At 62.3% G+C, this 56,636-nt stretch carries 50 protein-coding genes, 1 tRNA gene and 1 pseudogene (2 of these 52 cut by a window edge); 30 read left to right on the top strand and 22 right to left on the bottom strand.

Features of this window, described 5'->3' with window-relative positions:
* Together ACLRDN_RS18230 and fabI are read right to left on the bottom strand one after the other, a co-directional pair.
* On the bottom strand, positions 1-1,463 hold the 5' portion of the coding sequence (locus tag ACLRDN_RS18230) for a DEAD/DEAH box helicase (protein WP_413457432.1). The gene continues 103 nt to the left of window position 1, outside the view; 1,463 of the gene's 1,566 nt are visible here — the first part of the coding sequence; its start codon is at positions 1,461-1,463; its stop codon lies off the left edge, out of view.
* A 401-nt stretch (positions 1,464-1,864) separates the two neighbouring features.
* The gene (gene fabI, locus ACLRDN_RS18225; RefSeq protein WP_413457431.1) at positions 1,865-2,647 is read right to left on the bottom strand and encodes an enoyl-ACP reductase FabI; all 783 of its coding nucleotides are present in this window, start codon (positions 2,645-2,647) and stop codon (positions 1,865-1,867) included.
* 371 nt (positions 2,648-3,018) lie between these two features.
* On the opposite strand from fabI, the gene ACLRDN_RS18220 reads away from it, so the two are divergent.
* The 4 genes from ACLRDN_RS18220 to ACLRDN_RS18205 all read left to right on the top strand — a co-directional run bounded on the left by ACLRDN_RS18220 (position 3,019) and on the right by ACLRDN_RS18205 (position 8,624).
* Positions 3,019-4,845 (top strand): extracellular solute-binding protein, encoded by a 1,827-nt coding sequence (locus tag ACLRDN_RS18220; protein ID WP_413457430.1) that lies wholly within the window; start codon positions 3,019-3,021, stop codon positions 4,843-4,845.
* Between the two features lie 70 nt (positions 4,846-4,915).
* Positions 4,916-5,986, top strand: a complete 1,071-nt coding sequence (locus tag ACLRDN_RS18215) for a microcin C ABC transporter permease YejB (protein WP_413457429.1) — start codon at positions 4,916-4,918, stop codon at positions 5,984-5,986.
* On the top strand, positions 5,983-7,038 hold the full coding sequence (locus ACLRDN_RS18210; protein ID WP_413457428.1) for an ABC transporter permease: 1,056 nt from the start codon (positions 5,983-5,985) through the stop codon (positions 7,036-7,038). The genes ACLRDN_RS18215 and ACLRDN_RS18210 overlap by 4 nt, the downstream gene beginning before the upstream one ends.
* Complete coding sequence (locus ACLRDN_RS18205; RefSeq protein ID WP_413457427.1) at positions 7,035-8,624, top strand: ABC transporter ATP-binding protein; 1,590 nt, start codon at positions 7,035-7,037, stop codon at positions 8,622-8,624. Before ACLRDN_RS18210 ends, ACLRDN_RS18205 begins: the two co-directional genes overlap by 4 nt.
* A 151-nt stretch (positions 8,625-8,775) precedes the next feature.
* On the opposite strand, the gene ACLRDN_RS18200 is transcribed toward ACLRDN_RS18205, so the two are convergent.
* A complete protein-coding gene (locus ACLRDN_RS18200) occupies positions 8,776-10,305 on the bottom strand; it encodes a transglycosylase SLT domain-containing protein (RefSeq protein WP_413457426.1) in 1,530 nt (509 codons plus the stop codon).
* Between the two features lie 340 nt (positions 10,306-10,645).
* Complete coding sequence (gloB, locus tag ACLRDN_RS18195; RefSeq protein WP_413457425.1) at positions 10,646-11,440, bottom strand: hydroxyacylglutathione hydrolase; 795 nt, start codon at positions 11,438-11,440, stop codon at positions 10,646-10,648.
* A 62-nt stretch (positions 11,441-11,502) separates the two neighbouring features.
* On the opposite strand from gloB, the gene ACLRDN_RS18190 reads away from it, so the two are divergent.
* The 7 genes from ACLRDN_RS18190 to ACLRDN_RS18160 all read left to right on the top strand — a co-directional run bounded on the left by ACLRDN_RS18190 (position 11,503) and on the right by ACLRDN_RS18160 (position 16,267).
* On the top strand, positions 11,503-12,297 hold the full coding sequence (locus tag ACLRDN_RS18190) for a class I SAM-dependent methyltransferase (RefSeq protein ID WP_413457424.1): 795 nt from the start codon (positions 11,503-11,505) through the stop codon (positions 12,295-12,297).
* 88 nt (positions 12,298-12,385) lie between these two features.
* Positions 12,386-12,820 (top strand): ribonuclease HI, encoded by a 435-nt coding sequence (rnhA, locus tag ACLRDN_RS18185; protein WP_034340887.1) that lies wholly within the window; start codon positions 12,386-12,388, stop codon positions 12,818-12,820.
* 62 nt (positions 12,821-12,882) lie between these two features.
* Entirely contained in the window at positions 12,883-13,617 is a 735-nt protein-coding gene (dnaQ, locus tag ACLRDN_RS18180; protein WP_039784504.1) for a DNA polymerase III subunit epsilon, read from the top strand.
* A 148-nt stretch (positions 13,618-13,765) separates the two neighbouring features.
* Positions 13,766-13,840 (top strand) — tRNA-Val (locus tag ACLRDN_RS18175).
* Positions 13,841-14,125: 285 nt separating this feature from the next.
* Entirely contained in the window at positions 14,126-14,380 is a 255-nt protein-coding gene (locus ACLRDN_RS18170; protein WP_413457423.1) for an AbrB/MazE/SpoVT family DNA-binding domain-containing protein, read from the top strand.
* Complete coding sequence (locus ACLRDN_RS18165; RefSeq protein WP_413457422.1) at positions 14,374-14,694, top strand: type II toxin-antitoxin system PemK/MazF family toxin; 321 nt, start codon at positions 14,374-14,376, stop codon at positions 14,692-14,694. Before ACLRDN_RS18170 ends, ACLRDN_RS18165 begins: the two co-directional genes overlap by 7 nt.
* 163 nt (positions 14,695-14,857) lie before the next feature.
* Positions 14,858-16,267, top strand: coding sequence for a DUF2130 domain-containing protein (locus ACLRDN_RS18160; protein WP_413457421.1), 1,410 nt, complete (start codon positions 14,858-14,860; stop codon positions 16,265-16,267).
* 31 nt (positions 16,268-16,298) lie between these two features.
* On the opposite strand, the gene ACLRDN_RS18155 is transcribed toward ACLRDN_RS18160, so the two are convergent.
* From ACLRDN_RS18155 to ACLRDN_RS18085, 15 genes and pseudogenes are all read right to left on the bottom strand, one after another.
* Complete coding sequence (locus ACLRDN_RS18155; RefSeq protein WP_034340905.1) at positions 16,299-16,562, bottom strand: PAAR domain-containing protein; 264 nt, start codon at positions 16,560-16,562, stop codon at positions 16,299-16,301.
* Positions 16,563-16,571: 9 nt separating this feature from the next.
* On the bottom strand, positions 16,572-17,651 hold the full coding sequence (locus tag ACLRDN_RS18150) for a DUF6708 domain-containing protein (RefSeq protein ID WP_413460413.1): 1,080 nt from the start codon (positions 17,649-17,651) through the stop codon (positions 16,572-16,574).
* Positions 17,652-17,855: 204 nt separating this feature from the next.
* A pseudogene (locus ACLRDN_RS18145) lies at positions 17,856-18,497 on the bottom strand (DUF6708 domain-containing protein); the annotation flags it as partial.
* Entirely contained in the window at positions 18,491-19,534 is a 1,044-nt protein-coding gene (locus tag ACLRDN_RS18140) for a DUF6708 domain-containing protein (protein WP_413457420.1), read from the bottom strand. The gene ACLRDN_RS18140 and the pseudogene ACLRDN_RS18145, both read right to left, overlap by 7 nt.
* 3 nt (positions 19,535-19,537) lie before the next feature.
* Entirely contained in the window at positions 19,538-22,039 is a 2,502-nt protein-coding gene (locus ACLRDN_RS18135) for a T6SS effector BTH_I2691 family protein (protein ID WP_413457419.1), read from the bottom strand.
* Positions 22,036-22,194, bottom strand: coding sequence for a hypothetical protein (locus tag ACLRDN_RS18130; RefSeq protein WP_413457418.1), 159 nt, complete (start codon positions 22,192-22,194; stop codon positions 22,036-22,038). Before ACLRDN_RS18130 ends, ACLRDN_RS18135 begins: the two co-directional genes overlap by 4 nt.
* Before the next feature lie 178 nt (positions 22,195-22,372).
* Complete coding sequence (xylB, locus tag ACLRDN_RS18125) at positions 22,373-23,854, bottom strand: xylulokinase (protein ID WP_413457417.1); 1,482 nt, start codon at positions 23,852-23,854, stop codon at positions 22,373-22,375.
* Positions 23,855-23,886: 32 nt separating this feature from the next.
* Positions 23,887-24,768, bottom strand: coding sequence for an AraC family transcriptional regulator (locus ACLRDN_RS18120; RefSeq protein WP_413457416.1), 882 nt, complete (start codon positions 24,766-24,768; stop codon positions 23,887-23,889).
* The gene (locus ACLRDN_RS18115; RefSeq protein ID WP_413457415.1) at positions 24,704-25,924 is read right to left on the bottom strand and encodes an ABC transporter ATP-binding protein; all 1,221 of its coding nucleotides are present in this window, start codon (positions 25,922-25,924) and stop codon (positions 24,704-24,706) included. Before ACLRDN_RS18115 ends, ACLRDN_RS18120 begins: the two co-directional genes overlap by 65 nt.
* Positions 25,925-25,926: 2 nt before the next feature.
* Positions 25,927-26,964: an NAD(P)-dependent alcohol dehydrogenase gene (locus tag ACLRDN_RS18110; RefSeq protein ID WP_413457414.1), complete on the bottom strand. Its 1,038-nt coding sequence runs from the start codon at positions 26,962-26,964 to the stop codon at positions 25,927-25,929.
* Between the two features lie 9 nt (positions 26,965-26,973).
* Positions 26,974-27,786, bottom strand: a complete 813-nt coding sequence (locus tag ACLRDN_RS18105) for a carbohydrate ABC transporter permease (RefSeq protein ID WP_134223054.1) — start codon at positions 27,784-27,786, stop codon at positions 26,974-26,976.
* Positions 27,774-28,652 carry a carbohydrate ABC transporter permease gene (locus ACLRDN_RS18100; RefSeq protein WP_034340932.1) on the bottom strand — a complete coding sequence of 293 codons (879 nt, stop codon included), beginning with the start codon at positions 28,650-28,652 and terminating at the stop codon, positions 27,774-27,776. The genes ACLRDN_RS18105 and ACLRDN_RS18100 overlap by 13 nt, the downstream gene beginning before the upstream one ends.
* 77 nt (positions 28,653-28,729) lie before the next feature.
* Positions 28,730-30,001 (bottom strand): ABC transporter substrate-binding protein, encoded by a 1,272-nt coding sequence (locus ACLRDN_RS18095; RefSeq protein ID WP_413457413.1) that lies wholly within the window; start codon positions 29,999-30,001, stop codon positions 28,730-28,732.
* Positions 30,002-30,209: 208 nt separating this feature from the next.
* Positions 30,210-31,589, bottom strand: coding sequence for a sensor histidine kinase N-terminal domain-containing protein (locus tag ACLRDN_RS18090; protein WP_413457412.1), 1,380 nt, complete (start codon positions 31,587-31,589; stop codon positions 30,210-30,212).
* Entirely contained in the window at positions 31,582-32,253 is a 672-nt protein-coding gene (locus ACLRDN_RS18085; protein WP_088754848.1) for a response regulator, read from the bottom strand. Before ACLRDN_RS18085 ends, ACLRDN_RS18090 begins: the two co-directional genes overlap by 8 nt.
* Before the next feature lie 159 nt (positions 32,254-32,412).
* Here ACLRDN_RS18085 and ACLRDN_RS18080 point away from each other — a divergent pair, with 159 nt between their 5' ends.
* From ACLRDN_RS18080 to mdtD, 5 genes are all read left to right on the top strand, one after another.
* Entirely contained in the window at positions 32,413-33,468 is a 1,056-nt protein-coding gene (locus ACLRDN_RS18080) for an ABC transporter substrate-binding protein (RefSeq protein WP_413457411.1), read from the top strand.
* 66 nt (positions 33,469-33,534) lie between these two features.
* Positions 33,535-34,548, top strand: a complete 1,014-nt coding sequence (locus ACLRDN_RS18075) for an ABC transporter substrate-binding protein (RefSeq protein ID WP_413457410.1) — start codon at positions 33,535-33,537, stop codon at positions 34,546-34,548.
* Positions 34,549-34,673: 125 nt separating this feature from the next.
* Positions 34,674-35,501 carry an ABC transporter ATP-binding protein gene (locus ACLRDN_RS18070; RefSeq protein WP_051156266.1) on the top strand — a complete coding sequence of 276 codons (828 nt, stop codon included), beginning with the start codon at positions 34,674-34,676 and terminating at the stop codon, positions 35,499-35,501.
* 56 nt (positions 35,502-35,557) lie between these two features.
* Positions 35,558-36,412, top strand: a complete 855-nt coding sequence (locus ACLRDN_RS18065; RefSeq protein WP_039784519.1) for an ABC transporter permease — start codon at positions 35,558-35,560, stop codon at positions 36,410-36,412.
* A gap of 176 nt (positions 36,413-36,588) precedes the next feature.
* Positions 36,589-37,941, top strand: a complete 1,353-nt coding sequence (gene mdtD / locus ACLRDN_RS18060) for a multidrug transporter subunit MdtD (RefSeq protein WP_413457409.1) — start codon at positions 36,589-36,591, stop codon at positions 37,939-37,941.
* 7 nt (positions 37,942-37,948) lie between these two features.
* Here mdtD and ACLRDN_RS18055 read toward each other — a convergent pair whose 3' ends face one another.
* Together ACLRDN_RS18055 and ACLRDN_RS18050 are read right to left on the bottom strand one after the other, a co-directional pair.
* Positions 37,949-38,635 carry a Fe2+-dependent dioxygenase gene (locus ACLRDN_RS18055; RefSeq protein ID WP_259432854.1) on the bottom strand — a complete coding sequence of 229 codons (687 nt, stop codon included), beginning with the start codon at positions 38,633-38,635 and terminating at the stop codon, positions 37,949-37,951.
* A gap of 17 nt (positions 38,636-38,652) precedes the next feature.
* A complete protein-coding gene (locus tag ACLRDN_RS18050) occupies positions 38,653-40,875 on the bottom strand; it encodes a TonB-dependent receptor (protein ID WP_413457408.1) in 2,223 nt (740 codons plus the stop codon).
* Positions 40,876-41,241: 366 nt separating this feature from the next.
* Here ACLRDN_RS18050 and ACLRDN_RS18045 point away from each other — a divergent pair, with 366 nt between their 5' ends.
* The 14 genes from ACLRDN_RS18045 to ACLRDN_RS17980 all read left to right on the top strand — a co-directional run bounded on the left by ACLRDN_RS18045 (position 41,242) and on the right by ACLRDN_RS17980 (position 55,380).
* Positions 41,242-41,904 carry a response regulator transcription factor gene (locus ACLRDN_RS18045; protein WP_008331064.1) on the top strand — a complete coding sequence of 221 codons (663 nt, stop codon included), beginning with the start codon at positions 41,242-41,244 and terminating at the stop codon, positions 41,902-41,904.
* 16 nt (positions 41,905-41,920) lie between these two features.
* A complete protein-coding gene (locus ACLRDN_RS18040) occupies positions 41,921-43,366 on the top strand; it encodes a sensor histidine kinase N-terminal domain-containing protein (protein ID WP_413457407.1) in 1,446 nt (481 codons plus the stop codon).
* A gap of 106 nt (positions 43,367-43,472) precedes the next feature.
* Positions 43,473-43,691, top strand: coding sequence for a hypothetical protein (locus ACLRDN_RS18035; protein WP_413457406.1), 219 nt, complete (start codon positions 43,473-43,475; stop codon positions 43,689-43,691).
* Positions 43,692-43,799: 108 nt separating this feature from the next.
* Positions 43,800-44,459, top strand: coding sequence for a DUF1345 domain-containing protein (locus tag ACLRDN_RS18030; protein ID WP_413457405.1), 660 nt, complete (start codon positions 43,800-43,802; stop codon positions 44,457-44,459).
* Positions 44,460-44,735: 276 nt separating this feature from the next.
* A complete protein-coding gene (locus ACLRDN_RS18025) occupies positions 44,736-48,218 on the top strand; it encodes a response regulator (protein WP_413460412.1) in 3,483 nt (1,160 codons plus the stop codon).
* The gene (locus ACLRDN_RS18020) at positions 48,203-49,054 is read left to right on the top strand and encodes a CheR family methyltransferase (protein WP_413457404.1); all 852 of its coding nucleotides are present in this window, start codon (positions 48,203-48,205) and stop codon (positions 49,052-49,054) included. Before ACLRDN_RS18025 ends, ACLRDN_RS18020 begins: the two co-directional genes overlap by 16 nt.
* Positions 49,051-49,686 carry a chemotaxis protein CheB gene (locus ACLRDN_RS18015; RefSeq protein WP_413457403.1) on the top strand — a complete coding sequence of 212 codons (636 nt, stop codon included), beginning with the start codon at positions 49,051-49,053 and terminating at the stop codon, positions 49,684-49,686. The genes ACLRDN_RS18020 and ACLRDN_RS18015 overlap by 4 nt, the downstream gene beginning before the upstream one ends.
* Positions 49,683-50,801, top strand: coding sequence for a response regulator (locus ACLRDN_RS18010; protein ID WP_413457402.1), 1,119 nt, complete (start codon positions 49,683-49,685; stop codon positions 50,799-50,801). Before ACLRDN_RS18015 ends, ACLRDN_RS18010 begins: the two co-directional genes overlap by 4 nt.
* Before the next feature lie 256 nt (positions 50,802-51,057).
* Positions 51,058-51,528, top strand: a complete 471-nt coding sequence (locus ACLRDN_RS18005) for a DUF1348 family protein (RefSeq protein WP_413457401.1) — start codon at positions 51,058-51,060, stop codon at positions 51,526-51,528.
* Between the two features lie 9 nt (positions 51,529-51,537).
* A complete protein-coding gene (locus ACLRDN_RS18000) occupies positions 51,538-52,095 on the top strand; it encodes a TetR/AcrR family transcriptional regulator (protein ID WP_413457400.1) in 558 nt (185 codons plus the stop codon).
* Between the two features lie 27 nt (positions 52,096-52,122).
* On the top strand, positions 52,123-52,653 hold the full coding sequence (locus ACLRDN_RS17995; protein ID WP_413457399.1) for a hypothetical protein: 531 nt from the start codon (positions 52,123-52,125) through the stop codon (positions 52,651-52,653).
* 273 nt (positions 52,654-52,926) lie between these two features.
* Positions 52,927-53,988, top strand: a complete 1,062-nt coding sequence (locus tag ACLRDN_RS17990; RefSeq protein ID WP_413457398.1) for an alpha/beta hydrolase — start codon at positions 52,927-52,929, stop codon at positions 53,986-53,988.
* A gap of 60 nt (positions 53,989-54,048) precedes the next feature.
* Positions 54,049-54,684, top strand: coding sequence for a LysE family translocator (locus tag ACLRDN_RS17985; RefSeq protein WP_413457397.1), 636 nt, complete (start codon positions 54,049-54,051; stop codon positions 54,682-54,684).
* 195 nt (positions 54,685-54,879) lie between these two features.
* On the top strand, positions 54,880-55,380 hold the full coding sequence (locus ACLRDN_RS17980) for a cupin domain-containing protein (RefSeq protein ID WP_413460411.1): 501 nt from the start codon (positions 54,880-54,882) through the stop codon (positions 55,378-55,380).
* Positions 55,381-55,431: 51 nt separating this feature from the next.
* Here ACLRDN_RS17980 and ACLRDN_RS17975 read toward each other — a convergent pair whose 3' ends face one another.
* Positions 55,432-56,636, bottom strand: the 3' portion of a protein-coding gene (locus ACLRDN_RS17975) for an MFS transporter (RefSeq protein ID WP_413457396.1). Its footprint extends 37 nt past the window's final position; 1,205 of the gene's 1,242 nt are visible here — the last part of the coding sequence; its start codon lies beyond the right edge, outside the window; its stop codon occupies positions 55,432-55,434.

Below are 56,636 nucleotides of genomic sequence, written 5' to 3'. Positions count from 1 at the left end.
GCCGGCTTGGCGCCGCCGAAGCTGCGGCCTTCGCGGTTGCCACCGAAGCCACCTTCACGATTGCCGCCGAAGCCGCCTTCGCGATGGCCGCCTTCACGGTTGCCACCGAAGCCACCTTCACGATTGCCACCGAAACCGCCTTCGCGATGACCGCCGCCTTCGCGGTTGCCAGCGCCGTAACGCGGGCCGTTGTTGCTGCGGCCATCACCCGGACGCCAGCCGCCCGGCTTGCGCGGGCTGCGCGGTGCAGCCGACTTCTTCGGCTCGAAACCTTCGACCACATCCACCGGAATGGTCTGCTTGGTGAAGCGCTCGATGCGCTTGACCTGCATGCCTTCGGCGTGATTGACCAGCGAGATCGCCACCCCATTGCGGCCGGCACGGCCGGTACGGCCGATACGGTGCACGTAGTCTTCAGCGAACTTGGGCAGGTCGTAGTTGAACACGTGGGTGATGCCCGGCACGTCGATGCCGCGCGCTGCCACGTCGGTAGCCACCAGCATGCGCACCTGGCCGCGGCGCAGGCTGTTCAGGGTACGGTTGCGGGCACCCTGGTGCATGTCGCCATGCAGGGCGGCGGCCGCGAAACCGGCGATGTTCAGGCGATCGGCGATGGTGTCGGCGTCACGCTTGGTGGCGGTGAAGATCACGGCCTGGTCGATGCTGGTGTCGCGCAGCAGGTGGTCCAGCAGGCGGTTCTTGTGCGACAGGTCATCCACGAAGTGCACGCGCTGCATGATGTTTTCATGACGGGTCGACGAGCTGGCGATCTGGATGGTCAGCGGGTTGTTGGTGATGCGCTTGGCCATGTTGCCGACGACGCCGTCCAGCGTGGCCGAGAACAGCATGGTCTGGCGGGTGGCCGGGGTCGCAGCGACGATCTTTTCGATGTCGTCGATGAAGCCCATGTCCAGCATGCGGTCGGCTTCGTCCAGCACCAGGATCTGCAGTTGCGAGAAGTCGATCTTGCCCGACTCCATGTGGTCGATCAGGCGGCCCGGGGTCGCCACCAGGATTTCCGGGTTGCGCGACAGCAGTTGCATCTGCTTCGGATAAGGCATGCCGCCCAGGATGGACACCACGCGCACACGGCGCATGTAGGCACCGTACTTGTCAGTGGCGGTGGTCACTTGCAGGGCCAGTTCGCGGGTCGGGGTCAGCACCAGCATCTTCGGCTGTGCCGGCTGGTAACGCGGACGCTCGCCACGGGCACGGGTAGCCTGGCGTTCCTGGTTGGGGGTACGGGCTGCTTGCGGCGCCTGCGGCAGGTCTGCCAGCTGGTGCAGCGAAGGCAGCATGAAAGCGGCGGTCTTGCCCGAGCCGGTCTGCGAGGACACCAGCAGATCCTGGCCGCTGATGGCGGCGGGGATGGCCTTTTCCTGGACCGGGGTCGGGGAGGTATAGCCTGCTTCGGTCAGGGCTTTGATGATCGAAGGGTTCAGGCCGAGTGCTTCAAAAGTCATAATCTCTTTCGTGAAAGTGAACGCCAAGCACGAGACGGGCGCACGCAAACGCGCCGGGCATCGAGTGCCTGAACGAAAAAAAGCAACGCCAACCGACGAAATGACTATGAAAAATACAAAGAAATTTCGGCACAAAAGCTTTGCGCCGGGACGGCATCATCAAGGGATGCCAGGGGCGGGGGGCTTTTACTGGGAACTTGTCGTAATGACAGGTAAGGCTTGCGAAGCTGCTTGGGCAAATACGGCTGGAAACACTGCAGGACAGATTTCACGTCCGATTCACCTGTGCATTGGTTATTGCAATGCACAAGGCGAATCATACCCTAAAACATCGGAATTAGCACGAGGCTATTTCGAGAAACTGTCTCTTTATTGTGGGGGACGCTTGCTTGATACGGCAATTACTCTGCCATTCCGCCCACCACGCGGGAGAAGCCACCATCCACGTAGGTGATTTCGCCGGTGATGCCCGAGGCCAGGTCGGAGAGCAGGAAGGCCGAGGCATTGCCCACGTCTTCGATGGTGACGTTGCGGCGCAGCGGGGCGGTCGCGGCCACGGCGCCCAGGATCTTGCCGAAGCCCTTGATGCCGCTGGCGGCCAGGGTCTTGATGGGGCCGGCCGAGACGCCATTGACGCGCACGCCCTTGGGACCCAGCGATTCAGCCAGGTAGCGCACCGAGGCTTCCAGCGAGGCCTTGGCCAGGCCCATGGTGTTGTAGTTGGGCACCACGCGCTCCGAACCCAGGTAGGTCAGGGTCAGCAGGGCGGCGTTGGGCGACAGCAGCGGCATGGCCGCCTTGGCCATGGCCGGGAAGCTGTAAGCGGAGATGTCATGGGCGATCTTGAAACCTTCGCGCGAGAAACCTTCCAGGAAGTCGCCGGCAATGGCTTCAGAGGGGGCAAAGCCGATGGCGTGCACCAGGCCGTCGAGCTGGCTCCAGGACTTGCCCAGATCGGCGAACAGGGCATTGATCTGCTCATCGCTGCCGACGTCGCAGTCGAAGACCAGCTTGCTGTCGAATTCTTCGGCGAACTTGGTGATGCGGTCCTTGAAGCGTTCACCGACATAGGTGAAGGCCAGTTCAGCGCCTTCGCGCTTGCACGCCTGGGCGATGCCGTAGGCGATGGAACGGTTGGACAGCAAGCCGGTGATCAGGATTTTTTTGCCTTGCAGAAATGCCATGTTGACTCCGTAGGGTCCGCCGCGTGCGGTGCGCTCCTGGCTGGCAGAAGCAGGCGCGGCGCGGCCGGTAAGTAATAGCGGCAGCGCGCGGGGCGGCAGCCGGGATGGGACAGACCCGGATTGTAGGGGCTAGCGGCAGGCGGGGCAACCTTTGCAGCGCGGGCAGGGCATCAGGAAGCGCGGGCGGCTGCATTTGTCAAGTTGCTTTAATTGCTTCCCTGTAATCGCTGCTCTCTTTACAATGCCCCGACACGGAAATCGTTTCCAGATCCCGTCCTGCAGGCTGCAGGCAGTCGGCCAGAGCCCATCAGGCGCGAGACTTGCTTGCCCCCGAGACATCACCGCCCACGAGAGTGCAGACAGACAACCGCATGGTCCCGCCCCTGAAGACAGCCCAGATTTTCCTCTCCTGCCTGCTGGCCGCCGCCCTGGCCCATGGCACCCCGGCCGCCGCCGAGCCTGCCTTTTCCTTGTATGACACGCCCAAATACGGGCCCGGCTTCACCCATTTCAACTACGTCAATCCGGACGCACCCCGGCGCGGCACGCTGTACCTGGCCAACCCGGACCGCCGCACCAGTTTCGACAAATTCAATCCCATGTCGATGAAGGGCGTAGCCGCCGCCGGGCTGGACCAGCTGATGCTGGAGACCCTGGCCGTGTCCTCCGCCGATGAGGTCGCCACCGTCTATGGCCTCCTGGCCGACGATATGAAGCTGGCTGCAGATCGCATGTCGATGACCTTTCACCTCAATCCCAAGGCGCGTTTCAACAATGGCGACAAGGTAACGGCCGAGGATGTGAAGTATTCCTTCGACACCCTCATTGCCAAGGGCGCCCCGCAATACAAGTCGGTCTTTGCCGATGTAAAGGGTTGCGTGGTAGTCGATGCCGCCACGGTGCGCTTCGACTTCGCCAGCAACAACCATGAGCTGCCGCTGATCGTCTCCAGCGTGCCGGTCTTCTCGAAGAAGTGGGCCCAGGGCACGCCCTTCGACCAGATCCAGCTGACGCCGCCCATCAGCACCGGTCCCTACCTGATCGAAAGCTACGACACCGGCCGCAGCATCATCTACAAGCGCAATCCGGACTACTGGGGCAAGGATGTCCCGGCCCGGCGCGGCATGTTCAACTTCGAACGCATCGTCTACCGCTTCTACAAGGATGACCTGGCGCGGCTGGAAGCCTTCAAGGCCGGCGAGTTCGACGTGGTGGTGGAATACAGCGCCAAGAACTGGGCACGCAGCTACACCGGCCCGCAGTTCCGCGACGGCCGCATCGTCAAGAAGGAATTCAAGCATTCCAACGGTGCCGGCATGCAGGGCTTCGTGATGAACCTGCGGCGCGACCAGTTCAAGGATGTGCGGGTGCGCCAGGCCATCGGGCTGGCGCTGGATTATGAATGGATGAACCGCCAGCTGTTCTACGGCCAATACACGCGCATCTACTCCTTCTTCAACAACAGCCAGCTGGCGGCCACCGGTGAGCCGCAGGGCGATGAACTGGCCTTGCTCAAGTCGCTCCAGGCCAAGGGCCTGAAGGTCGATCCAGCCGTTTTCGGCCCGGCACCGGTTCCGCCCTCGACCAATCCGCCTTCCTCCTTGCGCGCCAACCTGCGCCAGGCGCGCGAACTGCTGGCCCAGGCCGGCTGGGTCTATCGCGACGGGGCCGTGCGCAATGCCCAGGGTGTGGCACTGTCCTTCGAGATCCTCGATGACCAGAGTTCGATGTCGCGCGTCATCAGCGTCTTTGCGCGCAACCTGCGCACGCTGGGGATCGACGTGGTCCAGCGCAGCGCCGACTACGCGCTGGTGGCCAAGCGCATGGAAGACTTCGATTTCGACATGACCAGCGTGCGCTTCCCTGATACCAGCAGCCCCGGCAACGAACTGTTCGACATGTTCGGTTCGCGCGCGGCCGACGAAAAGGGTTCCAACAATGCCTGGGGCCTGAAGGACCCGGTGGTGGACCAGCTGGTGCAGACGGTGGTGGCCGCCGATACGCGGGTCAAGCTCACCGCTGCGGCCCGCGCCCTGGACCGCGTGCTGCTGCACAAGTACATCGTGGTGCCGCACTGGTATTCGTCCACGCACCGCATCGCCTACCAGAACCGCTTCGGTATTCCGGCAATGGCGCCGCTGTATTACCAGGCCGATCCCTACGTCATCAGCACCTGGTGGGAGGAGAAGGCGCGATGAGACAACAGATGAATGAAAAGACCAAGACCCGCGCCCCGCGCGCCGGAGAAGAACGAGGATGGTGGCAGGCATGAATATCTGGTCCTACATTTTGAAGCGGGTGCTGTTGATGATCCCCACGCTCTTTGGCGTGGTGGCCATCACCTTTGCGGTGATCCAGTTCGTGCCGGGCGGCCCGGTGGAACAAGCGATGCTGGAGATGAAAGGGCGCGGCGGCGGCGGTGAAGCCTCCGGTGCCGGCGCGGCCAGCGGCGCCTCGGCCTATCGCGGACGGCAGGGCATCGACGAGCAGCGCATCGCCGAGATCAAGCAGCTCTACGGTTTCGACAAGCCGCCGGTGGAACGTTTCTGGACCATGCTCAAGGGCTTCCTCACCTTCGACCTCGGCAAGAGTTTCTATCACCATGGCGATGTCTGGACCCTGGTCAAATCCAAGTTGCCGGTCTCCATCAGCATCGGGCTGTGGACCTTCCTGCTGAGCTACCTGATCTCGGTGCCGCTGGGCATCGCCAAGGCGGTGCGCGAGGGCAGCCGTTTCGATACCGCCACCACCGGCCTGGTGCTGGTCGGCTATTCCATCCCCGGGTTCGTGCTGGGCGTGTTCCTGCTGGTTCTGTTTGCCGGCGGCAGCTTCGTACAGTGGTTCCCGCTGCGCGGGCTCACCTCGGACAACTGGGCCAGCCTCTCCTTCACCGGCAGGATCACCGATTACCTCTGGCACATCACCTTGCCGGTCACGGCCTCGGTGATCGGTGCCTTTGCCGTCATCACCATGCTTACCCGCAATACCTTCCTCGAAGAGATCCGCAAGCAGTACGTGCTGACCGCGCGCGCGAAGGGACTCTCCGAGCGCAAGGTGCTGTACAAGCATGTCTTCCGCAATGCCCTGATTCCGCTGGTGACCGGTTTCCCCTCGGCTTTCATCGCCTCCTTCTTCGCCGGCAGTCTGCTGATCGAGACGTTGTTTTCGCTGGACGGCATGGGCCTGCTGGCCTATGAATCGGCGATCCGGCGCGACTATCCGGTGGTGATGGGCACGCTGTATCTCTTTACCCTCATCGGCCTGGTGGTCAAGCTGGTCGGTGATCTTTGCTACGTGTGGGCTGATCCGCGCGTCCAATTCGAAAGCCTGGCGAAATGAGCATGACGACCCCCGCCACTCCTTCCACCCGCTCCATTTCGCCCAGCCGCCGCATCTGGCTGCGTTTCCGTGCCGACCGTACCGGCTACTGGAGCCTGGTGCTCTTTTCCATTCTCTTCATCGTGAGCCTGGGCGCTGAACTGGTCTCCAACGACAAGCCGCTGGTGGCCAGCTATCAGGGCAAGCTGATGTTCCCGATGCTGAAGGATTATTCAGACAAGCATTTTGGCGGCGACTTCGACTCGCCCGCCGACTACCTCGATCCCTTCATCGAGCAGCAATTCCGCAAGGACGGCAACTGGGTCATCTATCCGCTCAACCGCTACGGCTACAACACCCTGAACTATTTCGCCAAGGAGCCCAACCCGGCTGCCCCTTCCTCGGAAAACTGGCTGGGCACCGATGACCGTGGCCGGGACGTCTTTGCGCGCCTGCTCTACGGCTTCCGTGTATCGGTGCTGTTCGGCATGGCGCTGACCTTCATCGGCGTGGTGCTGGGCGTGGCGGCCGGGGCCGTGCAGGGCTACTTCGCTGGCCGCACTGACCTCATCACCCAGCGCCTGCTGGAGATCTGGGGCTCGATGCCGGAGCTGTACCTGCTCATCATCTTCTCTTCCATCTTCCAGCCCAGCCTGGGGCTGCTGCTGGTGCTGCTGTCGCTGTTCGGCTGGATGAGCCTGTCGGACTACGTGCGCGCCGATTTCCTGCGCAACCGCAATCTCGAATACGTGCAGGCCGCGCGCGCCATGGGCTTGCCCGATCGCCTCATCATCTGGCGTCACGTGCTGCCCAACAGCATGACCACGGTAGTGACCTTCCTGCCGTTTCGCATGAGTGCGGCCATCCTGGCGCTGACCAGCCTGGACTTCCTCGGCCTGGGGGGGCCGCCCTCCACGCCCAGCCTGGGTGAGCTGCTGGCCCAGGGCAAGAACAACCTGGATGCCTGGTGGATCGCGGTGGCCACCTTCGTGGTGCTGACCGTGACCCTGCTGCTGCTGACCAATATCGGCAACGGCCTGCGCAACGCCCTGGACGTACGGAGGAAGGCATGAGCGCCCCGCTGTTGGAAGTGAAGGACTTGACGGTGCGCTTCGGCCACACCGTGGTGGTGGATCGCGTGAGCTTCACGATTGCGCCCGGCGAGAAATTTGCCCTGGTCGGGGAATCCGGTTCGGGCAAGACGGTGTCCTCGCTGGCGGTGATGCAGCTGAACCAGGATGCGCGCTACGAAGGCAGCATCCTGCTCGACGGCCAGGACGTGCTGAAGAAGAACGAGCGCCAGATGCAGCAGGTGCGCGGCAATGACGTGGCAATGATCTTCCAGGAGCCGATGACGGCCCTGAACCCGCTCTTCACCATCGGCAACCAGATCGCCGAGGTGTTGATGTTGCATGAGGGACTCAGCGCGCGTGACGCTGCCACACGGGCCGTCGCGCTGCTGGAAAAGACCGGCATTCCGGAACCCGCGCGCCGGGCGCTATCGTATCCGCATGAACTCTCGGGCGGCCAGCGCCAGCGCGCCATGATCGCCATGGCCCTGGCCTGCAAGCCCAAGCTGCTCATCGCCGATGAACCGACCACGGCCCTGGATGTGACCATCCAGGTGCAGATTCTGGCGCTACTGAACCAGTTGCAGCGCGAAGAGAACATGGCCGTGCTCATCATCTCGCACGACCTGAACCTGGTCCGCCACTTCGCCGACCGCGTTGGCGTGATGGAAAAGGGCAAGCTGGTCGAAAGCGCGAGCGTCGCCGAACTGTTCGCCAATCCGCAGCAGCCGTACACCCGCAAGCTGCTGCAGAGCCGTCCGCAACGCAATGCGGCCGACGTACCGGCACAAGCGCCCGTGGTCCTGCAGGCGGAAAAAGTGCGCTGCACCTATCACATCAAGCACGGCTGGTTCGCCAAGCGCGCCTTCCATGCAGTCGATGGCATCGACCTGCAATTGCGGCGCGGCGAGACCATCGGCATCGTGGGTGAATCCGGCTCCGGCAAGTCCACGCTGGGCATGGCCTTGCTGCGGCTGTCGGCGGCCAGCGTGGCGGGCAGCATCCGTTTTGAGGGGGCGCCGATTTCCGAGCGCAGCAGCCGTGAACTGCGGCCCTTGCGGGCCCGCATGCAGGTGGTGTTCCAGGATCCTTTCGCCTCGCTCTCGCCGCGCCGCACGGTGGAGCAAATCGTGGGCGAAGGGCTGGCCTTGCATCATCCCGGGAAGACGCCGGAGCAGCAACGTGAGGCCATCGTCTCCGCACTTGAAGAAGTGGGGCTCACGGCAGCGGTGCTGGATCGCTATCCGCATGAATTCTCCGGCGGCCAGCGCCAGCGCATCGCCATCGCCCGCGCGCTGGTGCTGCAGCCGGAGCTGCTGCTGCTGGACGAGCCAACCTCGGCGCTGGACGTGACCGTGCAGCAGCAGGTGCTGCAACTGCTGGCCGACCTGCAGCGCCGGCATGGACTGGCCTATCTGTTCATCACCCACGACCTGGCCGTGGTGCAGGCCATGGCGCACCAGGTGATCGTGATGAAGGATGGCAAGGTGGTCGAGAGCGGTCCGGCCGAACAGGTGCTCAAGCAGCCGCAGCAGGAATACACACGCCGCCTGGTGGCCGCAGCCACCTACGCCGAAGCCGCACCCTGAGCGGCCCGGCAAAAAGAAAACCCAAAGTCCGGATCAGCCCCGGGGCTTCGGGTCCATGCAGACTGCAATCGTTATTTTTATTCCGTGCTTGGGGCGCGTCTTCTTGTTGTGGGCGGTCAGGCCGCCCGGGTCTCCTCCGGTTTCCTCCGGATTATTGCTTGCGGGCGCCGTTGCCCGAGGCCAGCGTCAGCGGCTTGCCGGCGACCTTGCGGGCCGGTGCCGGCGCAGCCTTGCGTACCGGCGCCTTGGCCGATGCTACCTGGCGGCGTGCCGGGGCCGCGTGGTGCGTGGCGGCTACGCGGGTCGGTGCAGCGTGGGCGGCATTGGGCACTTGCAGCTGCAGGCTCTGGCCGGCGGCCAGGGTGTCACGCTTCAAGCCATTCCATTCCTTGATCTGCGCCACGCTCACGCGGTAGCGGTTGGCGATGCCGGCCAGGGTGTCGTGCTTGCCGGCCTTCACAGAGATGCGGCGGGTTTCCGGCCCATCCGGGGCGATGGCCAGGCGGGCATTGTCGGCGATTTCCGGGGTCAGGTCGGTATCGAGCGCGGCGGTCTCTTCATTCTTCGGGACCAGAATGGTCGAGCCGGCCTTCAGGACCATGCGCGGCGGGATCTGGTTGACGCTGCGGATCACTTCAGGCGTGGTGCCGAACTTGCTGGCGATGGTCTCGATGCGCTCGCGGGCGCTGGAGACGGTGTGCGCGGTCCAGGTCGAGAAAGCCTGGGTCCACTTGGACATGTTGGACTTGAACTTCTCGGCATTGCTTTCCGGCAGCAGGATCTTGGTATCTTCGCCGCCGATGATGACGGGGCGGTTGAATTGCGGGTTCAGCGCCTTGAACTCGTCCAGCGACAGCTCGGCCAGTTGCGCGGCGACCTTCACGTCGATGTTGCGGGTCTTGCCGATGGTGACGAAGTAGGGCTGGTTGTCCACCTTGGGCAGGGCGATGTCGAAGGCGGCCGGGTTGGCGATGATGTTCTTGACCGCCTGCAGCTTGGGCACGTAGTTGCGGGTCTCGTTGGGCATCTGCGCCGACAGCGTATTGAAGTCGATCGGCAGGCCGGCCGCGAGATTGCGGTTCACGGCGCGCTGCACCGAACCTTCGCCCCAATTGTAGGCCGCCAGCGCCAGCTGCCAGTCGCCAAACATGCCGTAGAGCTTTTGCAGGTAGGTCAGGGCAGCATCGGTCGAGGCCAGCACGTCGCGGCGCTCGTCGGTGAACATGTTCTGCTTGAGGTTGTAGTCACGCCCGGTGGAGGGAATGAACTGCCACATGCCGGCCGCTTTGGCGGTGGAGAGGGCTTCCGGATTGAAGGCCGATTCGATGAAGGGCAGCAGCGCCAGTTCGGTGGGCATGCCGCGCTTTTCCAGTTCCTGGACCACGTGGAACAGATAGCGGGAGGCGCGCACCGTGGTGCGCTGGATGTAGTCGGGACGGGAGCTGTACCACTGGGTCTGGCTCTCCACCAGGCCGTTATCCAGATCAGGAATCCCGAAGCCCTTGCGGATGCGCGTCCAGATGTCGATGTCATTCATCCCCGGCAGGGCATTGCCGGCCAGTTCGGGATTGATCGCATTGAAGGGGGCGGGGTAGATCGAGATATCGTTGGCGTGGGAGAGCAGCGGGGTACCAGCGCAGAACAGGGCGGCAATGGCGAGTTGTTTCAAAGTACGCTGCATGTGGGCGATATCCTGTGCCAGAGGCAAAAGTTGGGTGCGGCGCTTCCGTTGCAGAGCTGTAATGAAGCTCGACACCTCCTGCCGGCGGAGTCCGGATCAGTCCGATCACGGGCGCGTGCAGGTTGACGGTAATGCAAGGTCGGAAGCTGCGAGTTTCCCCGGCGTGGTGCAGAGTGGACAGCGTTTCGTAAAAGTTCGTAAAAACGCTGGTGCCCATTTTGGGGAATTGAGGGAGTGTACGGAAGACCCTTTTCGCCAGTCAAGCAGAAATTGGTCCCTGTTACAAAGCCAAGTCCTTGATTTCGCTGGTTTTTGCGCCTAACTGGCCCTCAATTTGGCGCTATCTGTAGGTATTCTTCCATTCACGCAGGGCTGCAAAGGTGCTAACTTCATTCAACTCCGTCAATCGGCCCGCCTTTTGCAGCGATTCCTGGATTTCTATTTCATTGGCGCGCAGGAAGGGATTGGTCGCCCGCTCCAGGGCAATGCTGGTCGGCACGGTGGCTTCCCCTTGGTCCCGCTTGACACGCTCGCGCTGGAGGCGGGCGCTGAGCTCGGCATTGCCGGGCTCGACCTCGGCGGCGAACTTGAGGTTGGAGAGGGTGTATTCGTGGGCGCAATACACTTGGGTATCGCCCGGCAGGCTGCAGAGCTTGGCCAGCGATTCCACCATCTGTGCCGGGGTACCCTCGAAGAGGCGGCCACAGCCACCGGCGAAGAGGGTATCGCCGCAGAAGACAAAACCCTGTTGCGCCGAGTAATACGCGATGTGGCCCAGGGTGTGGCCGGGCACGTCGATGACCTGCAGCGACAGGCCCAGCGAAGGGATCTTCACTTCGTCATTCCCGTGCAGCGGGACCGTCATCCCCTTGATGCGGGATTGCTCGCGCGCCGGCCCATAGACCGGGATGGCCGGGAACTCGTCGCTGACGGCGCTGCGCGCCAGCTCGACCACACCGCCGACATGGTCAGCATGGTGATGAGTCAGTAGAATAGCGGCCAACGTCAGGCCCTCGGCCTGCAATGCGGCCAGGACGGGGACCGCGTCGCCGGGGTCGACCACGGCGGCATGGCGCCCGTCATGGATGATCCACAGGTAGTTGTCGTCGAACGCCGGTACGGCCAGGACGTCCAATGAAGTTTTCTGATCTGCTTGAGCTGGCTTGGCTGGCTGGGTCATGAGGCGCGAAAGAAGAGATGGCTGACAAGGCTGAAACTGCTGTGACTGCGAACAACGCGGAAATTATAGACCTGGCCGCCTGGTTGCAGACGCCCATCGGCGATTACCTGCGCCAGTGGGAGCAGCATCACCTCAATGCGCTGACAGCCGACATCTTCGGCTTCAACGCGGTGCAGATCGGTTCGCCCCAGATCCACGCCCTGCAGGCCAACCGCATGCCGTATCGCTGGCTGGCCGACAACCGCATGCCGGTGGAAGGACAATCCGAGCTGGAAATCCCCCAGGTGGTGACGCAGGATTTCGGCGAACTGCCCTTTGCCACACAGAGCCTGGACCTGGTGGTGCTGCCCCACGTCCTGGAATTCGCCGCCGAGCCGCACCAGGTGCTGCGCGAGGTGGAGCGGGTGCTGATCCCGGAAGGACAGGTCATCATCTGCGGCTTCAATCCCAGCAGCCTGTGGGGCATGCGCCAGGTGGCCGGACGCCTGACCGGCGCCCACTTCCTGCCGCAGGATGGCGAATTCATCCGCCTGCCGCGCCTGAAGGACTGGCTGAAGCTGCTGAACATGGAAGTCAACCGCGGCCACTTCGGCTGCTACGCGCCGCCCTGCGAGACGGCGCAATGGCTGGACCGCTTCGGTTTCATGGAAAAGGCCGGCGACCGCTGGTGGCCGTATTTCGGCGCGGTCTACATCGTCCAGGCGATCAAGCGGGTGCCCGGCATGCGCCTGATCGGCCCGGCCCTGCAGCGCCAGAAGCTGAAGGCCCCGCGCGGCGTGCCGGTGACCAACCGCATCCACAAAACCGATTGAAACCAGGGCGTGTTGGCGCGATCAGGTATCATCGCGGCCCGCCTGTCATGCGCAAATGCGCATACGCAACCAGATTGAAGTGAAGAGCATGGACAAAGTAGAGATTTATTCCGATGGCGCCTGCAAGGGCAATCCCGGCCGTGGCGGCTGGGGTGCGTTGCTGGTGGCCGGGGGCAAGGAGAAGGAAATCTTCGGTGGCGAGCCCAATACCACCAACAACCGCATGGAACTAATGGCGGTGATCCAGGCCCTGAACGCCCTCAAGCGTCCCTGCGAGGTGGTGGTGCACACCGACAGCCAGTACGTGCAGAAGGGCATCAGCGAGTGGATCCACGGCTGGAAGGCGCGCGGCTGGAAGACCTCCAGCAAGGAGCCGGTCAAGAACGCCGACCTGTGGCAGGCGCTCGATGCCGCCCAGCAGCAGCACCAGGTGGAATGGCGCTGGGTACGCGGCCACAACGGCCACGCCGGCAATGAGCGCGCCGACCAGCTGGCCAACCGGGGCGTGGACAGCATAGGCTGACCTCCTCGGCGTTTTCTTTCATATCAGTGTTTTAGCAGCAAACAACATCAGCAGGAGCAAGCATGCGTCAGATCATCCTCGATACCGAAACCACGGGCCTTTCGCCGCGCAACGGCAACCGCATCCTGGAAATCGGCTGTGTGGAGGTGCTCAACCGCCAGCTGTCGGGCAAGAATCTTCACTTCTACATCAATCCCGAGCGTGACTCCGAAGAAGGCGCGCTGGCCGTCCACGGCCTGACCACCGAATTCCTGGCCGACAAGCCGACCTTCAAGCAGATTGCCGCCGAGTTCCTGGACTATGTGCGGGGTGCCCAGATCATCATCCACAACGCGCCTTTCGACGTCGGCTTCCTGGATGCGGAACTGGCCTTGCTGGGTCTGCCGCCGTTCAAGGAGCACGTCTCCGACGTGGTGGACTCGCTGCAGATGGCCAAGGAGCTGCACCCGGGTCGCCGCAATTCGCTCGATGCCTTGTGCGACCGTTACGGCATCTCCAACGCCCATCGCGTGCTGCACGGCGCGCTGCTGGATGCGGAGCTGCTGGCCGAAGTCTATCTGTCGATGACGCGCGGCCAGAATTCGCTGACCATGGACCTGGGTGCCGAGGAAGAAGTCAGCGAAGGCGAGGGCAAGCTGGAACTGGCCCCGCTGGCCGAGGTGATTGTGGTGGCGGCCAGCGAGGAAGAACTGGGTTTGCACGAAGACGTACTCAACCAGCTCGACAAGGAAGCGCGCGGCAGCTGCGTGTGGCGCTTTGAACCGCCGCCGCCGGAAGCGGCCGCAGAGGCGGCGTGAACCGGCGCAGCGGGGAGGCGGTTGTCGTCGCCCGGCAGCGCTTTCGATAAAAAATGAAGAATTATTTACGAAGCACTTGCGCAGGTCGAAAAACGTTGGCATAATCTCGCTTCTCGATTGGCGCTGCAGCAAAAAGCCAGTCAGGTACGGAAGGTTAGCTCAGTGGTAGAGCACTGCATTCACACTGCAGGGGTCGCAAGTTCAAACCTTGCACTTTCCACCAAATTCAGAAAAGCCCGCCTTGTGCGGGCTTTTCGCATTCCAGATCCCAAACGCTCCGTTTTCCTCTGCGTGATACCTGGCCTGGGTCACTTCACGCAATTTACCGCCCCATCCCGCGTCCCTTGCATTCCCGCTCTCTCAACTTGAGCAACCCGTGATTGTTCGAGAACATCAGGGAATTGGTTCGTTGATGTGCTTCCATGATGGATAATTCATGAGCCTTGTAATAACATTGTATTGACGCGGATAATCTGGCGTAAAAACATTGTACTAACAGGGCGAAAAAATGAAGACATCGATTCGCAAAATGGGCAACTCGCAAGGCGTGCTGATTCCAAAGCCGTTCCTGGCCAAGATCGGGATGCTGGTTGACGAGGATATCGATATTGACGTGGAAGACGACAAGATCGTGATCCGCAAATTGGAAAAACGGCCGCGAGAAGGCTGGGCTGAAGCGAGCCGGAAAATTGCGGCTGCGGATGACGACGGCCTGGTCTGGCCAGAATTTCCAAACGAGGGCGACAAGGACTTGGTATGGTGATGCGCGGAGAAATCTGGTTGGCCGCGCTCGACCCGACCCTGGGCAGTGAAACCAGCAAAACCAGGCCATGCGTCGTTGTTTCCCCTGCAGAGATGCATGATTATCTGCGCACCGTGATCGTCGTTCCCATGACCACAGGTAGCAAGCCGGCACCGTATCGCGTGCCGATCACGTTTGATAAGAAAAAAGGATTGATTGTCCTGGATCAGATGCGCACGCTGGACAAGGAGCGTTTGATCAAGAAACTCGGCCGCGTGACCGACAAGACGCTCGCTCATACCCTGGAAGCGCTGCAAGAAGTCTTCGCACCGTAGTCAATGCGCAATGAGGTGGCCATATCGTGAATCGCCGTCCGGATGAAAGCTGGCCGATGCCGCCTCGCCGCATTTCCTTTTCCATCCCTGCATTGCACGGATGGTGTTAGCCGTAAATTTTTTTCCAAATTCCGTCGCTCACCCACCAGGATTTTACCTATCCATGCACGACATCATCTGCCCCCACTGCGGCAAAGCCTTCAAGATCGATGAAGCCGGTTACGCCGACATCCTCTCGCAAGTGCGCGACAGCGCCTTCGAGCAGCAATTGCATGAGCGTCTGGAACTGGCCGAGCAGGACAAGCGCAACGCCATCGAACTGGCACGCGCCAAGTCGGAAGCCGAGTTGCAGAAGGCCGCAGCGGCGCGCGATGCCGAGATCCAGGAATTGAAAGCGCGTCTGGAAGCCGGCGAGATGGCGCAGAAGATGGCCGTGGCCGAAGCCATGGCCAACGTGGAGCGCGAGCGTGACAAGCTGGCCCACGACCTGGAGCAGGCCAGGAAGGACAAACTCGCCGAGCAGCAACTGGCTCAGGCGCGCCTGGCCCAGCAGCTGCAGCAGACTGCCAGCGAGAAGGATGCCGAGATCCAGGCCCTGAAAGCGAAGATGGATTCCATCGCCCTGACCCAGAAGCTGGCCGTCAACGAAGCCGTCGGCGCGGTGGAGAAACAGCGCGACGAACTCAAGAGCAAGCTGATGCACGCCGAGCTGGAAAAGCAGCTGGCCGAGAAATCACTGAAGGACAAATACGAGACCCAGCTGAAGGACCGCGAAGACATGATCGAGCGCCTGCGCGACATGAAGGCGCGGCTCTCCACCAAGATGGTCGGCGAGACCCTGGAACAGCACTGCGAGACGGAGTTCAACCGCATCCGCGCCACCGCTTTCCCGCGTGCGTATTTCGAGAAGGACAACGATGCGCGCAGCGGCAGCAAGGGCGACTACATCTTCCGTGATACGGATGAAGGTGGCACCGAGATCGTCTCCATCATGTTCGAGATGAAGAACGAGAGCGATCGCACCGCGACCAAGAACCGCAATGAGGATTTCCTCAAGGAGCTGGACAAGGACCGCCAGGAGAAGAGCTGCGAATACGCCGTGCTGGTCTCGCTGCTGGAGCCGGAGAGCGAGCTGTACAACACCGGGATTGTGGATGTATTTCACCGCTACCCGAAGATGTACGTGGTGCGTCCCCAGTTCTTCATTCCCATCATCACGCTGCTGAGGAACGCCGCGCTCAACTCGTTGAAATACAAGAATGAGCTGGCGGTGGTGAAGGCGCAGAACATCGACATCACCAATTTCGAATCCGAGCTGGACACCTTCAAGGCGGCCTTCGCCAAGAACTACGACCTGGCCTCGCGCCGCTTCCAGACGGCCATCGACGAGATCGACAAGTCCATCGACCACCTGCAGAAGACCAAGGAAGCCCTGCTCGGCACCGACCGCAACCTGCGGCTGGCCAATGACAAGGCGCAGGATGTGACCATCAAGCGCCTGACGCGCGGCAATCCGACCATGGCAGCGAAGTTTGCGGAGGTCAAGAAGGATTCGTCGGACGATGGGGAGTGAATGGCGCGGATGCCGTGAGGGGCTGACTCCTTCATAAAGAAGCGATCAGGCTGGCGCCGCAGGCTGTGGTGTCGCCGTGATAGGCGACCTGCTTGCCGTGGTGCTTGCGGGTGCTGCCGCCGCCGTTGGGCTGGATGGCGAACTGGCCTTTGCATTGGGGGCATTGCGTCATGTCGCCTTCGAGCGCGACGCCTTTGCCCATGGCCTTGAGCGTGTCGCTGGCGGAGATCACTTCGCCGCCGTGGGAGGTTTTGTCGCCGAGGCGGATCACGGCGCGGCCTTGTTCGTCTTTCATGTGAGGCTTTCAGTAGAGGCGGGGAGGGATGTCTTGTGCCCAGAGACGGGCATTCGCGACGGGGTCTTTTTTGCCGTTCCAGTTTTTCATTTCTCTTTTGTCGCCATCGGGATACTCGTTACGTTCAAGAGCAAGCGCCGTTTCCGCCCAACCCACTGGCGTGTCTCCTGAGGGCTGATCGAATGGGTCGCCGGATTCGATGATGCTGACCTTGGCGACCGCTTCAGGCCAGATAGGTTCGCGGCAGGTCCAGAGCGCCATCAGGCGCAAACCGGTCATCAACAGGATGAACGGCATCATGGAGATGCGATAGTCTGCGCTGGCGCGCATGCCGAATCCGTACATGCAGAACAGAAAGCTCTCCAGCCTGTTTTCTTTCTCCTTGAAGAACAACAGAGGCTTGGGCAATTCTGCCGGGCCGTGATTCATGTACCAGCACCAGTAGTTCCATTGAGACAGGAGGTCTTCCAGACTTTCGTCCTCGGCCCATTTCTTACCTATCGCGAATGCACGCGTGACGTTGCCGTGATCATCAACCTCGTAGTACCGAATATGGTAGACATGGCGGCAATGGGCCACACCACGGTGGATGCAGAAGATCGCATGTTCATTCCAGGGAATTTCCCATGTGACATCACCTCGGCTGGGCTTGCAGAAGAATCTGCGACGGCGGATGGCATGGATTTTTTTCTCTTTGCGATTGAAGCGGATGGGCCGGCGGGTTAGTGAAAAGAATTCGTCGCGCCCATACTTGAACACCATGTGTACAAAATAGATGACGGATGCGATCACAATGAGGTAGAAGGTAACTGCACCGATCCCAATGACCGCTGGAGGACTCATTAGAACCCGGCACAGGAATAGGATCAGCGCACCCGAAAATAAACCTGCTAACAGTACTCCTCCAGCATGCCGTTGCCGATCTCTAAATGGCTGATCTGTTACATCCATAAAGGTCGAATTGATTCTGAATATGGTGCTTCCATCCTTGCATTCGGAACTGACAGGCTTGTCGATTGGTAAGCGATGTTTGAGATCCCAATCAGGGATAGGTTTGCCCGCTCTGTAGGGGAACGCGCGTTCGTCCATGGAAATATCCTGATGCCGGGGAGGAATGTCTTCAGCCCAAAGCAAGGCATTCCGGGCCGGATCTTTCTGACCGCGCCAAACCTTCATGTCGCTCTTCGGGTCATAGGGGTATTCGCCTCGCTCGATGGCCTGCGCGGTTTCTCCCCAGCCTCTTGGTGTTCCGCCCCTTGGTTCATCGTAACGATCGCCAGGTTCTATGGTGCTGAGTGCCTCGATGGCCTGTGGCCAGACGGGGTCACGGCAAGTCCACAATGCCATGAGACGATGACTGGTCATCAGCAGGACGAACGGCATTACCGAAATACGATAAGCGACGCTGGCGCGTGTGCCGAAGTCGTAAAGGCAGAACAGGAAGCTCTCCAGCGCAGTTTCGTGTTCTTTGAAGTAGAGCGGCGGCCTGGGTAAATCGGCTGGCCCGTGATTCATGTACCAGCACCAATAGTTCCATTGCGATAGCAAGCCTTGGAGATTTCGTTTCCCCTCCCACGTCCGGCCAATCGCCAAGGCGCGAATGACGTTGCCGTCTTGGTCTACTTCGTAGTGCCTTATATGGTAGCTGGGCCCGTGGTTGACTATCCGCTTGTGGATGCAGAAGATCGCGTTCTCGTTCCAGGCAATCTCCCATGTGAAATCACCTTGGCCCGGCTTGGAAAAAAATCGGCGATGACGGATCGCATATATTTTTTTCTCCTTTCGGTGGAATCGGATTGGGCGGCGTTTCAATGCGAAGAACTCATCCTTGCCGTACTTCCAAGTCAGATACGCAAAGGCGGCGGAACTTCCCAGAAGTATTAACCAGACTATTGCCAAACTGAAGACAAACTCTCTCGCTGGATGGATCAACATATAACAGAGGGGTTCTTCTCTCCACTCCAGTTTTTCATTTCTCTTTTGTCCCCATCGGGATATTCGCTTCGATCAATGGCATGTGCCGTTTTCGCCCAGCCGACCGGAGTATGTCCTGACGGTTGATCGAAAGGATCGTCGGGCTCAATGACGCTGACCTTGGTTACCGAGTCAGGCCAGATCGGATCGCGGCAGGTCCAGAGTGCCATCAGCCGGTGACTGGTCATCAGCAGGATGAACGGCATCATCGCGATACGATGAGCTACGCTTCCGCGCATTCCAAAGCCATACATGCAGAACAAGAAGCTCTCCAGCATGTTTTCCCTTTCCTTGAAGAAGAGGAGGGGCTTGGGTAAATCCGCTGGTCCGTGATTCATGTACCAGCACCAATAGTTCCATTGGGATAGCAAATCTTCGAGACTTTCGTCCTCTTCCCATGTTCTTCCTATCGCGAAGGCACGGGTGACTTTGTCATTCTGATCAACCTCGTAATATCGAATATGGTAGACGTTCCTATGGCGGACCCTGCTGCGGTGGATGCAGAAGATGGCCTGCTCGTTCCAAGGAACCTCCCATGTGATATCACCTTGGCCGGGCTTGAGGAGGAATCTGCGACGACGGACGGCGTAGAGTTTTTTCTCTTTACGATTGAAGCGGACAGGCCGACGAGTCAAAGACAAAAATTCGTCTCGTCCGTACTTAAAGGTTAGATATCCGAAAATGCCGGCAGCTCCAACGAAGATTAAGTCGGCGATCACTAAACCTAGACTGAACTCTTTCAGTGGATGCAATAGCGTATAGGCGACTAGCCATAAAGGGGAAAAAGTAGCTATGCAAGAAACAAGGACGCCCCCTGCCTGCCAATGCCTATCTCGATAGGGTTGGTCCGTTACGTCCATATACGTGGCATTTATCCTGAAAATAGTGCCAGTATCCTTGCGCTCAGAACTTGCCGGTTGGTGAATCGAGAGTCGATGTTGCAGATCCCAAGCCGGAATTGGACTACCTTCTTTGTAGCTAAAAACGCGTTCATCCATGAGTCACATTCCAACTGCTCGGTTAAATGCCTTTAGCTGTGCATCGAACGAGTTGAACTTCTCCCCTAGGGAAAATTCACAGCGCGAAATCCAGTTTTTCAATTCACTGCTGTTCACAAATGCGATACCTAAACTTATGGTGAAGGACAATAGAAAGAGCGGCCACCATATCGAAACTAATGAGTAATAAGCGGCTACAGCAATGCCAAATCCAAATATTCCGTTAAGTCCGTATAGCGTCATCAGAAGAATTTTTTCATCTCTATATGCTTGTGGTGCATTACAGAAAATATCGTAAAGCGCAGCCATAATGCCTGCTCCCATACCAAGTAAACGTGCACCTTCGGCAATCCAGCCAGCATGTCGGTCGATCGCTGCCCATTGCTTGCGAATAAATACGCCAAGTGGATGCTCCACAGATTTCTCCACACTGACTGCAGCGATCTCGACCATGGTCGCCCCTAAACTGATGATCGCTACCATTGCCTTGAACCGGGTCTCCACTTGATTGAACTGATCATTGTCCGCCAAATCCTTCATCGCAAAATTCAGCGCCACCATCTGCACAATCATGGTCACCACCCCAAGCCTGAAATCTCGCGGCACCCCGGACCCCAGCCATTTCTGCGTCATGGTAAAACCCGGAAGTCCAATCCCCTTGATGCTCCCCGCCGCAATGCGTCCCTCCTTTTCCAGCCTGGCGATATCCAGTTCGTAGACGACATGCTTCTCCACCTTGGCTCGCTTGACAGCCCTGCCAGCCTCGCTACGAGCATCGGCCCTGGTTTCCCGTCGGTTGGTCTCCAGCTTGATGCCTTGCTCTTTCGCTTCTGCGATCGCCCATCTGGCTACATCGGCGCTGCTCATGTTGCTGACCTTGATGGCAACGCCTGCCATCAATTGAAGATGAATCTGCGCCAGCCCCTTTGCCAGCAAGCTGCCACTCTCGCTGATGGCCTTGGCAATGACGTTGCCTGTCGTCAGCGCCAGGCGGTCAATCAATTGTTCCCCGTGGCCGGCGTTGTGTAATCTCTCAACGGCGCCCTTGTAGATGTTGAGGATGTTCTCAATCTGGATATCGCTGCCCTTGAGCTGTACTTCTGTGGCCGCGATGATGTCAGCCTGGTTGAGCAACAAGGCGCGGCCGTACAAGTTGCGCGTGTCCTTGAGGTTGTCACTGGAGATCCAGCGCATGAGCTGGTCAATACAAGGCTTGGAGCAGGCGGCCTTGCCAATGCATTGCGATATCGACTCGCTGTAGGCATAGCCACTGCGGATATCGGCATCGTCATGAACGCCTTCCATCCAGTTCGCCAATTGCTCGCTCTTGAGCCATCCGACATGGGCCATCAGCAATTGCAAAAGTTGCGGTTCAAATTGCTTGAGCGCAGCATCATAGATCGGCGGAAAGGCTTTCAGCGCAGCTTCGTCCAGCGTCGGTTTTCCGTTGTCATGGGTCAATTCATGCCAGGCATCATCAGCCGCTGCCTGCTGGCGTCCGGCCAGGTCCTCGCCATATTTTTTGCGCTGTTCCTGGAGTTTCTTCTCATGACGGTCTACCCCGCCCAGCTTGAACATGGCACCCAAGGTCTTCAAGCCGTTGTAGATATCGCCATCCGGATGATGCGCCGAGGCTTCAGCAACCGCATCGCTGAAGACCACTTCCTGGCGGGCCTCCTGGCGAACGTGATGCTCGGTCAGCGCGAGCAGGTCAGCAATCATCTTGCGTTGGTGCAGCTTCTCATCGAACCCGGCCTGTAGATCCGGTACCGTCAATTCACTCAAATCGTTGGTCATTCCCACAGGATCATTGAGTGCGGCAATGTAGCCCTTGTGATGCGGCCCATGCTCCGCCAAGATCGCCCTGAAACGTACGGCCGTGGCGAGCTTGCGTGTCTCGGATTCAATGGGCGTATTGCTGAAGGCGTAGGCTTTTTTCATGGCGGCTTCGTCCGCCACGAAATGCGCCACCTTGTCCGCATTCGCGTTGAACTCTCCAGTATGGACCGCACTGCCGGCCAGCATCGCCGGGATATCGATGCACCGCATGTGCTTCTTGCGCCAGCCCGCGTCACTGACCTTCTTGAGCAAGGCCTTGGTCCACTGCACATTGGACCAGCCAATCCAGAAATTGCCGGCCGGATCGGCCGCCGTATGGATGATATCGACGCAATACGCCCGCACCAGCTCGCCTGGATCAATGCACGCAAAACGGATCTTCGCCGGATGCGGCGCGTTGTACTCCAGCGGATAGTTCCAGAGATGCCCGGTCGGCATGACCACATAAGCCTTGAGCCGTCCGCGCTTCTCGTCATAGGTATAGAGATAGCCAGGGCGCAGCGCCCGCAAGCTGTATTTCGCCGCACCGGCGGACTGCGGTGCGCCCTCGATCTTGAAATTGCCGGACAGCCCCGGTACGCCTGCCGCGCCATAAGGACTGGCCACGGCATAGCGGACCGGATAGATCAGCAAGCCTTTCTTATCGCAAAAATTGCATCCGTTCATTGTGCCGCTCCCATGGGAGCACGCGCCCGATCGGATGCTGCTTCCCTCTGCTGGGTGTCGTCGGGGGCATCGTCATTGACGAAGTGAAGTTGCAGGATGCGGTGATGCTGGCGCTGCCGGGTCAGGCTGTCCCAGCTGGTGGTGCGGGAATGCATGCGTGTCCTTCTGCGGGAAAAATGGATGTCCCGAAGAAGGCAGGGAAGACTTCAGCAAGCCGAATCGGGAAGCGCAGATGTTGCACGATGGCTTGCTTGAAGTCTGTTGAATTGCTTCGATAAATGCCGTGTATTTTTTTGCGTGAGGAGCAGGCCGGACGCCGGTGGCCCGTCGATTTCAGGACTGCGAGAACGCGATGAATTCGTCTGCGAGACTACGATAGAGGCGACGATATTGTGCCAGCCTGCGCTGCAGTTGTGCCTGCCTTGCAGCATCAGGGCGATACCATTCCAGTACCTCGGGTGGGACGCACACGCTGGCCGCGTCCTCCCCCGTCCGCGCCAACCTCCCCAGCCTCGCCGCCCCCAGCGCCGCGCCCACTTCCGCCCCCGCATGCCGTCGCAGAGGAATCCCCAGGGCGGTAGCACACAGCTCCCCCCAGAATGCACTGCGCGACCCGCCGCCCACAAAAGCCGCATTCTCCAGCATAGTGCCCGCAGCCTGCAGGGCCGCATAGCCATCGGCCATCGCAAAGGCCACGCCTTCCATCACCGCATAGGCCAGATCCGCAGTCTCATGCGCGGGCGTCATGCCGAACAGCACGCCCTTGGCCGTCGCATCATTGTGCGGCGTGCGTTCGCCATTCAGATACGGCAGGAACAGCGGTGCCTGTGCCTGCTGCGTCGCCGTCAATCGCTCCGCCCCCGCCACCAGCTCCGCCACCGGCCGCGCCGTCACACCCGAGAGCCAATGCAGGCTGGCCGCAGCCGACAGGATCACGCTCATCTGATGCCATTGCCCCGGCAGGCAGTGGCAGAACGCATGCACGCCCTGTTGTGGATTGGGCGCATGCCGCGCCGTGGCGGCAAACAAGACACCCGAGCTGCCCAGCGACAGGAAAGCATCACCCGCCTGGATCACGCCGATGCCCACCGCGCTGGCCGCATTGTCCCCGGCACCGCCGGCCACCACCACCGGGCCGCTGATGCCCCATTCGCGCCGCAACTCCTCACGCAACTGGCCGGCCACGTCACTGCCTTCGACCAGGCGCGGCATGTGGCTGCGATCCAGCCCGGTGGCCGCCAGCATGCGGTCGGACCAGTCGCGCTGCGCCACGTCCAGCCACAGCGTGCCAGCCGCGTCCGACATCTCGGAGACGAATTCTCCCGTCAGCTTCCAGCCCAGGTAGTCCTTGGGCAGCAAGACCTTGTCGATGGCGCGGTACACCGCCGGTTCGTATTTCGACAGCCACAGCAGCTTGGGTGCCGTGAAGCCCGGCATGGCGCGATTGCCGGTGATGGCGGGCGCATCCGGCACCAGTGCTTCCAGCTCGACGCATTCCGCATGGGCGCGCATATCGTTCCACAGGATGGCCGGGCGCAATACATTGCCGTTGCGATCCAGCAGGGTCGCGCCATGCATCTGGCCGGAAATGCCGATGCCGCGCAGGGCCTGGAAGGCTTGCGGGGCCTCGGCACGCAACGCGGCGATGGCGTCGAGCGTGGCGTTCCACCAGGCCTGCGGCGCCTGCTCGGACCACAGCGGATGCGGGTTGTCCACCCGCAGGCGGGCGCTGCTGGTGGCGATGACGTGGGAGTCGTCGTCGGTGAGGACGAGCTTGACTTCGGAAGTGCCGAGGTCGATGCCGAGATAGCTCAAATCATTTTCCTTTGCGTGCAAGTGGAGAGGCGCTACGCCACCGCCCGGACTTCATCGTTGAGCCGGTGCAGCGCGCGGAAGCGCGAGGGCGGCATGCCCTTGTGAGCCAGGAACTGGCGATTGAAATTGGAAAGATTGTTGAACCCGACCCGGTAGCACACCTCGGTCACGCTCAGTTCGGTGCACATCAGCAACTCGCAGGCTTCGTTCAGGCGCAATCCGTTCTGGTACTGGATGAAGGTGCAGCCCGTATGCCGCTTGAAGAAGCGCGTAAAGCTGCTCACGCTCATGCCCGCCAGTTCGGCCACATCGCTCTCGCGCAGGTTGCCGCCCAGGTTCTGGCGGATGCAGGAAAGCACCTGGTTGATGGTGGACGACATGTGCCGCTGGGCATCCAGGTCGTAGCCCGGTCCGGCCAGGGGCTTGCGTTCGCGGCAGGAGGCCAGCTGTTCCAGCACGCTCATCATCAGCACCACACGGCGCGCGCCACTGGCCTGTGCCAGGTCCTGCATCAGCGGAACGATCGACCTGCCCAGCGCATCGGGAAACTGCAATCCACGCGCTGCGCCCTCCAGCAGATCCTGCAAGGGCGAGAGCTCCGGGATGGCCCCCAGCATGCGGTCAGCGAAAGGCCGCGAGAACTGCAGCACCAGGTCGCGCGCGCCCACATGTTCGCCCGCGCCCAGGTTGCTGACCCAGTTGTGCGGCAGGTTGGGTCCGGTCAGCACCAGGTTGCCGGGACCGAAGTCGCCGATGAAGTCGCCCACGAAAAACTTGCCGCTGGAAGCGGTGATGACGTGGACTTCGTATTCAGGATGAAAATGCCATTTGGCCACCGTGTGCGGGTAGTCATGCACCCACGCCCTGAACGATTCGTCCTGGCGGGTATGGACCAGCTCCAGATCCGGACTCATGCTTTGTCTCCTTGCCATGCGGGCCGTCGTCTTGTCCTCCGGCCGCAAAGGCGGCGGGCGGCAGCGACAGGTTCTCTCCGCTGTGTACATCGAACACGTGCAACGCGTGCTGATCGAAGGCCAGGTGCAGGCGCTGTCCCGCCTGCGGCAGGTGCTGCGCGCTCACCAGGGCGGTCAGCGTCTGTGCGCCCCAGCGGGTGGTGAGGAGGGCATCGGCCCCCAGGATCTCCACCAGTTCCACATCGACCGTGCAGGTCAGGCTGTGGGCGGCGTCCTGCTCACCGGCCATGCGGACATAGTCAGGACGCACCGCCAACTTTACCGCCATTCCCGTTGCCAGGCGTGAAAACCTTTCATCCTGCAGGACCCAGCGCTGGTCTTCGCAGCGCACGGACAGCGTTGCGCCATCACGTTCGACCACGCCATCGAGGAAGTTCATGGCGGGCGTACCGATGAATCCCGCCGCAAAGAGCGTGCGCGGATAACGGTAGAGCTCGGCCGGCGAACCCGCCTGCACGATCTGCCCGCCCTGCATGAGGATGACGCGGTCAGCCAGCGTCATGGCTTCGAGTTGGTCGTGGGTGACGTAGACGGTGGTGGTGCGCAGGCGCTGGTGCAGGCGCTTGATGTCGCCGCGCAGTTGCGCGCGCAGCTTGGCATCGAGGTTGGAAAGCGGCTCATCGAACAGGAACACCGACGGCGTCTTGATGATGGCGCGGGCAATCGCCGCGCGCTGCTGCTGGCCACCGGACATGGCGCGCGGCTTGCGGTCTAGCAGGGCATCCAGATTCAACATGGCCGCCACGTCGCGCACGCGGCGGTCGATCTCGGCGGCCGGGCGCTTCAGGCGGCGCAGGCCGAAGGCGATATTGTCATACACGTTCATGTGCGGATAGAGCGCGTAGTTCTGGAACACCATGGCCACGTTGCGATCCCGCGCAGGCAGCGCGTTGACCACCTTGCCGCCGATGGAGAGGGTGCCGCCGCTGATCTCTTCGAGTCCGGCGATCATGCGCAGCATGGTCGATTTGCCGCAGCCCGAGGGACCGAGCAGGACCACGAATTCGCCATCACCGATGGCCAGATCCAGCGGATGCAATACCGGCGGGCCACCGGCGTAATGCTTGGACAAGCCCTGGCAGCGGATGTCGGCCATGGTCAGCCTTCCATTTCGATCTGGATCTTCACATCCTGCGGACGGCCGCGCGCGGCTTCCTCGAAGGCCTCAATCCCCTGCGAGAAGGGGAAGCTGCGTGAAATGAAAGGCTTCACATCGATCATTCCCGAGCTCAGCAACGCCAGTGCGCGCGGGAAAATGTTGGCATAACGGAAGACTGATTCCAGCCGCACTTCCTTGGTCTGCATGGTCACCACGTCCAGCGCCACCGGCTCCGGCGGCATGCCCACCAGCACCGCGCAGCCACCGGGACACACCAGGTCCAGCAAGGTCTGGTAGACGCCGGCATGGCCCGACGCCTCAAACACCACATCGGCACCCCAGCCCTCGGTGACTTGCTGCACCACATCAGTCAAGGACCGCTGCGACACATCCACCGTGATGACGGCCGGGTTGCTGGCGAAATGCGCCAGCTTCTCGGCCACCACATCGGCCAGGATCACGCGCGCCGCGCCCCCGGCCAGGGCCGCCAGTGCAGTCATGGCGCCGATGGTGCCGGCACCGATCACCACGGCCGTATCGCCCGGCTTCATGCGCGCCTTGGTGGCGGCCTGCAGGCCGATGGACAAGGGTTCGACGATGGCCCCTTCGGCAAAGCTGACGTTGTCCGGCAGCCGATAGGTGAAGGCCGCCGGATGCACCACGCTGCCGGTGAGGCAGCCGTGGATGGGCGGCGTGGCCCAGAAGCGCACCGATGGGTCGAGGTTGTACAGGCCGCGCAGCGTGGCCGGCGAATCCAGGCGCGGAATGCCCGGCTCCATGCAGACGCGGTCGCCGACCTTCAGTTGCGTAACGGCGCTGCCGACTTCGATGATGGTGCCCGAGGCCTCGTGCCCCAGCACCATGGGCGCTTCCACCTTGAAGGGGCCGATGCGGCCGTGGGTGTAGTAGTGCAGGTCGCTGCCGCAGATGCCCACGGTGTGGATGCGGATGCGCACATCCTGGGCACCGAGCTCCTGGGGCAGGTCGATGTCGCGCAGGGCCAGTTCACGCGTGGCTTCGAGTACGAGGGCTTGCATGGGGTCTCCTTATTTTCCGGTGAGGATGGAATTCAACAGCCGGCTCAACACGCCGACAAAGATCAGGGGCGGCAGCGCCAGCAACACGGTGGAAGCGTTGATCACGCCCCACGGCACTTCCTGCCCCATGGAAGTAAAGGCCGAGGCCACCACCGGCAGCGTGGCGCTGTTGGATGAAGTCAGCGCCAGGGCGATCATCAGTTCGTTCCACACCAGCACGAAGCTGAAGATGATCCCGCCGAGCAAGGTGCCGGCGCAGTTGGGCAGGGCGATCTTCCAGAACACCGCATAGGGGCCGTAGCCATCGAGAGTGGCGGCTTCCTCGATCTCGCGCGGCATGCGCTGGAACACGGGAATCGACAGCCAGGTGATGGTGGAGAGCGTGGTCAGCAGGTAAGTCACGATCATCGAGAAGCGCGTGTCATACAGCCCCAGGTCGACCCAGATCGCAATGAGCGGAATGGCTACTGCCACCGGCGGCAGGAAGCGCAGCGAGAGCAGGAAGAACTGGATGTCGCGCTTGCCCGGCACGTGATAGCGCGCAATCACGTAGGCCGCCGGCACACCCATGAGCGTACCCAGCAGCACGGCGCTGCCGACGATGACGGCACTGTTGGTCAGGCCCACCAGCACTTCCGGACTGCCGATGACCTGGCGATAGTTCTCCAGCGTCGGCGTGAAGAGAAAGCGCGGTGTCGGCGTAACGATGTCCAGCAAGGTCTTCAGCGAATTGAGCAGCGCCCACAGCAGCGGAAACACCGCCACCAGCACCAGCAGGATGCCCACGCCCCAGACGGCGCAGCGTGCAATCAGTCTTCCCATTTGCTCACCCGTTTCCAGATCAGGGTAAAGATCAGCGTGGTCGCCACCATCATCAGCACCGCCATGGTGGAGGCATACGAGACCTTGCCGGACAACCCGATGCCTTGCGCATAGGCATACATGTCCAGCGTTTCGGTAGCCACGCCCGGGCCACCCTTGGTCATCACGTAGATCAGGTCGAAGGAGCGCAGCGACTCCACCATCTTGATGAAGACCAGGCTGATGAGCGGCGCCTTCAACATCGGCAGGGCGATGTAGGCGTACACCTGCCAGGTGCGCGCGTGGTCCAGCCGCGCCGCCTCCAGCGGTTCGGGCGGCAGGGTTTCCAGCAGCTTCAGGACAATTACGGCGAAGAACAATCCCCACTGCCAGATATCGACGGCAGCCACCGCATAGAGCGCCAGCAGCGGGTCCGACAGGAAGGCCGTGTCATGGATGCCCACCAGTCCCAGCAGCCAGCCCAGGATGCCGGTCAGCGGCGAATACATGAATTTCCAGATGAAGGCGGCCGACACGCGTGGCAGCAGCACCGGCGTGATCAGCAAGACGCACATGGCTTGCCGCCATTTGCCGTGGACGTTTTCAAACAGGTAGATGGCGATGAGGATGCCGGCCACCACCGCACCCAGCACGGTGACCACTTCCCAGATCGCCGAGACTTCAATGGCATTGAGGAAGCGCCGGTCCGACAGCAGCCGCTCGACATTGCGCAGCCAGACGTAGTCGCTGTCGGGATAGCGCAGCACGCGGTTCTTCAGTGCCAGGTTGATCGCCGCCACCGTCGGTACCAGCCCCAGCACCAGCATCACCAGGAGCGACGGGCCGAGGAACAGGTAGGGCAGCGAGGTCTTTCCACGATTGAACATGCAGGACTCCGGAGTCCGCCCCGTTCCGGCGAGGGAACAGGGCGGCTACATCGTTTGACGCGGTTGAATGAAGGAAATTATTTACGCGCGTGTTCCATCGCGTCCTGCGCATACTGGGCGGCTTCGTTCAGGGCGCGCGCAATGTCCTTCTGGGTGCCGGTGAAGACTTCTTCCAGCGCCACGCCCAGGTTGTCGCCGATGTCCGGCCACTGCGGGCTGGGCCAGATGGTCAGCTTGGAGACCGGGGTGGTGTCCTTCAAGCCCGCCAGGATCTGCGGCTTGACGTTCTTCTGGAAGTAATCGCTCTGGATGGTGCTGGTGCGGTTGTAGTCGCTGAATACCTTCTCGCGCAGGCGCGCCTGTTCCTGCTCCTTGCCGGTGGCAAAGGCGATGAACTTGCCGGCTGCCTGGCGCGTGCACTCGTCCTTGGCGCCGATGGCGGAGATGGCCAGCCCGTGGCCGTAGGCAGCCGAGGGCAGCGGTGCCGGCGGACGGGCATAGCCGACCTTGTCGGCCACGCTGGACTTGCTGCTGTCTTCCATCCAGTCGGCGAAGGGCGTGGACTCGATCATGAAGGCCACCTTGCCCGAGCGGAAGGCTTCCAGCGCATTGCTCCAGTCATAGGTAGCCGCACCCGGGGGACCGTACTTGAACAGTTCCGCATAGAGCTGCGTGGCCTTGACGGCCGCCGGCGAATTGAAGGCCGGCTGGTTGTTCTTGTCGGTCCACTGGCCGCCCTGGGCCAGCATGAAGGGCGCCCAGCGCCACACGTTCATGCCCGAGCCGCGCTGGCCGCGTGCCACCCAGCCGTAGACGCCGGGCGGCGAATGCAGCTTCTTGATGTCGGCCACCAGTTCGTCCAGCGTGCGCGGCACCGGCAGGCCGGCCTTCTCCAGCAGGTCGCGGCGATAGAAGAGGAAGTCCGAACCGCCGATCAACGGCGCGAAATACGCCACATCCTTGTAGCTGGCCACCGCCCGGCGACCGGGCAGGAAGTCGTCATAGTCGGCCTCCTTGGGGAAATACTTCAGCAGCGGCACGATCCAGCCAGCCGAGGCGAACTCGGCCACGTTGGCCTCATCGACGTAATACACCTGGTAGGAACCGGCCTTGGTGGAAGCATCCAGGCGCGACTTGGCGCGCCGGTCGTTCTCGCCGAAGTAGCTGATCTCCACGCGGGTGCCGGTGCGCTTCTGGTAATCGGCCAGCGATTTCTCCATCACCGTCAGGCCCAGGCTCTTCTGCGCCAGCACCTTCAGCACGGGGACATTGCAGGACTGCGCCGATGCCACCAAGGGCAGGGCAGCGCCAAGGACGGCGCACGCGGCGCCCAAGCAGATCTTGTTCATGGGTTGTCTCCTGGTATTTTTTATCGTTCAGGTCGGGCGCAGATGCGGGGGGAATCGCAACCACCCTTTGCCTTCACAGGCAGGAGCAAGAGTACGAGGGCAGGGCGCGCCGCTCCACGCCAAAAGCGTGCAGCGGGCTGATACTTTTTGATCGTTTGTTGTGGGGGCTGCGCGGTTTTGTATTACCGCTGCGTGGGAAAGAGGCGTATCAGCTCGCCAGCGCCGGCAGGCTCACGGTGGCCACCAGTCCGCTGCCCTGCGCCGGCGCATCGAGCCGGATCGCGCCTTGCGAAGCCTGCACGATCTCGCGCACGATGGCCAGGCCCAGGCCCGAGCCCGGCTGGTCCGGCGCAGCATTGCGATAGAAGCGCTCGAAGACGCGCTCGCGGACCTCGGCGGGGATACCGGGGCCATTGTCGGTCACGGTGATGATGACCTGGTTGCGTTTCTTCTCCAGCCCCACAGTGACCTTGCCACCCTCCGGCGTATAGCGCAGGGCATTGTCAATCAGGTTCATCAGCAAGCCCATCAGCTGCGCTTCATTGCCGTTGACCATGGCGCTCTCCAGCGTGGTCTCCAGCCCCAGGTCGATGCCCTTCTTGAGCGCCAGTCCGGCCAGTTCCTCCAGCACCATGGCGGCCACTGCCAGCAGGTCCACCGGGGCGCGCGGGAAGGCGCTGCTGTTGGAGGCTTCGGCCTGCGAGAGCAGCAGCAGCTTGTTGGTCAGGTCGGTCATGCTGCGGCTGCCTTCCTGCAAGGACGCGAGCACCTGCTTGACCCGCGCCGGATCCTCCAGCTGGCGGGCGAACTGGATCTGCGAATCGATCACCGCCAGGGGCGTGCGCAACTGGTGGGCAGCATCGGCCACGAAGCGCTTCTGCACCGTCACCTGGGCATTGAGGCGGAAGATGTACTGGTTGATGGCCTCCACGATGGGCCGCAATTCCTGCTGCAAGCCGCCTGCACGCAGGGGCGTAAGCGAATCCGGCTCGCGCGTGGCCAGCTCATCCTTGAGCGCCAGCAGCGGGCGCAACTCCATCGTCAGGCCCAGTACCACCAGGCTGATGGCCAGCAGCAGCAGCACGATCTGGCGCCGCAAGGAGGCGTGCCACTGGTCGTCGATCATTTCCTGCCGTCCCTGCATGGTCTGGCCCACCGAGACGGCCACCATGCGCAGCGTGCCTTCATCGAACAGCGCGCGGATGTAGCTGACCACGCGCAGCGGCTTGCCCTCGAAGGTGGTCGTGGTATAGACCGGATAGAGCGCCGCAAAGTCAGGCTCGGCGGGGAAGTCCGGGCGTCCGGCCAAGAGCGTTTCGTCATCCATCCGCACCTGGTAATACACCGCATCCTGCGCCGGCGAGGCGAACAGTTCCAGCGCGGCAGGGGGGATGGAGACCACCGGCGCGCCATCGCTCCAGCCGACCTGGCCGGCCATCATGCGGGCCGAGGCCAGCAGCGCGCGGTCCTGTACCAGGGTGGCGCTGGAGACGGCATTGTCATAGGCGTCGCCGGTCGACAGGCCCACGTAGACTGCCATCGGAATTAGCAGCCACCACAGCAGCCGCAGGCGCAGGCTGTCAATCATCTTTCTGTTTGAGCAGATAACCCAGTCCGCGCAGGGTCATGATGGCCGCGCTCGACTGTTCCAGTTTCTTGCGCAGGCGCGAGATGTAGATTTCGATGGCGTCCGCGCTCGGTTCTTCGGACAGGCTGAAGACCCCCTTCATCAGCGCGGTCTTGGAGACGGTCTTGCCTTGCTTCAACATCAGCACTTCCAGCACGTCATGCTCCCGCGCCGGGAGCGCCAGCGTCACACCGGCCACCGCAAACTGGCGCGTGTTGCTGTCATAGACCAGGTCGCCACAGTGGATCTCGGCGGCCTTGTCGGGCGTCTGGCGGCGTACCAGCACCTTGATGCGGGCCACCAGTTCGCGGATCTCGAAGGGTTTGACCAGATAGTCATCGGCCCCGGCACCGAGGCATTCGACCTTTTCATCGATGGAGCCGCTGGCGGTCAGGATCATCACCGGCACGCCGTTGTGGCGCTCGCGCAGGCGGCGCAGCACGTTCTTGCCGTGCAGCTTGGGCAGCATCAGGTCCAGCAGGACGACGTCGTAGTTCTCGTCGCGCAGGACCTGGTCGGCGATCTCGCCATCGGCGGCGATATCGACCTTGAACTTGTGTTCCTTGAGGATCTGCTCCAGCCAGTGGGCGAGCTGGGGATTGTCTTCGATCAGGAGCAATTTCATGCGATGGTCTCGTGTTTCTGGAGGTTCTTTTTTGTTGCGCTGCAAAGCAGAAAGCCGGAATTTGGAAAGCTGGATGAAGGTTTCGGCTTCTTAGAATAGGCCCGCAGTCTACAAGAGATGGCGACAGACCATCCAACCAATAATTTGGAGACAATCATAATGCGTCACGAACTTCGCGTGTTCCCGCCCCTCGGAACGCCTGCCCTGCGCCGCCGCCTGCTGGCCCTGGGCGCCACCGCCATCGCTGCCTGCGCCCTGGGCCTGGCGGCCCCGCAGGCCCATGCCGCCGACAAGATCATCATCATGGTTGGCGGCATCAACAAGCTCATCTATCTGCCGCCCAAGCTGGCCGAAAGCCTGGGCTACTTCAAGGAAGAAGGCCTGGACGTGGAGCTGCAGTCGCAGCCGGCCGGGGTCGATGCCGAGAATGAACTGCTGGCCGGGGCCGTGCAGGCCGTGGTGGGCTACTACGATCACTCCATCGACCTGCAGAGCAAGGGCAAGGAGGTCACTTCCATCACCCAGCTGCTGCTGGTGCCGGGTGGCATGGAGATGGTGCGCGCCGACCTGGCTGACAGCGTACGCAGCATGGCCGACCTGAAGGGCAAGACCCTGGGCGTGACCGGGCTGGGCTCTTCCTCCAGCTTCCTGGCGCAATACCTGGCCAGCCGCGCCGGCCTCAAGGCGGGCGATTACTCGATCCTGCCGGTCGGTGCCGGCAATACCCTGATCGCCGCCATGAAGCAGAAGCGCGTGGACGTGGCCTGGACCACCGAGCCCACCACCTCCATCCTGCTGGCCTCGGGCGCGGCCAAGGTGCTGGTCGACATGAGCAGCGTGGACGGTACCAAGGCCGCGCTGGGCGGACTGTATCCGGCCTCCAGCCTGTACGTGCATCGCTCTTGGATGGTGAGCCACAAGGCCGACGCGCAGAAGCTGGCGCGTGCCTTCGTCAAGACGCTCAAATACATCCAGACCCACTCGGCCGAAGAAGTGGCCGAGAAGATGCCCAAGGACTACTACGGCGGCAACAAGGCCATCTACGTGCAGGCGCTCAAGGCTTCGCTGCCCATGTATTCGCCCGATGGCAAGATGCCCGCCGGCGGGCCGGAACAGGTGTTGAAGGTGATGGCCGGGTTCAACCCCAACATCAAGGGCAAGAACATCGACCTCGCCAAGACCTATACCAACGAGTTTGTCGACGCGGTAAAGTGAATTTTGCCGGTGATATGAAGGCACCGTAGAATCCACGGGCTTTCGCATCGATTTCCAGGAGCTGACGTGAACAAAAACCTCCGCCGTGGCCTGCTCTCGCTGGCCGTTGCCGGCACCGTACTGGCCGCCTTGCCGACCCACGCCATGGCCGCCGCCAAGGTCACCATCATGGTGGGCGGCATCAACAAGATGGTCTACCTGCCCGCCAAGCTGGCCGAACAACTGGGCTACTTCAAGGAAGAGGGCCTGGACGTGGAGCTGCAGTCGCAGCCGGCCGGGGTCGATGCCGAGAACGAACTGCTGGCCGGGGCCGTGCAGGCCGTGGTCGGTTTCTATGACCACGCCATCGACCTGCAGACCAAGGGCAAGGAAATCACCGCCATCACCATCCTGGGCCAGGTGCCGGGCGAAGTGGAGCTGGTCTCCACCAAGGCCGCGCCGCACTTCCAGAGCATGGCCGATGCCAAGGGCAAGACCCTGGGCGTGACCGGGCTGGGTTCGTCGACCAACTTCCTGACCCAATACCTGGCCTCGCGCCACGGCATCACCTCCAAGCAGTTCTCGGTGCTGCCGGTGGGCGCGGACAATACCTTCATCGCCGCCATGAAGCAGGGCCGCATCGATGCCGGCATGACCACCGAACCGACCGCGTCGTTCCTGCTCAAGACCGGCGACGCCCAGGTGCTGGTGGACATGCGCACCGTGGAGGGAACCGTCAAGGCGCTCGGCGGGCTGTACCCGGCCTCCAGCGTGTATGTACAGCGCAGCTGGCTCAACAGCCACAAGGAGGAAGCGCAGAAGCTGGCGCGTGCCTTCGTGAAAACGCTCAAGTTCATCAACACGCACAGCGCCGAGCAGATCGCCGAGAAGATGCCCAAGGACTACTACGCCAGCAACAAGGCGCTGTATGTACAGGCCCTGACCAATTCGCTGCCCATGTATTCGCAGGACGGCAAGATGCCCAAGGGCGGGCCGGAGACCGTGCTGGCCGTGCTGTCTGGGTTCAATCCCAACGTCAAGGGCAAGCATGTGGACTTGTCCAAGACCTACACCGATGAATTCGTCAACGCCGTGAAATGAGGCGGGGACTGGCTGCGGGTCGGTCTTCCTGAAAACTATATAAACGATATACGCCATGATGCGCAGCAGCGCGTCAGGGGCGCGCTCAACCCGAATTCAACCCCAAGCCACGAAAGAGCCCCACGATGAACGCCATCAACCAGCAGGCCTTCACCCCCGCCGGCCAGGCCGCCCAGGCCACGCCGGCCATCGAATTGCGCAACGTGAGCTGCCGCTTCATCACGGCCGACGGCCGGGCGACGGTGGCCCTGCGCGATTTCTCCATGAGCGTGGCGCGCGGCGAATTCGTGGCCGTGGTTGGCCCCACCGGCTGCGGCAAGTCGACCACGCTTTCGCTCATCACCGGCCTGCTCAAGCCGACCCTGGGCGAGGTACGGGTGATGGGGCAGCCGGTCAACGGCATCGATCCGCGCATCGGTTTCGTGTTCCAGAACGATGCGGTCTTTCCCTGGCGGAGCGTGCGCGACAACGTGGCGGCTGGCCCCATGTTCCGTGGCCAGTCCAAGGAGCAGGCCCATGCGCTGGCCGATGAATGGATCCGCCGCGTGGGCCTGGACAAATTCGGCGACCACTATCCGCACCAGCTCTCGGGCGGCATGCGCAAGCGCGTGGCGCTGGCGCAGACCTTCATCAACAGCCCCGAGATTTTGCTGATGGATGAACCCTTTTCAGCACTGGACATGCAGACCCGCACCCTGATGCAGGATGAACTGCTGCGCCTGTGGTCGGCCCATTCGGGTTCGGTGGTGTTCGTCACCCATGACCTGGAGGAAGCCATTGCGCTGGCTGACAAGGTCTACGTGCTCACCGCCCGCCCGGCCACCTTGAAGAGCGTCTACCCGATCGACCTGCCGCGTCCGCGCGTGATGGAGGAAGTGCGCTATGAGCAGCGCTTCATCGATATCTCGCGGCGCATCTGGGCCGATCTGCGCGAGGAAGTGCATATCGCCTGAGGCGCCATGCCACGCAGCCACATCGCCTATTCAATTCAGAACGACAGGGGACTCCCATGACACAAGCACAAGCCAGCCACAGCGCCGCGACGATGGACATCGCCGCCGTCGAAGCCGAGGCACAGCGCAAGATCCGCGCGCGAAAACAACTGGTCATCGGCCTGCGCATCGCCATCCTGGTGATCGTGCTGGGCGGCTGGGAAGGCGGTGCGCGCCTGGGCTGGATCGATCCCTTCTTCTTCTCGCAGCCGTCGGCCATCGTGGCGCAGATCGTCGAGTGGATGGTCGAGGGCACCTCCCAAGGCCCGCTCTGGACCCAGGTCCTGGTGACGCTGGAAGAAACCGTGCTGGGATTTTTGATCGGCTCGGTGGCCGGGGTCATCGCCGGCATCATCCTCGGGCGCAACAAGCTGCTCTCGGATGTCTTCAGCCTCTACATCCAGATCGCCAATTCGATTCCGCGCGTGGTGCTGGGCTCCATCTTCGTCATCGCCTTCGGCCTGGGCATGGCCTCCAAGGTGGCGCTGGCGGTGGTGATGGTGTTCTTCGTGGTCTTCGCCAATGCCTTCCAGGGCGTGCGGGAAGCCGACCGCTACATGATCGCCAACGCCCAGATCCTCGGCGCCTCGCCGCGCCAGGTGACCATGGCGGTGGTGATCCCGTCGGCACTGTCGTGGATCCTGGCCAGCCTGCATGTGAGCTTCGGGTTTGCACTGGTGGGTGCGGTGGTCGGGGAGTTCCTCGGGTCCAAGCAGGGCATCGGCCTGCTGATCTCCACCGCCCAGGGTGCTTTCAATGCCAGCGGCGTGTTTGCGGCCATGATCGTGCTGGCCGTGGTGGCACTGGCGGCGGACTGGCTGCTGCATGCGCTGGAACGGCGCTTGCTGAAGTGGCGCCCGCAGGCCTTCTGATGAGAAATGCCTGAGGGCGTAGAATGTGACGCCAGCAATCGGGGACACGGCAACGTGTCCCCGCCGTGCTTTGATCCGCGCGTTTCCACTTCCTTTCCGTCATGTCCGCCAACCAGCCGCCTCGCCCCAGTGACACTGCTGCAACTCCGTCCGCCTCACCCTCTCTCAACGATCCCGTGACCCAGCGCGCGCTGCTGTGGATCGTGGCCTCCGGCTTTTTCATGCAGACGCTGGACACCACCATCGTCAACACCGCCTTGCCCGCCATGGCGCGCAGCCTGGGCGAGCCGGTGCTGAACATGCACCCGGTGGTGGTGGCCTACACGCTGACGATGGCGTCGCTCACGCCTGCCTCGGGCTGGCTGGCCGACCGCTTCGGCACGCGCCGTGTGTATTTCGCGGCGATCCTGCTGTTCGCACTGGGTTCGGTGTTGTGTGCGATGGCACCGACCCTGCCGCTGTTGCTGGCCGCACGCGTGATCCAGGGGCTGGGTGGCTCCATGCTGCTGCCGGTCGGGCGCCTGGCCGTGCTGCGGGCAGTGCCGGGCGCGCAATACATCGCTGCCCTGGCCTCGATCTCGATAGCCGGGCAGCTCGGTCCGGTGGTCGGTCCTGTACTGGGCGGGTGGCTGGTAGAGAGCCTGTCCTGGCACTGGATCTTCCTGATCAACCTTCCGGTAGGTGTACTGGGGATGGGGGCCGTACTGTACTTCCTCCCTGATGACAGCCTTACCGGTACACCTCGCTTCGATCTCTTCGGCTGTGCTTTGCTGTCCGCCTGCATGGTGGCCTTCTCGCTGGCGCTGGACGTGCCTTTCGATACCCACCGTACTGGCTGGAGCCTGGCACTGTCTGCTGTGGCAGCATCAACTGTACTGGTCTACTGGCGCCATGCGTCCGTTCATCCGCGTCCACTGTTCCGGCTCGGTTTGTTCGGGGAACCCAATTTCAGCATCGGACTGGCAGGTAACCTGGTCTGCCGTATCGGTTCCTCGGCAGTGCCGTTCCTGCTGCCGCTGCTGTTGCAGGTGCGGCTGGGCTATTCACCGCTGCATGCGGGCATGCTGCTGCTGCCGGCCGCCATTGCGGGCACCATTGCCAAGCCGTGGATCGCGCCGCTGGTCAAGCGTTTTGGCTATGACCGCTTCCTGTTGATCAATACGGCCATCGTCGGGATCTCCATCGTGTCGTTCGCGCTGATTACGCCCGGCTGGCCGCTGGCCGCGTCCATCGTGCAGCTGGCGGTGTTCGGGGCGTCCAACTCGATGCAGTTCGCGGCCATGAACAGCGTGACCCTGAAGGGCTTGCGCAAGGAAGATGCGGGCAGTGGCAACAGTCTTTTCTCCATGGTGCAGATGCTGGCCATCGGCCTGGGCGTGACCATCGGCGGGACCATGGTCAATGTTTTCAAGAGCGAGGCGGGTGTGGCCACCAATGCCAGCTTCCAGATCACCTTCGTGATCGTCGGGCTCATCACCCTGGTCTCGGCCTGGGTGTTCCGCAGGATGGATCCGCGTTACTTCAGCTGAGCGCGGCTCAGGTCTCGCTCCACTGGCGCAGGAGGTTGTGATAGCAGCCTACCAGGGTGCGCCGTGCGAGTGCATCGGCGTCGGTCTGGTTCAGGCGCTGGATGGCGTTGTCCATGTCGAACAGCATCTGGCGCTGGCCATCGTCGCGCACCAGGCTCTGCACCCAGAAGAAACAGCCCACCCGCACGCCGCGCGTGACTGGCGTGACGGTATGCAGGCTGGTGGCCGGATAGAGCACCATGTCGCCCGCCGCCAGCTTGACGCTGTGCATGCCGTAGCTGTCATCGATCTGCAGTTCGCCGCCATCGTAGTCTTCGGGGTCGGCCAGGAACAGCGTGGCCGAGACATCGGTACGCAGCTTGCGTCCGCTGTGCGGATGGATGCGCACGCTGCCATCGACGTGGGCGCCGAAGGTCATGCCCTCGCCATAGCGATTGAACATGGGCGGGTAGATCAGGTTGGGCAACGCTGCGCTGATGAAGCGCGGATGCCGCTCCAGCGCAGAGACGATGATGCGCTGGCATTGCAGGGCGACGTCGGACTGCTCGTCGATCTGCTGGTTGTATTTCACCGGCGCGCCCTGGTAGCCCGCCGTCACGCGCCCATCCACCCAGGCCGGTCCTGCGTTGTCGAGCAGGCTGCGCACGGTCTGCAGGGCTGGCGGGTCCAGCAGCTGGGGGATGGTGATGAGCATGGGCGCGTCCTCTTTCCTTACATGCGATAGGTCAGCGACAGCAGGGCGGTACGGCCCGAACCCGGGACCGAACGGCCGCCGTCGGATTGGATCAGCGCATCGTAATACATCTTGTCGGTCAGGTTGTAGAGGTTCAGGCGGATGTCGTAGGCCTTGGTGGTGTAGGCCAGCATCGCGTCGTAGCGGGTATAGCCGCCGACCTGCACCGTATTGGTGGCATTGGCATAGCGCTGCGACATGTAGGTCGCGCCGCCGCCGATCTGCCAGTGCGGTGCCAGGTCGTAGGTGGTCCAGGTGGTGAAGGTGTGCTTGGGCGTGTTGACCGGGATCTTGCCGACCGAGGTATCGGCCACGGCACCGCCGACCACCTTGGCATCCAGGTAGGTGTAGTTGGCGGCGATCTGCCAGTCGCGGGTGATGCGGCCGGTGGCGCCCGCACGCGCGCCATTCACGCGCACCGTGCCTGCCAGTGCATAGACGCCGGTGGCGACCTGGCTGCGTGCGTTTTCCTTGGTGATCTGGAAGCCGGCGGCGGTCAGCGCCAGGCCTTCGGCCACATCCCACTTGCCGCCCAGTTCATAGGAGCGGTTCTTTTCCGGGTCCAGGTTCTGCTGGCCGGTGGTGCCGGTCAGCTGTTCCAGCGAAGGATTGAAGGAGGTGCCGTAGGAAACGTAATACGACTGCGCCGCGCTGGGCTGCCAGATCGCGCCCGAACGCACGCTCACGAAGTTCACGCTCTGCTGCGCGTAGCCCAGTGCGGTGGAGCCGCTGGTATTGCCCGAGTTGATCGAGTTGCTGATGCTGGCCACGTAGCGGTCATAGCGCAGGCCGCCCACCAGCTTGAATTGCGGCACCAGTTCGATGGTGTCGCCGACATAGGCGGCGATGGTGTTGGCACTGCCGCCGGCGCGGTTGCCGCGGGTCTCGGCCACGCTGCTGCCGGCCGCGCTGTAAGAAGGATTGACCAGGCTCACGCAATCCATGTAGCCGGTGGTGGCGCCGGCTGCGTTGAGCGAGCGGCCATTGCAGCTGCCGTTGCGGTAGTAATTCTGGTTATCGTAACCGTCGTGACCAACTTCCACGCCCACCAGTGCATCGTGCTTGACGCTGCCGGTACTGAACTTGGCGGCCAGTTCGGTCTGGTTGAAGATGGAGTAGTCGTTGATGTTGCGGTCATGGCTCTGGCCGCGCACGAAGAGGCTGGACAGGGGCAGGCTGCTGGCCGCATTGGTGAGCGCCGTGAAGCCGCTGGACGAGACCGTGCCGATGGTATTGGGCGCGGTTTCCACGGCATTGGTGTGCACGTAGTTGAACTGGGTCTGGTTGCGCAGGGTGACGTCGGGGGCGATCTTGTGCTTGATGCCGGCATTGAACGCGGCCACGTCCTGGATGGTGCGGTCACTGTTCAAGCCATAGGCGGTGTTGCGGTCGACGTTGACCGGGTGGCCGTTGAGCGGCGGCAGGCCGTAGTCGGGCTGGTCCTGGTTGTGCTGCAGCAGGGCCGAGAGCGTGATTTCGGTGGAGGTGCCGATGCCCCAGACATAGGAGCCGGCCAGGCCGAAGTCCTGGACATCGGTCTGGTTGCGCGTGCTGGCCGCGCCGTTCTGGGCCATGGCTTCGATACGCAGGGCCGAGGTGTCCGACAGCGGACGGTTGACGTCCACCGTGCTGCGCACCAGGCCATTGGTGGTGACCGAACCGGAGATTTCGGTGGCGGCCTTGAGGTTGGCCTTCTTGCTGACCTGGTTGATGATGCCGCCGGTCGAGCCGCGGCCGAAGAGCATCGAGGAGGGGCCCATCAGGACTTCCACTTCTTCGATGGCGAAGGTGTCGCGGTAGTACTGGCCACGGTCGCGGAAGCCGTCCAGATAGATGTCGGTACGGGCCGAGAAACCGTTGAGGTTGATGTTGTTGCCGATCTGGCCGCCTTCGGCGCCGCCCAGCGTGATGCCGGAGACGTTGCGCAGCGCATCGGCCAGCGAGCTCACGCCCTGCGACTGCATCTGCGCCTTGTTGACCACCGTCACCGATTGCGGCACGTCGTGCAGGTCGGCCGGCAGCTTGGTGATGGCCGTGCCGGTGCTGGCGAAATCATCGCGGCGGCCTTCCACCGTGACCGGGGCGAGCTGGCTGCCCGTGGCGGCGGTGGCGTTGGACGCGGCGGCCTGCTGTGCGTGGACGGAGAGGGGAGCGGCAAAGGTGGCGACCAATGCGGCGGCAATCGGCGTGAGACGGTTCATGTTGTACTTGTCGCTAGTGGAGTAGGAAACGATGAGCTGTCCCGCTCGCGCAGGACCGGCTCGAATGGCTGGCTACTCCGTCCTTCGATGGCAACAAGGAAGTCCGTTTGGCTGGCTGATGACCAGTGTTCTTTTTTTTACATGCTAATGATTGGGATTCTCATTCGCATGGGTGGCAAGATTAAGGGGGAAGTCTGACAAAATGCTGTCAGTTTCCTGACGCAGAACTGAGTGTGACAAAAAAGAAACACTCTGGCCATGCCGCGCCCCGCCTGGGTGATCGCCTGATTTGCAGCATGGCCTGGGCTGCAATACGATGCAGCGTCACGCAGAGTTTTTGCGCTGTTTTTTTTCAAGAAGTCCCCTATGAATGTTCTGCTGGTCGAAGACGACCCGGTACTCACCGACGGTCTGTCGCGGGTACTCAATTCGCACGGCTTCACCGTGCATACCGTCAACAACGGCAATGATGCGCTGTCGCAGCGTTTCAATGCGGCCGTGCTGGTGCTCGACATCGGCCTGCCTGGCATCGACGGTTTCGAGGTCTTGCGCCGCATGCGCGCCAACGGCAACAACACGCCGGTGCTGCTGCTGACCGCACGCGACACCATTCCCGACCGCGTGCACGGCCTGGAATTGGGCGCCGATGACTACCTGGTCAAGCCCTTTGCCACGCCCGAACTGGTGGCCCGCATCAAGGCGCTGATCCGCCGCAGTGCGCCGCAGCCGGCGCAGCTGACCGTGGGCGGCCTGTCGCTGGACAACGCCACCAAGCGCGCCGACATCGACGGCCGCAAGATCGAACTGTCGCTGCGCGAATGGACGGTGCTGGAATACCTGATGCAACACGCTTCGCGCGTGGTCTCCAAGCAGCAGATCATCGATGCCGTCCTGCCCTGGGGCGAGGATTTCACCATCAATGCGGTGGAGGTCTACGTCTCGCGCATCCGCCTCAAGATTGCCGATTCGGGCGTGGTGATCCGCACCATCCGCGGCTTCGGCTACATGCTCGAAAAGAGCGAGAACTGAGCCGGCAGGCCGCGCCATGACGGTCATCGACCAGCCGCCGGCCACCAGCGCGGCCGACGCCAATACCGCCGCGCCTGCCACACCGCCAGCGGCCGCTCCCACCCACGCCAGCATCCGGCGCGACCTGCTCAAGTGGCTGATCGCGCCGCTGCTGCTGCTGAACCTGGTGGGGGCCGGCCTGACCTATTGGCTGGCCTGGCTGCCGGCCCAGCATGCCTTCGACCAGAACCTGATGGATTCCACCTGGGGCCTGTATGCCCAGGTGCGGCATCGCCAGGAACGCACCACCGCCGAGCTGACCCAGCAGGCCGAGCAGATCCTGCGCAGCAACCACTCCGACACCACCTTCTTTGCCGTGCGCAATACGCAGGGCGAGATCCTGGTGGGCGACAAGGGCTTCCCGCAGTTGCCGGAAAGCGAGATCTTTGACCGGCCCTTCAACTATGACGGTGAAATGCGCGGCGAGCCGGTGCGTATTTCAGCCATGCAGGTACGGGTCAAGAATGGCGTGATCTCGGTGGCGGTAGCCGAAACCATCCGCAAGCGCGACCGCGCGCATTACACGATCCTGCTGTCCTTCCTGCTGCTGGACGGGGCGCTGACCTTCGGTTCGCTGTCGGTGGTGCTCATCGCCGTGCGGCGCGGCCTGCGTCCCCTGAAGAGCCTGCAGCGCAACCTGGAACAGCGCGGCCACGGCAAGCTGGGCGCCATCGATGGCATCGGTGCGCCGGTGGAGCTGCAGCCGCTGATCGTGGCGATGAACGAGTTGATGGCCCGCATCAGCAAGGGCGAACAGGCGCAGCAGAATTTCATGGCCGACGTGGCCCATCAATTGCGCACGCCCTTGACGGGCCTGAAGCTGCAACTGGAACTGCTGCACGACAAGCACCAGGACCAGCCCGATACGGCCCGCTCGCTGGCGATGATGAATTCCTCGGTGGAACGCATGATCCGCCAGAGCCGGCAACTGCTGGCGCTGGCGCGCTCGGAGCCTGGCCTGTTCGAAAGCCGCAAGCTGGAGGAACTCTCGCTGCACAAGCTGGTGGAAGAATCGGTGCAGCACTTCATCGAAGAGGCCGACAAGAAGCAGATCGACCTCGGCTTCGACCTGCAGCCGGCGCGCCTGCGCGGCGACCGTTTCCTGCTCGCCGACCTGATCGACAACCTCATCGACAATGCCGTGCGCTATTCGCCGCAGCACGGCACGGTGACGGTGCGCTGCCTGGAAGAAGAGGGCGCCACCGTGCTGTCGGTGGAAGACTCCGGCCCCGGCATTGCCCCCGAGCATCGCGAGCTGATCTTCGACCGCTACTACCGCGCCAACGACAAGATCGCCGGCAGCGGCCTGGGCCTGGCCATCGTGCGCGAAATCGCACATGACCATGGCGGCGTCATTACGGTCGATTGCAAGGAGGAGGGGCAGGGCACCATCTTTACGGTGCGCTTCCCGCTGGCGGCCTGAACCGTGCGGCCGCCGCCGCAGTTGCCGCACGACATCCTTCTTCTGCAGAACCTCATGCCTGGCGCTGTGTCAAACGGGCTTCATCGTGAACGACACAGGAGGCAGCATGACGGACAAGGTCCTGCAAAGTGGTACCCATATCGCCCGCTACGACGCGGTGGAAAAACCCGATGAAGGCTTTGAAGCGCAAGTCTTCGTGCGCCTCACGCGCGAACCCGAGATTGCGGAAACTTATATTCCGGTAGGCCTCTACCCGACCGAGGAAGAAGCCCTGGCCAGTGCCCGTGAACGTGCCCAGCGTGCCCTGAAGGAGCACGAATTCTGAAGCGGGCTTGGCTGGCGGGCGCGGGCAGGGCGTGCTAATGTCCTGCCCACCTCGGGCGCTGCCGTGTGATGGCGCCCTTTCAAAAGACTCACAACATCAACAAGAACAATGTCCGTCGCCCGCCACATCGTCCAGGTTCACCCGCGCTTGCTCATCGGCATCGCCGTCGGGATCGCCGCCTCTGTCCTCATCCCTGTCAGCACTTGGATCGGCCGCAGCCTGATCGGCTGGAATGCCGGCCTGTGGTTCTATCTGCTGAGCCTGTGGGTGATGATGCTGCGCGCCGATGCCAAGGCCGTCAAGCGCCTGGCCGAGACCGAGGATGAAAGCGCCCACGTGGTGCTGGTGATGGTCTGCGTGGCGGCCATTGCGAGCCTGCTGGCCATCCTGCTGGAACTGGGCGGCAGCAGCCATCACGACGAGGGCGGCCGGCTCTTGCGCTATGCTTTCACGGCCTCTACCGTGTTCGGTTCGTGGGCCTTGATCGGTACCATCTTCACGCTGCATTACGCGCGCCTCTTCTATGCCGATGACGACGACCCGGAGGCCCTGCCGCTGCGCTTCCCGGACGGCATCCGCAATCCCGGCTACTGGGATTTCCTGTATTTCGCCTTCACCATCAGCGTGGCCGTGCAGACCTCGGACGTGGCCGTGGCCTCGCGTGCGCTGCGCAAGGCGGTGCTGGCCCATTCGCTGATCTGCTTCGTGTTCAATGCGGCCATCATCGGCCTGTCCATCAATATCGCAGCCGGCCTGGCCGGCAACTGAAAACGCGTGTCAGTGCCAGGATGACAGCGCAACGGAACCGAACCGGCGGCGCTTTGTCCTAGCCGAGTTCGGAGGCAGGTGAGAGCGGGGTGAGCCCGCAGTCACCGGCGCTCTGCGCAAACCGGGAGCCGCCCGTATAATCCACGGCTTTCCCGGAGGCAAGACCAAGGGGAGGGGGACGCAGCCACACACAGAACCCCCGCAGCTCGACCAACGATTCGAACAACGGAGCGCACCGTGCGGGTTTATTCCAGCCAAGCTGAAGAACGTATTGCCATGTTGAAGCGCCAGGGCAAGGGCGCCTTTTCCGGACCGCCGCTGCCCCTGGGGCCGCTGATCGGTTTTTCCGTCGCCATCCTGGCGGTGGTACTCATTGCCCTCTTTACCTGGGAAGCCTCGGTCAGCCGGGGCCAGGCCGCCGAAGCCGTCTCGCACACCATGAAGGTGCGCGAGCAACTGCAAACGCTGGTCTCCACGCTCAAGGATGCCGAGACCAGCCAGCGCGGCTTTTTGCTCACCGGCACCGAGTCCTACCTGGGCCCCTACAACCAGGCGCGCGCGGCACTGCCGGGCGAAATCAGCAAGCTGCGCGAGCTGATCTCCGACAACCCGGACCAGCAGCAGCGCCTCTCGCAGATCGAGCGCGTGGTGGCAGACAAGCTCGAAGAACTGGCCGAGACCATCAGCCGCCGCCGCAACGGCGACACCGCCGGGGCGCTGGCGGTGGTGCAATCCGATCGCGGCAAGATGTTCATGGACCGTGTGCGCGTGCTCACGCGCGACATGGAAGAACAGGAACGCGATCTGCTGGCCAGCCGCCAGGCCGACTGGCGCGATGCGGTGGTGTTTTCCACCGCCGTGGCCTGGGGCGGTTCGGGCTTGCTGCTGGTACTCATCATTGCTGCGGCCATGACCACCTCGCGCGATTACCGCGCCCGCGAAAAGCAGACCTGGATCCGCAACGGCCAGATGGGCCTGGCCGAGCGGCTGCAGGGCGAGCAGCGCCTGGCCACGCTGGGCGAGAATACGCTGGCCTTCCTCACGGCCTATCTGAATGCGCAAGTCGGCGCCATCTACCTGCGCACCGACAGTGGCGACTTCGAGCGTTTTGCCGCCTATGCGCTGGAGGAGGACGAGAGCGTCCAGCCGCCGCATCTGCGCGATGGCCAGGGCCTGCTGGGCCAGGCCGCCAAGCTCAATCGCGCCATGCACATCAAGGAAGTGCCGGAGCGCTATCTCACCGTTTCCTCCGCCGTTGGCCGCCATGCGCCGCGCGAGCTGATGATCGTGCCGGCCTCCGCCGATGGCGTGGTGCAGGCGGTGTTCGAACTTGGCTTCTTGCGCCAGGTGCGGCCGGAGGAAGAGGAACTGCTGGCCCGCCTGTCGGACCAGGTCGCCATTGCCGTGCGCTCTTCCAAGGACCGCACCCGCCTGGAAGAACTGCTGGAAGAAACCCAGCGCCAGTCCGAGGAATTGCAGGCCCAGCAGGAAGAATTGCGCGTCAACAATGAAGAGCTGGAAGAGCAGGGCCAGGCCTTGAAGGCCTCGCAGCTGCGCCTGGAAACCCAGCAAGCCGAACTGGAAGAAACCAATGCCCAGCTGGAAGAGCAGACCCAGTTGCTGGAAATCCAGAAGGATGACCTGGCCAAGACCCAGGTGGTGCTGGTGGAAAAAGCCACCGAGCTGGAGCGCGCCAACCAGTACAAGAGCGAGTTCCTGGCCAACATGAGCCACGAGCTGCGCACGCCGCTGAACTCCACCCTGATCCTGGCCAAGCTGCTGGCCGACAACAAGCAGGGCAATCTGTCCGACGAGCAGGTGCGTTTCGCGCAAACCATTTCCTCGGCGGGCAATGACTTGCTGGCCCTGATCAACGACATCCTCGACCTCTCGAAGATGGAGGCGGGCAAGCTCGATATCGTTTCCGAATCCTTCGTGGTCAGCAAGATGGCCGAGGAACTCAAGGCCAGCTTCGCCATGACGGCCCAGCAGAAGGGGCTGGGATTCAAGGTCGAGGTCGATCCGGGCCTGCCGCAGCGTATGGAAACGGACATGCAGCGCCTCGGTCAGATTCTCAAGAACCTGCTCTCCAACGCCATCAAGTTCACCGAGAAGGGCGAGGTCAGCCTGCGCATCTATCCGGATGCCGGTGGCCGCATCGCCTTCGCCGTGCGCGATACCGGCATCGGCATCGGGGCCGACCAGCATCAATTCATCTTCGAAGCCTTCCGCCAGGCCGATGGCAGCACCCACCGCAAGTACGGCGGCACCGGGCTGGGCCTGTCGATCTCGCGCGACCTGGCGCATCTGCTGGGCGGCGACATCCAGGTGCAGAGCCGGGTGGGCGAGGGCAGCATCTTCACGCTCTCGCTGCCGCAGGTCTACAGCGGCGAGCAGGCCGTGGTGCGCAGCGCGCCGCCGGCACCGGCCAGTGCCGCCGCCACCTTGCAGGCGGCCCAGGTCGCCACGGCGCCGGATGTGCGTATTCCGGCCCTGCAGGTGGTGCCGGGTGCACCGGCCAAACTGCAGGACATCGCCATCGACGATGACCGTCACCGCATCGAATCGTCCTCGCGCCTGATCCTGGTGATCGAGGATGACACTGCCTTCGCCATGATCCTGCGCGACCTGGCGCATGAGATGGGCTTCCAGTGCGTGGTCACCCATTCGGCCAATGAAGGCGTGTCGGCGGCCGAGATGTATCGCCCCAGCGCCATCCTGATGGACATGAACCTGCCTGACTTCTCCGGCCTGGGCGTGCTGGACCAGATCAAGCGCAATCCCAAGACCCGCCACATCCCGGTACACGTGGTGTCGGTGGCCGATTATTCGCACGAGGCACTGGAGCGTGGTGCCATCGGCTACGCATTGAAACCGGTGCAGCGCGAGGAACTGGTGGGCGCCATCCGCAAGCTCGAAGCCAAGTTCCTGCAGGGCCTGCGCCATGTGCTGGTGGTGGAAGACGATGCGCGCCAGCTCGACAGCATCCGCCAGTTGCTGGCCGGCGAGAACATCAACCTGGTCGGCGTACGCACTGCCACCGATGCGCTGGCCCGCCTGCGCGAGACCACCTTCGATTGCATGGTGATGGACCTGAACCTGCCTGATCTCTCCGGTTACCAGTTGCTGGAGAAGATGGCCGAGCAGGAAAACGTAGCCTTCCCGCCGGTGATCGTCTATACCGGCCGCTCGCTGTCGGCCGAGCAAGAGCAGCACCTGCGCCGCTTCTCGCGCTCCATCATCATCAAGGATGCGCGCTCGCCGGAACGCCTGCTCGATGAAGTGACGCTCTTCCTGCACCAGGTGGAAACGACACTGCCGCCGGAGAGCCAGCGCATGCTCAAGGTGGCGCGCGACCGCGAGACGGTCTTCGAAGGCCGCCGCATCCTGGTGGTGGAAGACGACGTGCGCAACATCTTTGCGCTATCCTCGGTGCTGGAACCCAAGGGCATGAAGGTCGACATCGCCCGCAACGGCCGCGAAGCCCTGGACGCCCTGCAGCGCAGCCAGGAGCAGCCGGGTGCGCCGATCGACCTGGTGCTCATGGACATCATGATGCCGGAGATGGATGGCCTGACCGCCATGCGCGAGATCCGCAAGCAAGCGATCTGGAAGCGCCTGCCCATCATCGCCCTGACTGCCAAGGCCATGAAGGATGACCAGGAGAAATGCCTGGCCGCCGGCGCCAACGATTACATCGCCAAGCCTTTGGATGTGGAAAAACTGTTGTCCCTGGTACGTGTATGGATGCCGAAATAAACCAGGCGCTGGCCAACCAGCATTTCGAGATCGAGATGCAGTTGTTGCTCGATGCCATCTACCTCAAGTATCACTGCGACTTTCGCGGCTATGCCGGCGCTTCCCTGAAGCGCCGCCTGGCCACAGCCATGATCCGCTTCGGCTGCGAGACACTGTCGCAATTGCAGGACAAGGTGCTGCATGATGCGACCGTGTTCCCGGCGCTCATGGACTACCTCACGGTGCAGGTCAGCGAGATGTTCCGCGACCCCAGCTATTTTCTCTCGCTGCGGGAGAAGGTCATTCCGCTCTTGCGCACCTATCCTTCCTTGAAGATCTGGGTAGCCGGCTGCAGCAGCGGCGAGGAAGTCTATTCGCTGGCGATCCTGCTGCGCGAGGAAGGCTTGCTCGAGCGCAGCATCATCTACGCCACCGACATCAACCAGGCCGCATTGAAGAAGGCCGAGGCCGGGGTCTACGAGCTCGACCGTATCCCCGGTTTCACCAGCAACCACCAGAAATCCGGGGCCAAGACCTCGCTTTCGGATTACTATACGGCCGCGTACGGTGCCGTCGTCTTTGACAAATCGCTGCGCAAGAACGTGGTGTTTTCCGATCACAGCCTGGCCACCGACAGTGTCTTTGCCGAGATGCACCTGGTGTCCTGCCGCAACGTGCTGATCTATTTCAACCGCCATTTGCAGGAACGTGCGCTGGGCCTGTTCCGCGAATCGTTGGCACGCAAGGGTTTCCTGGGACTGGGTTCGAAGGAATCGATGCGCTTTTCCACCCATGGTCCGGCCTTCGATGAAGTGGTGCGGGAAGACCGCATCTTCCAGAAAAAGGGGGAACTGTGAGCCCCGTCCCGCTGCCGGCCCTGGGCGGCCGTGCGATCGATGCGATCGTCATCGGTGCCTCGGCCGGTGGCGTGGAAGCCTTGTCGGAGATCCTGCCGGCCCTGCGGCGTGGTGCGCAAGTGGCAACCATGGTGGTGCTGCACATTCCGCGCGAGCGGCCCAGCTTGCTGGCCACCATCTTTGCCGACCGCTGCGGCCAGCCGGTGGTGGAGGCGCAGGACAAGGAGCCGGCCCAGCCCGGCGTGATCTATTTCGCGCCGCCGGATTATCATCTGCTGGTGGACCGCAGTGACCAGGGTCCGGTGCTGGCCATGTCCAACGATGAACTGGTGAATTATTCGCGCCCGGCCATCGATGTACTGTTCGAGTCGGCCGCTGATGTCTATCGGGAGCGCTTGCTGGGCATCGTGCTCACCGGTGGCAATCATGATGGCGCGGCCGGCTTGCAGGCCATTGCGCGCGCCGGTGGCGTGACCGTGGTGCAAAGTCCGCAACAGGCACAGGTGCCTTACATGCCGGCACAGGCATTGGCGCTCGGACCCATCGATTATGTGCTCACGCTCCCGCAGATCGCCGATCTGCTGCGCACTCTGGGCGTATCGGGGAATGACCAGGAAAAGGAACGCAGGTGACAGAAAAATACAAAGACAGAGTCCTGCCGCGGGTGAAATTCCTGCTGGTCGATGATCTCGACGAAAACTTGTTGGCCCTCTCGGCCCTGCTGCAGCGGGACGATGTCGAACTGCTGCTGGCGCGCTCGGGCCTGGAAGCGCTCGAGCTGCTCTTGCAGCACGAGGTGGCGCTGGCCTTCCTGGACGTGCAGATGCCGGACATGGATGGTTTTGAGCTGGCCGAGCTGATCCGCGGCAGCGAGCGCACCCGCAACGTGCCGCTGATTTTCGTGACGGCTGGCGTACGCGATGAGCGGCGCCTCTTCAAGGGCTATGAGAGCGGCGCGGTGGACTTCCTCTACAAGCCCATCGAACCGCACATCCTGCGCAACAAGGCCGAGGTGTTCTTCCAGCTCTATCGCCAGAAGCAGTTGCTGGCGCTGGAGTTGCAGGAGCGCACCGAAACCCTGCGCATGAACGAGATGTTCGTGGCCATCCTCGGCCACGACCTGCGCAATCCCTTGAGTGCCGTGGTGATGGCCGCGACCCTGCTGCAGCGGACCTACAAGGAAGAGGTGGCGCAGAAGGCCTCGCAGCAGATCCTCAATGGCGGCAAGCGCATGGCCAAGCTGATCGAGAACATGCTCGACCTGGCCCGCGCCCGGCTGGCCGGCGGCATTCCGCTGGCGCGTGCCAGTGCCTGCCTGGGCGAGATTACCGAACGGGTGGTACAGGAATACCAGACCACCTATCCGGGCAGCGTCGTGGAGCGCCGCATCGAAGGCGACGACAACGGCTATTGGGACGGCGACCGCCTGGGGCAGGTGGCGGCCAACCTGCTGGGCAACGCCTTGCAGCATGGCGTGGCGGGCAGCCCGGTGTGCATCGGCATCGATGGCCGCAGCGAACAGGAAGTGGTGATGACCATCGCCAATCGCGGCGTGATTCCGGCAGCCTTGCTGCCGGTGATCTTCGACCCTTTCCGTGGCGGCGGGGGCGAGCTCGGCCGCAAGGAAGGGCTGGGCCTCGGACTGTTCATCGCGCAGCAGATCGTCAAGGCGCATGGCGGCACGATCACCATGACCTCGGATGACCAGGTGCAGACGATGGTAACGGTGAGGTTGCCGCGACGCTGAAGAACCCGGACGCTCAACCCCGTTGATCGTCACTGCCTGAGAGGAAGGCCTGCTCCACGGAGCAGGCCTTTTTCATTGGTGCTGGCGCTCTGAATGGTTGCAACAGGCGCCAGCCTTCTCTGATGCCATCACGGGGCGGGTGTCGCCGATGCGACATGGCACGACAAAAATGCTTGCCAAGCAAAGTTGATCGGTCTATATTGTCTGTACCGAACAGTACATTGTGTGTTGAGCGGTACATTAAAGGAGAATAACCATGTCGATCCGTCCGCCACTTCCGCCGTTCACCCGTGAAACCGCCATCGAGAAAGTCCGTCTTGCCGAGAACGGCTGGAACACCCGCGATGCCGAAAAAGTCGCGCTTGCCTATACCGAAGACAGCTGGTGGCGCAACCGTGCCGAGTTCGCCCAGGGCCGCGAAGCCATCACTGCCCTGCTCAAGCGCAAGTGGACGCGCGAGCTGGATTACCGCCTGGTCAAGGAGCTGTGGGCCTTTGACGGTGCGCGCATCGCGGTGCGTTTCGCCTACGAGTACCATGATGATTCCGGCCAGTGGTATCGTGCCTACGGCAACGAGAACTGGGAATTCGACGAGAACGGCCTGATGCATCATCGTCACGCCTGCATCAACGAGCATCCGATCAAGCCGGAAGAACGCAAATTCCTGTGGGACAATAGCGGCCCACGCCCGGCTGACTATCCCGGGCTGAGCGATTTCGGTATCTGAGGAAAATGAATGGCTAGAGTCATTGCGGAAAAAGACGATGTGATCCCCTTGCTGGCGGAAGTGTTTCGCACCTACGGTTTCGAGGGGGCGAGCCTGGCGCGCATCAGCGAAGGGACCCGGCTGGGCAAGGGCAGCATCTATCACTTTTTCCCTGGTGGCAAAGAGGAAATGGCCGAAGCCGTGCTGGGCCACGTGGATGCGTGGTTCAGGCGGCATGTGTTTGATCCCTTGAACGAGAGCGAAGATGCGGTTGCGGGGATCAAGGCCATGTTCGCCGATGTGAGCCGCTACTTCCTGTCGGGGCAGCGGGTTTGCTTGGTGGGCGTGTTCGCGCTGGGCAATGAGCGCGACCGCTTTGCGGTGATGGTGCGCGATTACTTTGCCGCCTGGATCGAGGCGCTGGCCTCGGCGCTGGTGCGCACCGGGCGCAAGCCCAAGGAAGCGCGTGCCTTGGCCGAGGAGGTCGTGGGCGGCATACAGGGGGCGCTGGTGCTGGCGCGTGCGCTGGATAGTACCGATGTGTTTGCGGAGACGTTGAAGCGGTTTGAGAAACGGCTCTTGGGCTGATACCGACACTCAAGGAGGGGACCGGGGATGGGTTTTTCCGTTTCGTGGCTGGCGATTCCGATCGACCAAAAGGACCGCGCACTCAGTACTCTGGGGCTGGTTGAAACGTCCGCGCGGGAGTTTTTGCCGGAATCTCCCTTCGTCGCTTGCGCGCTTCCGACCGGCTGGTACGTGCTGTGCTTTGATGAGCCTAGTCCTGCGGCCCTGAAGCCGGAAAGTTTGCGCTTGCTCTCGCGCGATTGCCCCGTGATTGCCTGTCAGATTGAAGAGCACGCCATGGTAAGTACCGCGGCTTGTTGGGCGAGTGGAAAGGAAAACTGGTTTGTGGTGCATGACGCCGAGGATGGTCCAACAAACCTGGATATCATCGGAGCCCCGCCTGCCGCGCTCGAAGAAATTCATCGTGCGAAATTGCGACTGCTAGAAGGTCACGCTGATGTGGATCATATGTTCGATGTCCCCTTGGACCTGGTGCAGTCGCTGGTCGGATTCCGGCATGATGCCGGATTTGATGACAGCGAAGACGAGATGTTTTGCGTACTCGTTGCTCGCGCTTGACGTGTTCTCCATTTCATCACCCAACCCTATGTCATTCATACAGTCCTTCTTGAGAAATCTGTTCGGTCGGCCTCCCCAAAAACGAACAATGCCCAAGGAACCGCCCAGGACGGTCGCGTTGGAAACGCAGCCCGATCTTCCCGAAGACTTTGTTGGCGGGGCGGTGGAGCGTCAATCCCGGCAAGCTGGAGGAAATGGCCCTGTCTCCAGGCTGCGGCGTTGTCATTGAGTTGCCCGACGTCAAGTCTTGCCGATAAGGTTGGTGATTGAGGCATGCGATTCGTTCATCTCCCGATGGCAGGCCTGATCGCCTCTGTAGCGCTGATTCATCTTGCCAGCGCAGCCGAAATCGATATCGTCAACAGCCCGGTGCCGGTGGTACTGCAAGATCGGCTGAACGTGACCGTTGCAGGCGGTGCAGGGGAGCTGCCGATACGCATCTCACGCGACTGGACGCTGGAGCAGGCCGATATCACCAGGGCCGTCATCCTCATCCATGGCTGGCCCCGCCGTGACATCGATACCGACCGGGACCTGCAACGGCACGCCGGCTCCCTGGCCGAGGGCACGCTCTTCGTCACGCCGCAATTCGTGACGCAAGTCGACGTCGATGCACATCACTTGTCCCCGACGACCTTGCGCTGGAAAGAACGTGACTGGCTCCAGGGCTACGATGCCAGGTCGCCTGCCCCGGTGAGCGCATTTTCGGTGATGGACCAGATCTTTTCACACCTGGCGGACCGCAGTATTTTTCCTCATCTTCGCGATATCGTGCTCGTGGGCCACTCTGCCGGGGGGCAGTTCGTGCAGCGTTATGCGGTGGTAGGGCATGCGGTGCAAGCGCTCGGGACTGCCCCCATCCATGTGCGTTACGTGGTCGCCAATCCGGCGGCCTATCTGTATTTCGACGGCAAGCGGCCACAGGCGGACGGCAGCTTCGCCGATGTTGGCGCGCAATGCCCTGCGGCAGGCAGATGGAACAATGGTTTCTCCGCAGCCGTGCCATCCTACGTATCCTCACCGGTACAACCCGCAGCAATGGAGAGGGAGTATCTGCAACGTGATGTCGTGTACTTGCTCGGCACGGCGGACAATGATCCCAATGCAGATGCGCTCGGGCAGTCCTGCACGTACAAGAGCCAGGGGGCAACCCGCATCGAACGCGGGCATGCCTACTTTCGCTACGTGACGGCTGCAGCAGAAGCTGCGCATCTGCCGCAACGGCATCGCTTGTTCGACGTGCCGGGCGTGGGGCATCGGACCTTTGCGATGCTTCACTCGGCATGCGGTCTGGCGGCGATCTTCAATCAATCCGATTGCGGGCAAACGCCGTAGCGCGGTCTGCCGCTTTCGATCCCGCGCGCAGTTCGTTAGTGTGAAGTGATGGAGACTTTTATGCTTTCTGATCCGACGATGATGGCCTTTCTTGCAGCAAGCTTCGTGCTGGCGGCGACTCCCGGGCCGGGGGTCTTGTTCATTGTCACAAGGACCGTCAGTCAAGGACGGCTTGCAGGGTTGGCCTCGGTCGGCGGCGTTGCGCTCGGCAATTTTGGTAACGCGGTCGGCGCTTCCCTGGGCTTGGCCGCACTATTTGCGGTCTCATCGCTGGCCTTTGCGGTGGTCAAATGGCTGGGCGCTGGCTATCTGGTTTATATCGGCCTGTCTTCGCTGCGCACGCCCGTGGCCACAGAAGAGAAGGCGACGGAGCCCGACGCCGGGATTGCCCAGCTATTCAGGGACGGTTTTTGGGTGGCATTGCTCAATCCCAAGACGGCGATCTTCTTCGCCGCTTTCCTGCCACAGTTTCTTCATTCGGCAGCGCCCGGCTTTTTCCAAAGTACGGCGCACGGCGCCTGCTTTGTGGTGATCGCGGCCTGCACCGACACGGCCTACGTGCTTGCGGCTGCAAAGATGGCTCCGATGCTGCGCCACCTGGGGAAGGGCGCTGCACTCGGGCGATATCTGACCGCAGGCATTTTCATCGGTCTTGGTGTCTTCACTGCGTTGACCGGAAGCCGCTCCTCGAAGTAGTACAGCATTGCCTGGTGATCTTGCTACAAGATGTGGCTTCCTTGCCTCTGCCTCTTGGCTCGTGCGCTTGGCAGCGAACCCGAATTTTCCTCTCGACAATCTGAACATGTCGGGTGAAGTACACTCCAGACCATAGCGAGACACTTCGACGCTTCCACGGAGTCAATCCCCTTGAACCTGTCCATCACACCGAACATGTCCCGACATCGCTGCGAAGAATTGATTTCCCGCCTCAATCTCGAACCTCATCCCGAGGGCGGTTTCTTCAGGGAGACCCATCGCAGCCCCGAGCGTGTAGCGCGCGCATCGGGTGGTGCAAGCCGCTCGGCGGCGACCGCCATCTATTACCTTCTTGCTGGCGGGGACAGGTCCACCTGGCACCGCATCGATGCGGAAGAGATGTGGCACTTCTATGAGGGTGACCCTCTGCACGTCCATGTCCTGCTGCCGCACGGGGAGGTTCAGACCTTTGTCTTGGGCAATGCGCTGGAGCATGAGGGTGCCGCTTTCCAGGCGCTGGTCCCGGCAGGCGCCTGGTTTGCGGCAGAGTGCACGGCGCCAGAGGGCTATAGCCTGGCCGGGTGCACGGTGGCGCCGGGCTTCGAATTTGAGGCCTTGGAAATCGCCCGGGCAGATCTGCTGCTGGAGGATTGGCCGCAGCATAAAGATCTGATTGAACGGTTGGCGCGAAAGTGACCACGGTGTTGACCGCCAGGAGCGTGAGCCAGGGTTGCAAGGGCAGGGCGCTCAGGGCTGGCAAGCAGGCTGCATGGTGCGCACTGCCCGTGGCTTGCGCTGCACCCACAGGAACAGCAGCAAGCCTGCCAGCGTGAGCACAAATCCTGCCCAGACTGCCGACAGCAAACCGTAGCCTTGGGCAATGGCCTGTCCACCCGACCATGCGCCGATGGCATTGGCAACATTGAGCGCCGCCAGATTCATGGCGCCCATCAGCGTGGGCGCATCGGGGGCTGCTTCGTTGAGACGTACCTGGATGGTGGGGATGGCAACCATCATGGTGGCGCCCACGGCAAACAGGCCAGCCATCAGGATCCAGGGAACCGCGCCCGCCACTGCCAGCCAGGCCAGCGCCAGCAACGCACTGCCAAATCCGGCTACCAGACCCATCGAACCATGGCGATCGGCCAGGCGTCCACCGAGGGCGTTGCCGACGGTCATCCCTACGCCGAACAAGGCCAGGGCGGGCGGGATCCAGTGCTCGCTCAACCCGGCAGTCCGGGTCACCAGCGGGCCGATGAAAGTATAGACAGCGAAGATGCTGGCCACTCCCAGTGCAGCTACGGCGATCAGCGCCCATACGCGGCCACGTTTGAGGGCCAGCAGTTCTTGCCGGACCGGCCCCCCGTCCAGGGCGCTGCTGCGCGGCATCCACTGCCACAGGCTCAACAGGGAGACCACCCCCAGCAGCGAGACCGCCAGATACGCATTGCGCCAACCCAGCGTCTGGCCCAGCAGCGTCGCCAAGGGCGAACCGACAATGGTTGCCACCGTCAGGCCGGACATGACCAGCGCAAATGCGCGTCCTCCCTGGCCGGGTCCTACGATGTAGCTTGCCACTACCGCACCGGCCCCGAAATAGGCGCCTTGCGGAACCCCGCTCAGAAAGCGCGCCAGCGTAAAGCTGCCGAACCCCGCCGCCATGGCCGAGAGCAGGTTGCCTGCCACAAACAGCGTCATCAGGGCCAGCAGCAGGTGCCGCCGGTTGAGTTTGGCCGCCAGCAAGGTGGCGGCCGGTCCACCCAGGACCACGCCCAGGGCATAGGCTTCGACGGCATGCGTCGCGGTGGGGATATCCAGACCGAGTTCGCCCGCAAACAACTGCAGCAGTCCCATGCTGGCGAATTCGGAGGTGCCGATACTGAAGGTACCCAATGCCAGGGCCAGCAGAGCCAGGCGGGGATGGCGGGTGCGCTCGGCGTCAGGCAGACCGT

It is taken from the genome of Herbaspirillum huttiense (genome assembly GCF_047300815.1).
Taxonomy (GTDB): Bacteria; Pseudomonadota; Gammaproteobacteria; order Burkholderiales; family Burkholderiaceae_D; genus Herbaspirillum; species Herbaspirillum huttiense_A.
The sequence above is the reverse complement of the archived record's forward strand: the minus strand, read 5'-3'. Positions and strand labels throughout refer to the sequence as shown.

Bases quoted from the DNA above. Each gene is read 5' to 3' on its own strand.
- fabI (WP_413457431.1), bottom strand. From the start codon at position 2,647: ATGGCATTTCTGCAAGGCAAAAAAATCCTGATCACCGGCTTGCTGTCC.
- ACLRDN_RS18220 (WP_413457430.1), top strand. From the start codon at position 3,019: ATGGTCCCGCCCCTGAAGACAGCCCAGATTTTCCTCTCCTGCCTGCTG.
- ACLRDN_RS18215 (WP_413457429.1), top strand. From the start codon at position 4,916: ATGAATATCTGGTCCTACATTTTGAAGCGGGTGCTGTTGATGATCCCC.
- ACLRDN_RS18210 (WP_413457428.1), top strand. From the start codon at position 5,983: ATGAGCATGACGACCCCCGCCACTCCTTCCACCCGCTCCATTTCGCCC.
- ACLRDN_RS18205 (WP_413457427.1), top strand. From the start codon at position 7,035: ATGAGCGCCCCGCTGTTGGAAGTGAAGGACTTGACGGTGCGCTTCGGC.
- ACLRDN_RS18200 (WP_413457426.1), bottom strand. From the start codon at position 10,305: ATGCAGCGTACTTTGAAACAACTCGCCATTGCCGCCCTGTTCTGCGCT.
- ACLRDN_RS18190 (WP_413457424.1), top strand. From the start codon at position 11,503: ATGGCTGACAAGGCTGAAACTGCTGTGACTGCGAACAACGCGGAAATT.
- rnhA (WP_034340887.1), top strand. From the start codon at position 12,386: ATGGACAAAGTAGAGATTTATTCCGATGGCGCCTGCAAGGGCAATCCC.
- dnaQ (WP_039784504.1), top strand. From the start codon at position 12,883: ATGCGTCAGATCATCCTCGATACCGAAACCACGGGCCTTTCGCCGCGC.
- ACLRDN_RS18170 (WP_413457423.1), top strand. From the start codon at position 14,126: ATGAAGACATCGATTCGCAAAATGGGCAACTCGCAAGGCGTGCTGATT.
- ACLRDN_RS18165 (WP_413457422.1), top strand. From the start codon at position 14,374: ATGGTGATGCGCGGAGAAATCTGGTTGGCCGCGCTCGACCCGACCCTG.
- ACLRDN_RS18160 (WP_413457421.1), top strand. From the start codon at position 14,858: ATGCACGACATCATCTGCCCCCACTGCGGCAAAGCCTTCAAGATCGAT.
- ACLRDN_RS18155 (WP_034340905.1), bottom strand. From the start codon at position 16,562: ATGAAAGACGAACAAGGCCGCGCCGTGATCCGCCTCGGCGACAAAACC.
- ACLRDN_RS18150 (WP_413460413.1), bottom strand. From the start codon at position 17,651: ATGGACGAACGCGCGTTCCCCTACAGAGCGGGCAAACCTATCCCTGAT.
- ACLRDN_RS18140 (WP_413457420.1), bottom strand. From the start codon at position 19,534: ATGGATGAACGCGTTTTTAGCTACAAAGAAGGTAGTCCAATTCCGGCT.
- ACLRDN_RS18135 (WP_413457419.1), bottom strand. From the start codon at position 22,039: ATGAACGGATGCAATTTTTGCGATAAGAAAGGCTTGCTGATCTATCCG.
- ACLRDN_RS18130 (WP_413457418.1), bottom strand. From the start codon at position 22,194: ATGCATTCCCGCACCACCAGCTGGGACAGCCTGACCCGGCAGCGCCAG.
- ACLRDN_RS18120 (WP_413457416.1), bottom strand. From the start codon at position 24,768: ATGAGTCCGGATCTGGAGCTGGTCCATACCCGCCAGGACGAATCGTTC.
- ACLRDN_RS18115 (WP_413457415.1), bottom strand. From the start codon at position 25,924: ATGGCCGACATCCGCTGCCAGGGCTTGTCCAAGCATTACGCCGGTGGC.
- ACLRDN_RS18110 (WP_413457414.1), bottom strand. From the start codon at position 26,964: ATGCAAGCCCTCGTACTCGAAGCCACGCGTGAACTGGCCCTGCGCGAC.
- ACLRDN_RS18105 (WP_134223054.1), bottom strand. From the start codon at position 27,786: ATGGGAAGACTGATTGCACGCTGCGCCGTCTGGGGCGTGGGCATCCTG.
- ACLRDN_RS18100 (WP_034340932.1), bottom strand. From the start codon at position 28,652: ATGTTCAATCGTGGAAAGACCTCGCTGCCCTACCTGTTCCTCGGCCCG.
- ACLRDN_RS18095 (WP_413457413.1), bottom strand. From the start codon at position 30,001: ATGAACAAGATCTGCTTGGGCGCCGCGTGCGCCGTCCTTGGCGCTGCC.
- ACLRDN_RS18090 (WP_413457412.1), bottom strand. From the start codon at position 31,589: ATGATTGACAGCCTGCGCCTGCGGCTGCTGTGGTGGCTGCTAATTCCG.
- ACLRDN_RS18085 (WP_088754848.1), bottom strand. From the start codon at position 32,253: ATGAAATTGCTCCTGATCGAAGACAATCCCCAGCTCGCCCACTGGCTG.
- ACLRDN_RS18080 (WP_413457411.1), top strand. From the start codon at position 32,413: ATGCGTCACGAACTTCGCGTGTTCCCGCCCCTCGGAACGCCTGCCCTG.
- ACLRDN_RS18070 (WP_051156266.1), top strand. From the start codon at position 34,674: ATGAACGCCATCAACCAGCAGGCCTTCACCCCCGCCGGCCAGGCCGCC.
- ACLRDN_RS18065 (WP_039784519.1), top strand. From the start codon at position 35,558: ATGACACAAGCACAAGCCAGCCACAGCGCCGCGACGATGGACATCGCC.
- ACLRDN_RS18055 (WP_259432854.1), bottom strand. From the start codon at position 38,635: ATGCTCATCACCATCCCCCAGCTGCTGGACCCGCCAGCCCTGCAGACC.
- ACLRDN_RS18050 (WP_413457408.1), bottom strand. From the start codon at position 40,875: ATGAACCGTCTCACGCCGATTGCCGCCGCATTGGTCGCCACCTTTGCC.
- ACLRDN_RS18045 (WP_008331064.1), top strand. From the start codon at position 41,242: ATGAATGTTCTGCTGGTCGAAGACGACCCGGTACTCACCGACGGTCTG.
- ACLRDN_RS18040 (WP_413457407.1), top strand. From the start codon at position 41,921: ATGACGGTCATCGACCAGCCGCCGGCCACCAGCGCGGCCGACGCCAAT.
- ACLRDN_RS18035 (WP_413457406.1), top strand. From the start codon at position 43,473: ATGACGGACAAGGTCCTGCAAAGTGGTACCCATATCGCCCGCTACGAC.
- ACLRDN_RS18030 (WP_413457405.1), top strand. From the start codon at position 43,800: ATGTCCGTCGCCCGCCACATCGTCCAGGTTCACCCGCGCTTGCTCATC.
- ACLRDN_RS18025 (WP_413460412.1), top strand. From the start codon at position 44,736: ATGTTGAAGCGCCAGGGCAAGGGCGCCTTTTCCGGACCGCCGCTGCCC.
- ACLRDN_RS18020 (WP_413457404.1), top strand. From the start codon at position 48,203: ATGGATGCCGAAATAAACCAGGCGCTGGCCAACCAGCATTTCGAGATC.
- ACLRDN_RS18005 (WP_413457401.1), top strand. From the start codon at position 51,058: ATGTCGATCCGTCCGCCACTTCCGCCGTTCACCCGTGAAACCGCCATC.
- ACLRDN_RS18000 (WP_413457400.1), top strand. From the start codon at position 51,538: ATGGCTAGAGTCATTGCGGAAAAAGACGATGTGATCCCCTTGCTGGCG.
- ACLRDN_RS17995 (WP_413457399.1), top strand. From the start codon at position 52,123: ATGGGTTTTTCCGTTTCGTGGCTGGCGATTCCGATCGACCAAAAGGAC.
- ACLRDN_RS17990 (WP_413457398.1), top strand. From the start codon at position 52,927: ATGCGATTCGTTCATCTCCCGATGGCAGGCCTGATCGCCTCTGTAGCG.
- ACLRDN_RS17985 (WP_413457397.1), top strand. From the start codon at position 54,049: ATGCTTTCTGATCCGACGATGATGGCCTTTCTTGCAGCAAGCTTCGTG.
- ACLRDN_RS17980 (WP_413460411.1), top strand. From the start codon at position 54,880: ATGTCCCGACATCGCTGCGAAGAATTGATTTCCCGCCTCAATCTCGAA.